At 44.5% G+C, this 57,671-nt stretch carries 48 protein-coding genes, 2 tRNA genes and 3 rRNA genes (2 of these 53 only partly in view); 36 read left to right on the top strand and 17 right to left on the bottom strand.

The genetic code is table 11. The features are described from left to right. A protein-coding gene (gene pdxH / locus OZ660_RS13160; RefSeq protein WP_274741209.1) for a pyridoxamine 5'-phosphate oxidase crosses the window boundary here: on the top strand, positions 1–167 show its 3' portion. Its footprint begins 472 nt before the window's first position; only the last 167 of its 639 coding nucleotides appear in the window; its start codon lies off the left edge, out of view; the stop codon is at positions 165–167. A 27-nt stretch (positions 168–194) separates the two neighbouring features. Continuing rightward, positions 195–1,025: a TatD family hydrolase gene (locus tag OZ660_RS13155; RefSeq protein ID WP_274741208.1), complete on the top strand. Its 831-nt coding sequence runs from the start codon at positions 195–197 to the stop codon at positions 1,023–1,025. A 62-nt stretch (positions 1,026–1,087) separates the two neighbouring features. Here the strand turns inward: OZ660_RS13155 and OZ660_RS13150 are convergent, their stop codons facing one another. Beyond that, positions 1,088–1,774, bottom strand: coding sequence for a hypothetical protein (locus OZ660_RS13150; RefSeq protein ID WP_274741207.1), 687 nt, complete (start codon positions 1,772–1,774; stop codon positions 1,088–1,090). 135 nt (positions 1,775–1,909) lie between these two features. Between OZ660_RS13150 and serB the strand changes: the two genes are divergently transcribed. Further along, a complete protein-coding gene (serB, locus tag OZ660_RS13145; RefSeq protein ID WP_274741206.1) occupies positions 1,910–2,902 on the top strand; it encodes a phosphoserine phosphatase SerB in 993 nt (330 codons plus the stop codon). Between the two features lie 67 nt (positions 2,903–2,969). On the opposite strand, the gene OZ660_RS13140 is transcribed toward serB, so the two are convergent. Then, on the bottom strand, positions 2,970–5,498 hold the full coding sequence (locus OZ660_RS13140; protein ID WP_274741205.1) for a PilZ domain-containing protein: 2,529 nt from the start codon (positions 5,496–5,498) through the stop codon (positions 2,970–2,972). A 258-nt stretch (positions 5,499–5,756) separates the two neighbouring features. Between OZ660_RS13140 and radA the strand changes: the two genes are divergently transcribed. Next, positions 5,757–7,124 (top strand): DNA repair protein RadA, encoded by a 1,368-nt coding sequence (gene radA / locus OZ660_RS13135; protein WP_159626972.1) that lies wholly within the window; start codon positions 5,757–5,759, stop codon positions 7,122–7,124. A gap of 29 nt (positions 7,125–7,153) precedes the next feature. Here radA and OZ660_RS13130 read toward each other — a convergent pair whose 3' ends face one another. Together OZ660_RS13130 and ettA are read right to left on the bottom strand one after the other, a co-directional pair. After that, a complete protein-coding gene (locus OZ660_RS13130) occupies positions 7,154–7,561 on the bottom strand; it encodes a PilZ domain-containing protein (protein ID WP_159626971.1) in 408 nt (135 codons plus the stop codon). A 122-nt stretch (positions 7,562–7,683) separates the two neighbouring features. Beyond that, positions 7,684–9,351: an energy-dependent translational throttle protein EttA gene (gene ettA, locus OZ660_RS13125; protein ID WP_202261977.1), complete on the bottom strand. Its 1,668-nt coding sequence runs from the start codon at positions 9,349–9,351 to the stop codon at positions 7,684–7,686. 338 nt (positions 9,352–9,689) lie between these two features. Here ettA and lpxD point away from each other — a divergent pair, with 338 nt between their 5' ends. The 10 genes from lpxD (at position 9,690) to OZ660_RS13075 (ending at position 18,425) form a co-directional block, all read left to right on the top strand. Further along, a complete protein-coding gene (gene lpxD / locus OZ660_RS13120) occupies positions 9,690–10,718 on the top strand; it encodes a UDP-3-O-(3-hydroxymyristoyl)glucosamine N-acyltransferase (RefSeq protein ID WP_226434239.1) in 1,029 nt (342 codons plus the stop codon). Between the two features lie 214 nt (positions 10,719–10,932). Further along, positions 10,933–12,189 carry a serine hydroxymethyltransferase gene (gene glyA, locus OZ660_RS13115; protein ID WP_274741204.1) on the top strand — a complete coding sequence of 419 codons (1,257 nt, stop codon included), beginning with the start codon at positions 10,933–10,935 and terminating at the stop codon, positions 12,187–12,189. A gap of 87 nt (positions 12,190–12,276) precedes the next feature. Beyond that, positions 12,277–12,726 (top strand): transcriptional regulator NrdR, encoded by a 450-nt coding sequence (nrdR, locus tag OZ660_RS13110; RefSeq protein ID WP_159626967.1) that lies wholly within the window; start codon positions 12,277–12,279, stop codon positions 12,724–12,726. A gap of 65 nt (positions 12,727–12,791) precedes the next feature. Next, positions 12,792–13,895, top strand: a complete 1,104-nt coding sequence (ribD, locus tag OZ660_RS13105) for a bifunctional diaminohydroxyphosphoribosylaminopyrimidine deaminase/5-amino-6-(5-phosphoribosylamino)uracil reductase RibD (protein WP_446698985.1) — start codon at positions 12,792–12,794, stop codon at positions 13,893–13,895. Between the two features lie 20 nt (positions 13,896–13,915). Then, on the top strand, positions 13,916–14,578 hold the full coding sequence (locus tag OZ660_RS13100; protein WP_274741202.1) for a riboflavin synthase: 663 nt from the start codon (positions 13,916–13,918) through the stop codon (positions 14,576–14,578). A 20-nt stretch (positions 14,579–14,598) separates the two neighbouring features. Continuing rightward, complete coding sequence (ribBA, locus tag OZ660_RS13095; RefSeq protein ID WP_159626964.1) at positions 14,599–15,699, top strand: bifunctional 3,4-dihydroxy-2-butanone-4-phosphate synthase/GTP cyclohydrolase II; 1,101 nt, start codon at positions 14,599–14,601, stop codon at positions 15,697–15,699. 254 nt (positions 15,700–15,953) lie between these two features. Continuing rightward, positions 15,954–16,427: a 6,7-dimethyl-8-ribityllumazine synthase gene (gene ribH, locus OZ660_RS13090; protein ID WP_014950088.1), complete on the top strand. Its 474-nt coding sequence runs from the start codon at positions 15,954–15,956 to the stop codon at positions 16,425–16,427. Between the two features lie 12 nt (positions 16,428–16,439). Further along, positions 16,440–16,862, top strand: a complete 423-nt coding sequence (gene nusB / locus OZ660_RS13085; protein WP_014979773.1) for a transcription antitermination factor NusB — start codon at positions 16,440–16,442, stop codon at positions 16,860–16,862. Between the two features lie 48 nt (positions 16,863–16,910). Beyond that, a complete protein-coding gene (gene thiL, locus OZ660_RS13080) occupies positions 16,911–17,876 on the top strand; it encodes a thiamine-phosphate kinase (RefSeq protein ID WP_274741199.1) in 966 nt (321 codons plus the stop codon). Between the two features lie 48 nt (positions 17,877–17,924). Continuing rightward, positions 17,925–18,425, top strand: a complete 501-nt coding sequence (locus tag OZ660_RS13075; protein ID WP_159626962.1) for a phosphatidylglycerophosphatase A family protein — start codon at positions 17,925–17,927, stop codon at positions 18,423–18,425. A gap of 104 nt (positions 18,426–18,529) precedes the next feature. On the opposite strand, the gene dxs is transcribed toward OZ660_RS13075, so the two are convergent. The 3 genes from dxs to OZ660_RS13060 are packed head-to-tail and all read right to left on the bottom strand — an operon-like array spanning position 18,530 to position 21,602. Further along, a complete protein-coding gene (gene dxs, locus OZ660_RS13070) occupies positions 18,530–20,407 on the bottom strand; it encodes a 1-deoxy-D-xylulose-5-phosphate synthase (RefSeq protein WP_274741198.1) in 1,878 nt (625 codons plus the stop codon). 32 nt (positions 20,408–20,439) lie between these two features. Continuing rightward, complete coding sequence (locus tag OZ660_RS13065) at positions 20,440–21,330, bottom strand: farnesyl diphosphate synthase (RefSeq protein ID WP_159626960.1); 891 nt, start codon at positions 21,328–21,330, stop codon at positions 20,440–20,442. Positions 21,331–21,359: 29 nt separating this feature from the next. Continuing rightward, positions 21,360–21,602 (bottom strand): exodeoxyribonuclease VII small subunit, encoded by a 243-nt coding sequence (locus tag OZ660_RS13060; protein WP_202261972.1) that lies wholly within the window; start codon positions 21,600–21,602, stop codon positions 21,360–21,362. 359 nt (positions 21,603–21,961) lie between these two features. On the opposite strand from OZ660_RS13060, the gene pomA reads away from it, so the two are divergent. Together pomA and OZ660_RS13050 are read left to right on the top strand one after the other, a co-directional pair. Next, positions 21,962–22,723, top strand: coding sequence for a flagellar motor protein PomA (pomA, locus tag OZ660_RS13055; RefSeq protein WP_159626958.1), 762 nt, complete (start codon positions 21,962–21,964; stop codon positions 22,721–22,723). After that, positions 22,723–23,652, top strand: coding sequence for a flagellar motor protein MotB (locus tag OZ660_RS13050; RefSeq protein ID WP_274741196.1), 930 nt, complete (start codon positions 22,723–22,725; stop codon positions 23,650–23,652). Before pomA ends, OZ660_RS13050 begins: the two co-directional genes overlap by 1 nt. Positions 23,653–23,729: 77 nt before the next feature. On the opposite strand, the gene OZ660_RS13045 is transcribed toward OZ660_RS13050, so the two are convergent. The 5 genes from OZ660_RS13045 to OZ660_RS13025 are packed head-to-tail and all read right to left on the bottom strand — an operon-like array spanning position 23,730 to position 28,150. Continuing rightward, positions 23,730–24,983 carry an SAM-dependent methyltransferase gene (locus OZ660_RS13045; RefSeq protein ID WP_274741195.1) on the bottom strand — a complete coding sequence of 418 codons (1,254 nt, stop codon included), beginning with the start codon at positions 24,981–24,983 and terminating at the stop codon, positions 23,730–23,732. A gap of 2 nt (positions 24,984–24,985) precedes the next feature. Further along, positions 24,986–25,729, bottom strand: a complete 744-nt coding sequence (locus OZ660_RS13040; protein ID WP_274741194.1) for a DUF1365 domain-containing protein — start codon at positions 25,727–25,729, stop codon at positions 24,986–24,988. After that, entirely contained in the window at positions 25,726–26,991 is a 1,266-nt protein-coding gene (locus tag OZ660_RS13035) for an NAD(P)/FAD-dependent oxidoreductase (RefSeq protein ID WP_274741193.1), read from the bottom strand. Before OZ660_RS13035 ends, OZ660_RS13040 begins: the two co-directional genes overlap by 4 nt. 14 nt (positions 26,992–27,005) lie before the next feature. Next, positions 27,006–27,722 (bottom strand): SDR family NAD(P)-dependent oxidoreductase, encoded by a 717-nt coding sequence (locus OZ660_RS13030; protein ID WP_202261969.1) that lies wholly within the window; start codon positions 27,720–27,722, stop codon positions 27,006–27,008. Further along, positions 27,719–28,150, bottom strand: coding sequence for a nuclear transport factor 2 family protein (locus OZ660_RS13025; protein WP_202261968.1), 432 nt, complete (start codon positions 28,148–28,150; stop codon positions 27,719–27,721). Before OZ660_RS13025 ends, OZ660_RS13030 begins: the two co-directional genes overlap by 4 nt. Before the next feature lie 275 nt (positions 28,151–28,425). On the opposite strand from OZ660_RS13025, the gene OZ660_RS13020 reads away from it, so the two are divergent. From OZ660_RS13020 to OZ660_RS13010, 3 genes are all read left to right on the top strand, one after another. Then, positions 28,426–29,001 carry an LON peptidase substrate-binding domain-containing protein gene (locus OZ660_RS13020; protein WP_274741192.1) on the top strand — a complete coding sequence of 192 codons (576 nt, stop codon included), beginning with the start codon at positions 28,426–28,428 and terminating at the stop codon, positions 28,999–29,001. Positions 29,002–29,120: 119 nt separating this feature from the next. Further along, positions 29,121–29,732, top strand: a complete 612-nt coding sequence (locus OZ660_RS13015; protein ID WP_202261966.1) for a sigma-70 family RNA polymerase sigma factor — start codon at positions 29,121–29,123, stop codon at positions 29,730–29,732. Next, on the top strand, positions 29,725–30,495 hold the full coding sequence (locus tag OZ660_RS13010) for a cupin domain-containing protein (protein ID WP_202261965.1): 771 nt from the start codon (positions 29,725–29,727) through the stop codon (positions 30,493–30,495). Before OZ660_RS13015 ends, OZ660_RS13010 begins: the two co-directional genes overlap by 8 nt. Positions 30,496–30,556: 61 nt before the next feature. On the opposite strand, the gene OZ660_RS13005 is transcribed toward OZ660_RS13010, so the two are convergent. Beyond that, complete coding sequence (locus tag OZ660_RS13005; protein ID WP_159626948.1) at positions 30,557–31,321, bottom strand: outer membrane protein assembly factor BamD; 765 nt, start codon at positions 31,319–31,321, stop codon at positions 30,557–30,559. Between the two features lie 186 nt (positions 31,322–31,507). Here OZ660_RS13005 and rluD point away from each other — a divergent pair, with 186 nt between their 5' ends. The 4 genes from rluD to dld all read left to right on the top strand — a co-directional run bounded on the left by rluD (position 31,508) and on the right by dld (position 37,848). Further along, positions 31,508–32,491, top strand: a complete 984-nt coding sequence (gene rluD, locus OZ660_RS13000) for a 23S rRNA pseudouridine(1911/1915/1917) synthase RluD (RefSeq protein WP_159626947.1) — start codon at positions 31,508–31,510, stop codon at positions 32,489–32,491. Positions 32,492–32,495: 4 nt separating this feature from the next. After that, positions 32,496–33,221 carry a peptidoglycan editing factor PgeF gene (gene pgeF, locus OZ660_RS12995; protein WP_274741191.1) on the top strand — a complete coding sequence of 242 codons (726 nt, stop codon included), beginning with the start codon at positions 32,496–32,498 and terminating at the stop codon, positions 33,219–33,221. 219 nt (positions 33,222–33,440) lie between these two features. Next, positions 33,441–36,017: an ATP-dependent chaperone ClpB gene (clpB, locus tag OZ660_RS12990; protein WP_274741190.1), complete on the top strand. Its 2,577-nt coding sequence runs from the start codon at positions 33,441–33,443 to the stop codon at positions 36,015–36,017. Between the two features lie 130 nt (positions 36,018–36,147). Further along, the gene (dld, locus tag OZ660_RS12985; RefSeq protein WP_202261962.1) at positions 36,148–37,848 is read left to right on the top strand and encodes a D-lactate dehydrogenase; all 1,701 of its coding nucleotides are present in this window, start codon (positions 36,148–36,150) and stop codon (positions 37,846–37,848) included. A 26-nt stretch (positions 37,849–37,874) separates the two neighbouring features. Here dld and prsT read toward each other — a convergent pair whose 3' ends face one another. The 3 genes from prsT to xdp1 (OZ660_RS12970) all read right to left on the bottom strand — a co-directional run bounded on the left by prsT (position 37,875) and on the right by xdp1 (OZ660_RS12970) (position 42,730). Next, on the bottom strand, positions 37,875–40,697 hold the full coding sequence (prsT, locus tag OZ660_RS12980) for an XrtA/PEP-CTERM system TPR-repeat protein PrsT (protein ID WP_274741189.1): 2,823 nt from the start codon (positions 40,695–40,697) through the stop codon (positions 37,875–37,877). Positions 40,698–40,798: 101 nt separating this feature from the next. Beyond that, positions 40,799–41,659 (bottom strand): exosortase-dependent surface protein XDP1, encoded by an 861-nt coding sequence (gene xdp1, locus OZ660_RS12975; RefSeq protein ID WP_274741188.1) that lies wholly within the window; start codon positions 41,657–41,659, stop codon positions 40,799–40,801. A gap of 183 nt (positions 41,660–41,842) precedes the next feature. Further along, positions 41,843–42,730: an exosortase-dependent surface protein XDP1 gene (xdp1, locus tag OZ660_RS12970; RefSeq protein WP_202261959.1), complete on the bottom strand. Its 888-nt coding sequence runs from the start codon at positions 42,728–42,730 to the stop codon at positions 41,843–41,845. 236 nt (positions 42,731–42,966) lie between these two features. On the opposite strand from xdp1 (OZ660_RS12970), the gene pssA reads away from it, so the two are divergent. From pssA to OZ660_RS12905, 13 genes are all read left to right on the top strand, one after another. Beyond that, positions 42,967–43,770 (top strand): CDP-diacylglycerol--serine O-phosphatidyltransferase, encoded by an 804-nt coding sequence (gene pssA / locus OZ660_RS12965; protein WP_202261958.1) that lies wholly within the window; start codon positions 42,967–42,969, stop codon positions 43,768–43,770. A gap of 435 nt (positions 43,771–44,205) precedes the next feature. Continuing rightward, positions 44,206–45,738: ribosomal RNA gene (locus OZ660_RS12960) — 16S ribosomal RNA — on the top strand. 77 nt (positions 45,739–45,815) lie between these two features. Continuing rightward, positions 45,816–45,891 (top strand) — tRNA-Ala (locus OZ660_RS12955). 44 nt (positions 45,892–45,935) lie between these two features. After that, positions 45,936–46,012 (top strand) — tRNA-Ile (locus OZ660_RS12950). Between the two features lie 461 nt (positions 46,013–46,473). After that, a 23S ribosomal RNA gene (locus OZ660_RS12945) occupies positions 46,474–49,345 on the top strand. 135 nt (positions 49,346–49,480) lie between these two features. Further along, positions 49,481–49,596: ribosomal RNA gene (rrf, locus tag OZ660_RS12940) — 5S ribosomal RNA — on the top strand. Together the 16S, 23S and 5S rRNA genes with 2 tRNA genes alongside form the textbook arrangement of a ribosomal RNA operon. Positions 49,597–50,010: 414 nt before the next feature. After that, positions 50,011–50,733 carry a substrate-binding periplasmic protein gene (locus tag OZ660_RS12935; protein ID WP_274741187.1) on the top strand — a complete coding sequence of 241 codons (723 nt, stop codon included), beginning with the start codon at positions 50,011–50,013 and terminating at the stop codon, positions 50,731–50,733. Between the two features lie 211 nt (positions 50,734–50,944). Then, complete coding sequence (locus OZ660_RS12930; RefSeq protein WP_202261956.1) at positions 50,945–51,412, top strand: HvfA family oxazolone/thioamide-modified RiPP metallophore; 468 nt, start codon at positions 50,945–50,947, stop codon at positions 51,410–51,412. Between the two features lie 135 nt (positions 51,413–51,547). Beyond that, the gene (locus OZ660_RS12925) at positions 51,548–52,399 is read left to right on the top strand and encodes an HvfB family MNIO-type RiPP peptide maturase (RefSeq protein WP_274741186.1); all 852 of its coding nucleotides are present in this window, start codon (positions 51,548–51,550) and stop codon (positions 52,397–52,399) included. Then, positions 52,396–53,166, top strand: coding sequence for an HvfC family RiPP maturation protein (locus OZ660_RS12920; RefSeq protein ID WP_274741184.1), 771 nt, complete (start codon positions 52,396–52,398; stop codon positions 53,164–53,166). The genes OZ660_RS12925 and OZ660_RS12920 overlap by 4 nt, the downstream gene beginning before the upstream one ends. A gap of 295 nt (positions 53,167–53,461) precedes the next feature. Beyond that, complete coding sequence (gene apt / locus OZ660_RS12915) at positions 53,462–53,998, top strand: adenine phosphoribosyltransferase (RefSeq protein ID WP_159626351.1); 537 nt, start codon at positions 53,462–53,464, stop codon at positions 53,996–53,998. A gap of 47 nt (positions 53,999–54,045) precedes the next feature. Then, complete coding sequence (dnaX, locus tag OZ660_RS12910) at positions 54,046–56,877, top strand: DNA polymerase III subunit gamma/tau (RefSeq protein WP_274741183.1); 2,832 nt, start codon at positions 54,046–54,048, stop codon at positions 56,875–56,877. A gap of 37 nt (positions 56,878–56,914) precedes the next feature. Then, positions 56,915–57,241 (top strand): YbaB/EbfC family nucleoid-associated protein, encoded by a 327-nt coding sequence (locus tag OZ660_RS12905; RefSeq protein ID WP_159626347.1) that lies wholly within the window; start codon positions 56,915–56,917, stop codon positions 57,239–57,241. 393 nt (positions 57,242–57,634) lie between these two features. On the opposite strand, the gene OZ660_RS12900 is transcribed toward OZ660_RS12905, so the two are convergent. Beyond that, positions 57,635–57,671, bottom strand: the 3' portion of a protein-coding gene (locus OZ660_RS12900; protein ID WP_202261952.1) for a hypothetical protein. The gene runs 530 nt beyond the window's last position; 37 of the gene's 567 nt are visible here — the last part of the coding sequence; its start codon lies beyond the right edge, outside the window — the gene reads right to left on this strand; its stop codon occupies positions 57,635–57,637.

Raw genomic sequence — 57,671 nt, 5'->3', positions numbered from 1 at the left:
ATAAGTTTGCTAACAAAGAGCTTCCAGTTCCAGACTTTTGGGGAGGCTTCAGAATAGTGCCACATCAAATAGAGTTTTGGCAGGGCGGAGAAGACAGGCTACACGATCGGTTTGAGTATAATAGAGCGGCCGACGACACTTGGACCACTCAGCGCCTGATGCCATAGCGCTAACCGCGATTAAATGGGCGCTTCATGATAGATAGTCATTGTCACCTTAATCTTGCCCCGCTGGCTGATGACATAGATAACGTTATCAAAGGGGCAGCACTTGCGGGAGTAGAGCGGATCCTTGCTCCTGGCGTGACGGTAGCGTCATGGCAGGTGCTTCAGAAGATAAGTGAGCAGTACAGCCATGTTGTTCCCATCGATACCGCAATAGGCCTCCACCCCTATTTTTTGTCACACTCTCAACACGCCGAGCAAGTTGCTGCAGTGGACCGAGACGACCCTATCTCGTATTTAATAAGTGCGCTGGAACATGCATGTGAAACTGTGCATTCGTCAGTTAAAGCGATAGGTGAAACGGGTTTAGATGGGCATATACAAGTGCCAATGCCTCTTCAGCAGAATGTGCTGGATGCGCAACTCACTATTGCCAATGACGTTGCATTACCCGTTATTTTACATCATCGAAAAAGCCACCATTTATTGTTTGAAGCCCTTAAGAAAACGCAGCCTAAATATGGTGGTGTTGTACATGCATTCTCAGGCAGTATAGATGTCGCTAAGCGTTATATTGACCGTGGGTTGTGCTTGGGTATAGGAGGCACTATTACGTACGAACGCGCCAAGAAAACGAGAGACACAGTCGTTTATCTCGTCAAGCACCACCTAGACTCGTTATTACTTGAAACCGATTCGCCGGATATGCCGATGCAAGGTCGCCAAGGTCAGCCAAATTTACCTCGTTATATTGGAGATGTAATCGATACACTTACGTCGATTACAGGCGTAAGTGCTATGGTATTAAAGAAACAAACGACAAAGAATTACCAGCGGGTTTTTCTAGGTGAAAGGGTTTAGGGAAGTGATTAGCCAGTTATGTCCTATACACTGGCCAATCTAATTTACCCAGCAAATCTCATTTACTTAAACCGTTTAGACTCGATAGTATCAATTACCCACGGACGCAGCTTATAGAACCCTCTGGTGACATAAATCCCCAAAAGCAAGGCAAGAAAAACCAAGATACATGCAATCAATGTTAACTGATAACGCAAGGTTAGCGGGCTCTCAAGCACCGCTTGGGTATTCATGTGAATGTTTACATACCCTAAAAGCACACCGTTTTCGTTGGTAACGGGTTCGACGTAGGTTAGGGGGGTAAGGCCATCTGTTTGACTCATGGCGACGACGCTGTCGATTTTTGGTAGGGGAGCCAAATATCGTCCATCTTTATCAAAAACCGAGACCCCTACAATGTGTGGCTCTTGTGTCAATACAGCAGTAATTTTCTCGATACGCGCGCGCGTTAAACCTGTTTGAGAAGTGTTAGTTATGGCGCCATGCGCAACCTCATTATCAACACTTTCGTTACTTGAGTGTGAGGGTTCTAATAGCTTTGCGTATTGTCTAGCAATACTTTCACCAGAGAAGCGTGTTTGCACGGTTAGCCAATCTTGCTGATACTGCTGGAACAACAAAACCAGTGCGACAACAAGTGCTATAACAACACACACTACAAGCGTATGGAACAACCTCTTTAATGCGGTATATACCGAGTGGGAGTCGTTGTTAGCTTGCACATACTTTGGTGGATTAGCGTTTGCCAATAGTGCCGCCTTTATTTATTGATAATGCTTAATACTTCTAACACTAGGATAACTCGAAATAATTTAAAAGAGGATATTTTATTAGAAGAGGTAATTGGTTAGCATTAGTTCATCAATCATTTTCGGATATACCCCGTGCAATCTACCATCGACACGCTGTTAAGTGCTCAAACTGATGATGCTCGCCATAGTGCTAGCGCGTTAGCCTCCTTTGTTTCAAAGCAACACTCTGAAGTCGCGTTTTCTCACACTTTAACTATCGCAGGTCAGGCCCTCACAGGCCATTTACTGGCAGGCGCATTATCGGCTTTAGCACACTGTTTTACGCCAGTAAGTATTGCATTTCATGCGCTGCATCAACAGTTTGGAGATGACGTCGTAGAGGTAAGGGGAAACCTAGAGAGTGTTGAGCGTGAAGTCCTTAATAAAACCCTCTCAGGGGTCAGTACATCATTTAACATTGATGTAGGTGTCCAAGGAGAGCGACCACGTCTTGATACGCCAGGTCTGTTGGTGATGGATATGGATAGCACGGTTATTGCGATAGAGTGTATTGATGAAATTGCAAAGCTGGCTGGTGTGGGGGAGCAGGTTGCTGAAGTTACCGCTAAGGCCATGCGAGGAGAAATTGCCTTTAATGATAGCTTGGTGCACCGGGTGGCTTGTCTTGAAAATGTGCCGGTAGCTCACCTCGCGCAAATTCGAGACAGCATTCCCCTTATGCCTGGCATTCAAGTGTTGTTATCAACCCTCAAGCAACATAAATGGAAACTCGCCATTGCGTCAGGAGGCTTTACCTATTTCGCAGATTACCTCAAAGAAAGACTGGGACTTGATTATGCAATATCTAATACGTTGGAAATCAGTGAAGGCAATCTAACAGGTAAAGTAGTAGGGGAAATTGTTAATGCGGATGTCAAAGCGCGCACCGTAGAAACGTTGGCACGTGAATGGTCAATTCCATGTAGTCAAACTGTGGCAATGGGAGATGGCGCAAATGATCTTGTTATGATGGCGCAATCAGCACTGGGTGTCGCCTGCCATGGAAAACCACTTGTTAACGAAAAGGCTGATGTTGCAATCCGCGTGGGCAGTTTACACAGTATGCTGTACTTCTTAGGCTCTTAAGTTGTATTACCGAAAAAAGAGCGCCAAATGGCGCTCTTTTTTTGCGGTGAGTTTTCAAATTAGTTAGCTATGCTTGACCGGCAAATAACGATGCGGCGTGTGATGCGCTCTTTAACGTTTTATTAGCCGTAACATCTTCAATACTAAATCCATAGCGTATTAACACCTCGTCGGTGACATCGATAAGGTGGGAACATGCAGCAATACTCCACATCTGCTTTTCTAGGTCACGAGCACGATGCATGGCGTACATAGTGACGTAGTTGATTTCGGTTTGCAGCATCGTCATGTCTGGCTTACCCGTTGTGGTCAGCATTATATGTAAAGCGATAAATTGACCACGCGTCATCGCTTCTTTGATAAATGCTCTGCGCTGTTCGTTATCGTCAAATTTATGCGAATAGCGCGGAATTATCGCCATTCTTGGGTCTTTTTGCGAGACGTCAAACGAGATGAATAACTCTTCTCTTAGCGGCATATTTTCGAGTTTAACGGCTTTAATACCACTTTGTACGAAAGGCGACTCCTGCTTTCTATCTCTGAAAAAGAACTCCAAATTGACTTTGTCTTCTTCTGCAAACTGGGTAGTCAAGGTTGTTACGCGTTCATCTTGTTTGCCAATGATACAAGCTTGAGGCGTATAGCGAATGCCTTCTTTATTCATCAGAAATGAAAGTGAGGTGGCATTTCGTGCATTAATACAACGCAATGCTTGCCCCATACCCGGCACTTCTTCTTCGTCAGACTCAACCTTTAAGCTGCTCTTGTTTTTCTTGATAAGCTCTTCAAAAAATAAACGTGCGCTTTTACCCTCATCGCCGGCAACTGCCTTTAAATGAAGTATGTTCCTTTCGACATTGTGATACACAATGTCGTATTGAAGGTGCATAACATCAAAATTTTTCGTGATTTCCTGAAGCCGTGGAAACGCGACTTCCACTCGACCATCAAGTATGCCTTTGTATTCTTTACTTAATTCAATACGAAGACCTAAACCGTGAACAGAGATATCTTCACTTATCCCTTTGTGCACAATATCGTCGGAATTAAATCGCGCCTCTATTTGCGTTCTTAGCTGATAGCGACTTTCTATCCGCTGTTCTTCGTATTTAAAGCGAATAATTTGAATATTTGAAGGTGCCCGATTGCGTGGATGACCAAAATTGCGCAGGTGCGTTAAGTTATCGCGATTAAACTTAAATTCGTTATATGTTTCTTGCCCGGTAACAGATGTAACATCAGTAACGTGCGCTAAGTAACGTAAGTTTTTTAGCTTTGACATCAGTCTTGCTGATGGTGGGGTGTTTAACTTTTTAACTTTATTGCCTACCGAATCTGGGATAGATAAGGGTATGTAAGCTTGTTCAGGCGTTATTTCGGTCAGTGTAATCTTAAACACGCGCCAACTTACCTTTTTACTGCCAAATCCTAAGAACACCTTTGCAAGAATTTCTTTTTGAAGTAACTCTTCGTAAGACGCTGAATAGAAATAGACCTTATCATTTTGTAGGTGCGTAAAGCTAAATACAAAAATTTCTCTTACATCTTCAGGCTTGTTGACTAGACGCGTTAGCCGCTCTTGCGTTAGCAAAAAATTTAATCGGCAGACGTCTTCTTCATCTTGCCAATAATGAATGGTTTCCCTATTCACTTCGTTCATCATTGCATAGCGCGGTACCATGGTACCGTTAATCACATCAATAAAAACGGGGAGCGTTGGGCTACGAGGAGAAAAGTACTGTTCGCAAATTTTACTTTTTATGGCGTCTAAGGTATTGGTCATATTCACTTTATAGCGGCGTTTGTTGCCGGTAATAAAGTTATCGAGAAATTTGTCAAAAGCGGCATTTGGATAATCATCATCCCGTTGCAGCGCTAAGTAATTGACGTCATTCTTTGTGCTAACTTTTACAAGTTTATAAGCAATGCCATTTTTTTTGTCTAACGCAAATTCACTTTCTAGCCCTCTAAAGTAAATAAAGAGTGTTTCGTCTTGGCGAAAAAAGGTGTCTTTAGAAAGTTTGACCTGAAGACCTTTCAGTGAAATGTCGACGCTTAATCCTCTGACCGATTGCCCTGATTTATCGAAAATTTCTACCGCGACAGCAAAGTTCATCCTTTCGGCGTTACGCTGTTGGTAATCTAATAAGTTAACAGTGGGAACCTTGAATTGTTCTAACACCGCTGAGCGCTTCTTTATTTGCGGGCTCTCTTTGTCTGCGCGTTCTTGCGCTAACTCTTTCTCACGCATCAAACGGAAGTTGTTTTCGGTATTTTGGACGGCTTCGTATACGCCATAGGTATACCTTCCGAAAACGCGCAATTGCTCTTCAAACTTATCAACCGCTATCTCATCCATGTAGTGAGTACGGCCTTCATGAACATACTTGTTACACTTGCCGTCAACGTGGCCGCGTAAATCGATAGTGCGCAAGCAAGGCTTTGCCAAGCGCTTTACTTCCATCTTGATAAGAAAGCGTTTTTCTTTGGGAACGTCAGACGCGATCTGAAGCAATACTTGGTTGAACTCAGGTTCATTAACCATGGGCTTTAGCTGGTCTATTATGTCAGCATATTGCTTTAAATCTTGACTCATGAATGCGCAACTTTGTCTTTAAGTATCATTATTTTAGTTGTTATCGGCAATTCAGCCAAACTCATTAATATGAAGCCTTTAGACCTTGTTGTCCCTGAAATCCACGGCTGTCTGTAACAATGTAGCCTAATTGTTGGCATGATATGTCGTGTAGACAGTTAACGATCCTCTACCGTGTAAAAAGGTCTGGCGGGGTGTACTTATATTGTTGATGTTGGTGATAGAATACTCCTTTTATGTGACGGATAAAATAGCAATATGGCAAAACGTAAAACCGCTTATGTATGTTCCGACTGTGGCGCAGAGTTTCCACGCTGGCAGGGGCAGTGCTCAGAATGTAAAGCATGGAATACAATAAGTGAGTTTGTTGTAGCCAGTGCCAAAGCATCTACGCGTCAATCGACGTCCGGTTATGCTGGGCAAACTGCGGCAAAAATTGAGACTTTGAATGCCATCGACCTTGAGTCATTGCCTCGATTTAGCTCAACATTTAAAGAACTCGATAGAGTACTTGGCGGTGGTATTGTGCCTGGCGCTGCAATGTTGATAGGCGGCTCGCCGGGGGCAGGGAAAAGTACACTGCTCTTACAAGTCATGTGTCAGATGGCAAAAGTAGAAAAGGCACTTTATGTCACTGGTGAAGAGTCGTTGCAGCAAGTTGCAATGCGCGCGAAGCGCCTGAACCTACCTGATGACAAATTAATGATGCTCGCTGAAACCAATGTCGAGACCATTTGTGATTTGGCGCTTACCCAAAAGCCTAAAATTATGGTTATTGACTCCATTCAGGTGATGCATGTCTCCGACGTACAGTCGGCACCTGGCAGTGTTTCTCAAGTAAGAGAGAGTGCTGCGTATTTGACGCGCTTTGCTAAGCAAAATCACATTGCCATGTTTATCGTGGGTCATGTCACTAAAGATGGCAATCTAGCGGGCCCTAAAGTGCTCGAGCACTGTATTGATAGTTCAATGATGCTAGAGGGAGAAAGTGACGGGCGTTATCGTACATTGCGCAGTCACAAAAACCGATTTGGCGCGGTAAATGAATTGGGCGTTTTTGCTATGACAGAGAAAGGATTAAAGGAGGTTAGCAATCCTTCGGCTATTTTTCTCAGTCGCGGTGAGAATGAAACGCCAGGGTCAAGTGTGATGGTTATCTGGGAGGGGACGCGACCGCTACTTGTTGAAATTCAAGCGCTGGTTGATTATTCCCAAATGTCGAATCCTAGACGAATTGCAGTGGGGCTAGATCAAAATCGTTTGTCGATGCTTTTGGCAGTCTTGCATCGTCATGGCAATGTGCAAATGAATGACCAAGATGTATTTGTAAATGTCGTTGGGGGCGTAAGAGTTTCTGAGACAAGTGCAGACTTAGCGTTGTTGCTAGCCATGATTTCAAGTTTTCGAAATCGCGCGTTGCCCCGTGATTTGATTGTATTTGGAGAGGTTGGTTTGGCAGGTGAAATACGGCCAGTGCCAAACGGGACCGAGCGTATAATAGAAGCTGCCAAACACGGTTTTAAGCGCGCAATCGTACCTAAAGCCAATGCGCCAAAACAGCCTATCAATGGAATGAAAATTGTGCCTGTTGCGCGTTTATCAGAAGCACTTGACGCTCTCGAGTAGAGCGTTAACTGGTAACACTATGATGTGGTTTATCGAGGTACTTGGTAAACCGCATTAACCAGTGCATTTAAGTCTTTTTCCTCAATATCCATATCTGCGCTATTTAGTGCTATTAATCTGCGAAGCGCACTTACACTGTCTACGTCCATTCGTTCAACCTTGCAACCCAGTGAAACCATATCTTTGCGGCTATCAGAATGTCGATAGAGCTGTGAGATGTACAAGGTAATCAGTGGGCTGTCATCGTTAGCTTGAAACTTCGCAATGTAAGGCTCATGACTGTCAAAAGGCAGATGAGCAAGCGCTGATTCCATAGCTTGAAGCTTTATTCCTTGTAGTGATACGTCACTGACCATTACCTCTATATCGGTATTACTATGAGACAGTATCCCATTTACGTTTAATGATACTCGCTGAAACTGGCGCTTATCTGTCATGCCACACTACCTTCTGCCTGTTCTTATGCTCAGTATTGGACAATTCAGGGCGCATGGCAATAAAAAAGCCCTCGATAATGAGGGCTTTTGGCAACACATGTGGACAGTGTTCGACTATCGCGTTATTTGGCCATTCGCTTGTATTTAAGACGATGTGGCTCAACCACATCTTGTCCAAACTCTTGCTTCAACCAGCTCTCATAATCTGAGTAGTTGCCTTCAAAGAAATTAATATTACCTTCGTCACGGTAATCCATAATGTGTGTTGCCACACGGTCAAGGAACCAGCGGTCGTGCGAGATAACCATTGCGCAGCCTGGGAATTCCAATAGCGCATTTTCAAGTGCTCGTAATGTTTCAACGTCCAAGTCGTTAGTTGGCTCATCCAGTAGCAATACGTTGCCGCCCGCTTTCAATAGCTTGGCAAGGTGAACACGGTTTCGCTCACCACCGGATAGGTCTTTAATGAACTTCTGTTGGTCAGTACCTTTAAAGTTAAAACGGCTACAATATGCACGGCTGTTTATTTCAAAGTTACCGATTCGGATAATGTCTTGGTCGTCAGAAATCTCTTTCCAAACGGTGTTGTTTTCGTTCATGTGGTCGCGGAACTGTTCTACCGCAGCAATGTGCACCGTTTCACCTAAATCGATGTTACCCGAGTCTGGTTGCTCAGCACCGGTTAGCATTCTAAACAGTGTTGACTTACCTGCGCCGTTAGGACCAACAATACCGACAATCGCACCTTTAGGTACTTTGAATGAAAGGTCGTCAATAAGTACGCGATCACCATAAGATTTCTTAAGGTTAGTGACTTCGATAACTTTGTCACCTAGGCGCTCGCCTGGTGGAATGAAAAGCTCATTTGTTTCATTACGCTTTTGATAATCGCTAGTCGACAGCTCTTCAAAGCGCGCCATACGGGCTTTGCTTTTTGCATGACGGCCTTTCGGGTTTGAACGTACCCATTCAAGCTCTTGCTTCATGCTCTTCATGCGGGCTGTTTCTGCACGCTCTTCCTGTTGCAAGCGGTTTTCTTTTTGCTCTAGCCATGATGAATAATTGCCTTCCCATGGAATACCTTCACCACGGTCAAGTTCTAATATCCAGCCTGCAACGTTATCTAAGAAGTATCTATCGTGGGTAATCGCGACTACGGTACCCTCGTAGTCGTGTAGGAAACGCTCTAACCATGCCACTGATTCTGCATCTAAGTGGTTAGTGGGTTCGTCTAGCAGCAGCATTTCAGGCTTTTCAAGTAATAGTCTACACAGCGCAACACGACGGCGTTCACCCCCTGATAATTTGCTTACATCAGCGTCCCAAGGCGGTAGACGAAGTGCATCTGCTGCGCGCTCTAATGCATTGTCTAGGTTGTGACCATCTTTCGACTGGATAATTGCTTCTAGCTCGCCTTGCTCTTTTGCCAGCGCGTCAAAATCGGCATCTGGGTCTGCATATGCTGCATACACTTCGTCAAGACGAGTCAGCGCATGTTTAACATCAGCAACGGCTTCTTCAATGTTGCCTCGAACGTCTTTTGATTCGTCTAATTGGGGTTCCTGGGGTAGATAACCCACTTTAAGACCTGGTTGAGGACGGGCTTCACCTTCGATGTCTGTGTCAATACCCGCCATAATGCGCAGTAGTGTCGACTTACCAGCACCATTCAGACCGAGCACACCAATTTTTGCGCCGGGGAAAAAACTAAGAGAGATATTTTTTAAAATGTGTCTATTCGGTGGAACAATTTTGCCCACGCGATGCATACTGTATACGTATTGAGCCATGCTCGATCCTCGCTAGAAAGCGGTAAAACAAAAGAATTAGTCAAATTTGATAACACCCATTACAAAACGACTTGATTAGAGCGTATACAAACTGAAATAGATGGTGTCGTATTCTACTCGTAACAGGATAGATTGTGCCAGAGGCTATCGTCATTTACTCCTGTTCTTGCTGTAATTTTGAGCACTTACCGAGAAATGTGCGATTAAAACATCAAAGCGTGTGGCGATTTAATGTAAACTTAGTCAACAATAAAGTTAGTGCATGTTTGCCACTATTGCATTGTAAGGCAATAGGATATGCGCCATATAGTAATTAAACATCCGAACAGGTACATCGCATGACTGCTATGAATAAACGCACATATAGTTTGGAAGAACTCGCTAATCACGTTGGCGGTGCAGTTCAGGGAGAGGGCAGTGTTGTCATCTCTGCGGTTGGCACCCTTGCTGGGTCTGCTGAACATCAGATTTCTTTTCTTACCAACCCTAAATATAAGCCGCAATTAAAAGATACCAAAGCAGGGGCTGTTATTCTTCACGAAAGTTTAAAAGATGATAGTCCGGTACCAGCGTTAGTTGTTGCTAATCCTCACGCGGCTTTTGCTCGCATAGCTCAGCTTTTTGATACCACACCTGTTGTAGCAAACGGAATTTCAGAATCAGCAGTCATTGCGCCGTCAGCGCGTATAGGTAGTGATGTGTCACTGGGACACAATGTCATCATTGAAGATAATGTTGTACTGGGTGATCGCGTAACCATTGGTGCTAACTCGGTTATTCGCAAAGGCACGCACATCGGGGAAGCGTCAGTTATTCATCCAAATGTGACTATTTATCACGATGTGGTTATAGGCAAGCGGGTTACTGTCCATAGCCAAACGGTGATTGGCGCCGCTGGTTTTGGTTACGCAAATGATAAAGGAGTGTGGCTACCTATCCCTCAAACAGGGTCAGTCCGCATTGGTGATGACAGCCAAATTGGTGCAAGTAGCAGTATTGATAGAGGTGCTATGGAAGACACAATTCTTGGCACCAACGTCATAATCGATAACCAAGTCCAGATTGGTCACAATTGCATAATAGGGGATCACTCTTGCATATGCGGTGCTACTGGAATTGCAGGTAGTTGCCATATCGGTAAACACGTCATCATTGGCGGTGGTGTAGGTATTAATGGACACATTAGTATTTGTGACAACGTACAGGTCACTGGCTATACCATGATTGTTCAAGATATCACTGAGCCGGGCGTTTATTCTTCAGGACAACCTGCGCAAACTAATCGTGAATGGCGAAAAAATACAGTTCGCCTGCAGAAAATTGGAAGCCTTTTTGACCGCGTTAAAATGCTCGAAAAACAGCGCTAATTAATTATCGGCGTAGGTATATCGTTAAACCTACGCCATTTGTATTAATTTCGTAATAAAGCGGTATACACGGGGCTGAAAATGACTAGAATATGGCCTCAAATTGAGCTATCGGCGCAGATACTAACCTGCATAGGCTATTGGCAATACCGCAGTCACTTATGCAGATTGGTATTATTTTACGCCACATTAAAACCGCAGTTAAGGAGCCCCCATGTTTTCTCGCGAAATGAACATAGCTGACTTTGACCCAGAATTAGCCGATGCAATGGCAAAAGAGGTTGAGCGTCAAGAACATCATATTGAGCTAATTGCCTCTGAAAACTACTGTAGCCCACGCGTGATGGAAGCGCAGGGTTCACAACTTACTAATAAGTATGCAGAAGGTTACCCGGGCAAGCGCTACTACGGTGGTTGTGAGCACGTTGACGTTGTTGAGCAGTTAGCCATCGATCGTGCGAAAGAACTTTTCGGTGCGGAATACGCAAATGTTCAGCCACACGCAGGTTCTCAAGCTAACTCTGCCGTATTTATGGCATTGCTAGATGCTGGCGATACTGTATTAGGTATGAGCTTATCTGAAGGTGGCCACCTTACTCACGGCTCTCACGTAAACTTCTCTGGTAAAACCTACAATGCGGTTCAGTACGGTCTAAACAAAGAAACGGGTGAAATTGATTACGCTCAAGTAGAAGCGCTTGCGAAAGAGCACAAACCGAAAATGATTATTGGTGGTTTCTCTGCGTATTCTGGCGTTGTAGATTGGGCTAAGTTCCGTGAGATTGCTGACAGCGTTGGCGCGTTCCTATTAGTTGACATGGCCCACGTTGCTGGACTAGTTGCAGCTGGTGTTTACCCTAACCCGCTTCCTCACGCGCATGTAGTGACAACGACGACCCATAAAACCCTTGCAGGTCCTCGCAGTGGCTTGATCCTTTCTGCTTGTGGTGATGAGACTATCTACAAAAAGCTAAATAGCTCGGTATTTCCAGGCAACCAAGGCGGACCACTTTGCCACGTTATTGCGGCTAAAGCGGTGGCGTTCAAAGAAGCACTTCAGCCAGAGTTCAAAGCGTATCAGCAGCAGGTTGTTGCAAATGCGAAAGCCATGGTTGCAGTAATGATTGAGCGTGGTTACAAGATTGTTTCTGGTGGTACTGACAACCATTTGTTCCTTCTTGACCTCATTGACAAAGACATTACAGGTAAAGATGCTGATGCAGCATTAGGTGCAGCAAACATCACGGTTAATAAAAACTCGGTACCAAATGATCCGCGTTCACCGTTTGTAACCAGTGGTCTGCGTATCGGTAGTCCAGCAATTACTCGTCGTGGCTTTAAAGAAGAAGAAGCGAAGCAAGTTGCAAGCTGGATCTGTGACATTCTTGACAACATGGGCGATGAGTCTGTTATCAAGCGTGTGCAAGACGAAGTTGTAGCGCTTTGCGCGCAATTCCCTGTTTATAAGTAAATAGGTTTGTCTTTTATTGCGTACTTTGGTAGTAATGCAGAGATAACTCTGATGAGAACCTAAGTACGCAATTGTTAAGGATATTTTATGTTTTGCCCTTTCTGCTCCGCGCAAGAAACCAAAGTGATTGATTCTCGCCTTGTAGCGGAAGGGCATCAAGTGCGCAGACGTCGCGAATGCATCGTTTGCCATGAACGCTTTACCACATTTGAAAGCGCAGAATTGGTTATGCCTCGCGTAATCAAGCGCGATGGCTCTAGAGAGCCGTTTAACGAAGATAAATTGCGTGCTGGGCTACAACGTGCGCTAGAAAAACGTCCCGTCAGTACCGAAAAAGTAGAGCAATGTATTTTATCGCTTAAGTCTGAGCTTCGCGCTACAGGTGAGCGAGAAGTAGAAAGTGAGCTGCTGGGTAACTTAATAATGAAAGCACTTAAAGAGCTAGATAAAGTTGCTTATGTACGCTTTGCATCGGTCTACCGCTCCTTCGAAGATATTAGAGAGTTTGGAGAAGAAATAGCACGATTGGGCGACTGAGGCGAAACCCGCTTATCACAGGATAAATTGTGGACCACGCTATTATAAATAGAGACTATCATTGGATGGCAAAAGCTATCCAACTTGCCAAAAAAGGCCTTTACACCACGTCACCTAACCCTCGCGTTGGTTGTGTTATTGTCGATGAAAGTAATCAATTGATTGGCGAAGGCTTCCATATTCAAGCCGGTACTCCTCATGCGGAAGTTCACGCTTTAAGAGAAGCCGCGCTTTCAAGAAAACAGGGCGCGAAAGGGGCTACTGCTTATGTCACGTTAGAGCCTTGCAGCCATTTTGGCAGAACACCGCCTTGTGCCGAAGCGCTAGTGAGAGCGCAGGTTGCACGCGTTGTAATAGCGATGACTGACCCCAATCCTAATGTAAGTGGAAACGGTATTCGCATTCTACAAGATGCAGGTATTGAAGTGGTTAGCGATGTAATGGCTGCTGAAGCTGCAGCGCTGAACCCTGGCTTTATCAAACGCATGTTGACGGGTGTGCCCTTTGTTCGTGTAAAACTTGGCATTAGCTTGGATGGTAAAATAGCGCTGGGCAATGGCGTTAGCCAATGGATCACAGGGGCTGAGGCTAGACGCGATGTGCAACATTATCGCGCAAAAAGCTGCGCAGTACTGACAGGCTCTGGTACCGTCAAAGCCGACGATCCAAGTCTACTGGTAAGAGTAAATGAAGCGGGCTTTACAGATTACCCTCTGGAGAAAGTGAGGCAACCGACCAGAGTAGTCGTGGATAGCAAGAACGCGCTAGGTCAAGACTACCAGCTGATGAAAGATGGTCACACCACACTTATTGCTACCACGCAGGCCCAGCCAGATACCGCCAGTGAACACTTTATTTGCGTAGATGAGCAAGAGGGAAAAGTTGATCTTAGTGCGCTTTTGCAAGCGCTTGGTGACAAGCAATACAATGAAGTATGGGTTGAAGCCGGGCCCGGACTTGCTGGAGCATTACTTAGTGAAGGCTTAGTTGATGAACTTATTTGTTATCAAGCGCCTAAATTATTAGGCGATAAAGGCATCAGTATGGTGAATTTGCCCGATTTTACATCGCTTGATCAATCTATTTCACTGACGCTCATTGAAAATCGGCAGGTGGGGAACGATATTAAGCTTATCTTCCGTTCAGATGTTAGCAACACAACACGCTAACTTCGCTTAAGAGGAAATCTATGTTTACCGGAATTATTCAGGCGCTAGGCACTATCCAGAAGTTGGATAACCGCGGAAATGACATTCGCCTTACTGTATCGTCACCTACCTTAGACATGTCTGATGTGGCGCTTGGAGACAGCATTGCCACTAACGGTGTGTGTCTAACTGTTACAGATATGGGCAAAGACTTCTACTGTGCAGACGTTTCAGCAGAAACCATCAAATTGACGGGGTTTGCGCATTATTCAGCGGGTTCTACTGTTAATTTGGAAAAGGCAATGCGTCCAACAGACAGGTTTGGTGGACATATTGTTTCTGGTCACGTCGATGGCGTTGGTACAGTAACTCAAATCATTAAACACGCCGACTACATAGAATTTTGGGTGAAAGCACCCGAAGATCTTGCCAAGTATATTGCGCACAAGGGCAGTATAACCGTTGATGGGATTAGCCTTACGGTTAATGAAGTTAATGGCGCTGAATTTATGTTGTGGATCATTCCACATACATTAAAAGAAACGATTATGGGCACGTACAAAGTCGGTACAGCAGTTAACCTTGAAGTAGATGTTATCGCACGATACTTAGAGCGGTTAATGCTAGGTGACAAAGCGGCTGAACCGAAAAGCAAAGGCATTGATATGGCCTTTCTTGCCGAGAACGGATTTTTAAAAAGATAACCCTACAAGAAGCACAAATTATGGCATTTAACACTACACAAGAAATTATCGAAGACATTCGTCAGGGCAAGATGGTCATTCTGATGGATGATGAAGATCGCGAAAATGAAGGCGATCTGATTATGGCGGCTGAGCATGTCACCCCTGAAGCCATAAACTTTATGGTTACCCATGCACGCGGCCTAGTGTGTTTGCCAATGACGCAAGAACGCTGCCGAACACTGAATTTACCGCTAATGGTAGATAAAAATGAAGCGCAGTTTTCTACTAATTTCACGGTTTCTATTGAAGCTGCTACGGGGGTAACGACTGGTATTTCTGCGGCAGATCGCGCTACGACAATACTTGCAGCGGTTGCTAAAGACGCTAAAGCTACTGACATTGTTCAGCCTGGGCATATTTTCCCACTTATTGCCAAAGATGGTGGCGTGTTAAATCGCGCTGGCCACACTGAAGCTGGGGTTGATTTACCGCGATTGGCAGGGCTTGAGCCCGCAGGCGTGATTGTAGAAATTCTTAATGAAGATGGCACCATGGCACGCCGCCCTGAGCTGGAGAAGTTCGCCGAAAAGCACAATCTTAAAATTGGTACTATTGCCGATCTTATCGAATATAGAAACTTAAACGAAACCACTATCGAGAAAGTGGCACAATGTAATATGCCAACCGAATACGGCGACTTTGAACTTCACACGTTTAAAGACAGTATTGATAACCAACTGCACTTTGCATTGAAAAAAGGTGACATTAAAGAAGATGAGCCAACGTTAGTACGTGTTCACCTTCACAATACCTTTAGTGATCTTCTCGGCTCAACACGCGGTATTCATCGCTCGATGACGCTTGCTGATGGCATGCGCAAAATATCAGAAGAAGGCGGTGTGTTGGTACTGTTAGGTAAAGAAGAACATATTGAACATCAAGTACGTCGCTTTGCAGCTGAAGATAGAGGTGAGCGTCCTACTGGTGCAGACTGGCAAGGCTCATCACGCACTATCGGCGTGGGTAGCCAAATTTTAGCATCAATGGGCGTGCACAAAATGCGCTTGTTGAGCAAACCCATTAAATATCACGCCTTGTCAGGTTATGGCCTTGAAGTCGTGGAGTACGTTCACGACTAATGTACTAAGTTGAACTAAGTTCAACTTAGTTAAAGCGCGGAGGGGGCATGTCCATCGCAAACACGCGGTGAATACATCCATGTACGCTCCGCCACCGCATCCATGCGGTGGAGGGTTTGTGATGGACATGCCCCCTCCACACTAAAGTTCGCACAACCAGTACTTGATGAATAGTTAAAGTTAAAGAAACAATCGATTTTGTTTGGGCGTAGTTGTGGTATACTTCGCGCCGTTTTTTCTCGAGGAATGAAACCATGCAGGTAATTGAAGGTAATATCAGAGCAACCGGTAAGAAGTTTGCTATCGTAGTATCACGCTTTAATAGCTTTGTTGTAGAAAGCTTACTAGAAGGTGCATTAGACACACTAGAGCGTCACGGTGAAGTAAGTGATGACGATATCACGCTAGTACGTGTACCTGGTGCTTACGAGTTACCTGTAGTGGCTAAGAAGCTCGCCGAGAAAAAGTCATTTGATGCCATCATCGCTCTAGGTGCAGTTATTCGAGGCGGTACGCCGCATTTCGATTTTGTTGCTGGTGAATGTAATAAAGGTCTTGCGCAAGTATCACTAGAGTACGGTGTGCCAGTATCATTTGGCGTGATCACAACAGATTCAATTGAACAAGCAATCGAACGTTCAGGGACCAAAGCGGGTAACAAAGGTGCAGAAGCTGCACTAGGCGCGCTTGAAATGGTTAACGTAATCGATGCTGTTGAAAAGCTTTAAGGTAAACATTAAGTGAAAGTTTCAGCTCGTCGTAAAGCCCGTGAATTAGCCTTACAAGGTGTCTATTCATGGCAAATGAGTCACAACGATATCCAGCAAGTTGAACTGGCATTAGCAACCAGTAATGACATGCAAAAGGTGGATATGGCATATTTTCAAGCTTTGTTGCGTGGTGTGGCACACAATGCAAGCAATCTTGATGCGACAATCAAGCCTTACTTAGGCCGTTTGCCTGAAGAACTGGACGCTATTGAAAAAGCCATTCTTCGCATTGCGACACTAGAGCTGACGGAGCGCATCGATGTGCCTTATCGCGTAATTATTAATGAAGCGATTGAACTTGCTAAGGCTTTTGGTGCCGAAGAAAGCCATAAGTTCATTAATGGCGCATTGGATAAAGCTGTGCGCACATTGCGCAAAGATGAGCGCGACTAACCTTACCGTGGCGGCAAGGATTGCCGCTAAAAGGGTTTAAAAATTACCGTGAAAGAATTCGATCTTATCGGCCGCTATTTCTCAAACAGTGGCCACAAACGCAAAGATGTTGTTATTGGTATTGGTGATGATTGTGCTGTAACAACGGTTCCAGAAAATCAACAACTCGCTGTTACCACAGATACGCTGGTCGCTGGCGTACACTTCTTAAAAGATGCACCTGCCAAATCAGTAGCTTACAAAACGGTTGCCGTAAACTTAAGTGATTTGGCTGCCATGGGCGCCGAGCCAGCTTGGATTAGTCTGTCGCTGTCTTTGCCTGAAGTGAATGAGCCTTGGCTTGACGACTTTGTTAGTGGGTTACATGAGCTTACTCAATACTACTCAGTTCAGTTAATTGGTGGTGACACCGTTAAAGGGCCTATGGCAATGACCATTACTGCCCAAGGCTTCATCCCGCCTGGCTCTGAGTTAACGCGAAGTGGTGCTAAGCCTGGTGACTGGGTTTATGTAACGGGGACTTTGGGTGATGCAGGTGCAGGTCTGGATATTCTGCAGGACAATATTGAGGTGGCTGGTGAAGCGAAAGACGTGTTAATAAATCGTCATTACTTTCCCACACCACGAGTGGCTGTAGGTACAGCTATCCGTCGAATTGCAACTTCGTGCATTGATGTCTCAGATGGGCTGATCTCTGATTTAGGCCATATTCTTAATGCGTCAAATTGCGGTGCAAATGTGCATGTCGACAGGTTACCGTTATCCAGAGCACTTACTAGTGCAGTTTCACCAGAGCAAGCCATTGAGTATGCATTATCGGCTGGCGATGACTATGAGCTCATTTTTACCGTTGGTGAAGAGCAGCGTGGCAGTCTTGAAACATCTTTGGCGAGTACCAATGTAAAGGCGACTTGTATTGGACAGTTAACAGGGCAGTCTGGTTTGCTTAGTTTGCTTAAAGACAACGTAAAATACACGCCTACAAATCCTTCAGGTTACGAGCACAGCTTTTAGGCTGCAGGATGTAAACCTAAAGTACTACGCTAAATAAGAGAAACCATTATGCAAGCAGAGTATCGCGCCAGAGTCAGTATGAAGAATCCGGTACACTTTCTGGCTCTTGGCTTTGGTAGTGGTCTAGTGCCTTTTATGCCAGGTACGTTTGGCTCATTAGCAGCAATCCCTTTGCTTGTTTTATGTGCCAATGTATCGATTATTTCGTTCGTCGCGCTCACACTTATATTTTCTATTGTTGGTATATATCTTTGCGGCAAAACTGCAGATGATATGCAAGTGCACGATCATGGTTCTATCGTTTGGGATGAAATAGCGGGCATGTTTGTGACATTTCTGCTTGTCCCAATCTCACTATCTACTTTAGTGATTGGGTTCGTCCTATTTCGTTTGTTTGATATTTTAAAGCCTTGGCCAATAGGTATCATTGATAAACGCTTACACGGCGGTACAGGTATCATGTTAGACGATTTAATCGCTGGTGCTATGGCTTGCGGATGTTTACATCTATTAATGTGGTTTTGGCCAGCGTCACTGCAGTTTATATAAGCGTGTAACCCCACACTTACCTAATATAAAAAAGCCCGCGTTTGCGGGCTTTTTTTATGTGCTTAAATTTGTATAGGCTTGAATAGGAGATTAGTGACCTCGCTTTATTTCGTGAGTTCCTGTATAGCGTTAACAATACCCTTGGTATCCAAACCATGCACGTTATACATTTCTTGCTGCGTACCTTGCAAAATAAAGCTATCAGGCAGCCCTAGTATCTTTACTGGCTTCAATATGCCGTTTTGTTGCAAATGTTCCAGTACCGCGCTGCCCGCTCCACCCATAATACAGCCGTCTTCCAGCGTTATGAGTGCATCATGTTCACTGGCCGCTTTCATTACTGCTTCGCCGTCTAACGGCTTCACAAAGCGCATATCAATAACCGTGGCATTGCATTCTTCAGCCGCTTCTATTGCATAAGGCAATAAACAACCAAAGTTTAAAATAGCGACGCGCTTGCCATCATCCACATTTGATGAACGTATCAGACGAGATTTACCAATCTCAAGTGCAGTCATTTCCTCATCTGGTGTAATACCCATACCAGCGCCACGCGGATAACGCACCGCTGCTGGTTTTTGAAGCTTGTGGCCTGTATAGAGCATTTGTCTGCATTCATTTTCGTCCGCAGGGGCCATAACCACCATGTTAGGGATACAGCGCAAAAAGGCGATATCAAATGCGCCCTGGTGGGTTGGACCGTCAGCGCCAACAATGCCCGCTCTATCAATCGCGAATAACACAGGTAAGTCTTGAATGGCGACATCGTGAATTAGCTGGTCGTAAGCGCGCTGTAAAAATGAAGAGTAAATTGCTACAACCGCGTTCATGCCATCTTTTGCTAATCCTGCACCGAACGTGACGGCGTGCTGCTCTGCGATGGCAACATCAAAGTATTGGTCTGGGAATCGCTGCGAGAACTCAACCATACCTGAGCCTTCGCGCATCGCGGGCGTAACAGCCATCAACTTAGGATCTTGGGCTGCCATATCACATAACCACTTACCAAAAATAGCCGAGTAGGTAGGGGCTGAAGGTTTCGATTTAGGAAGCGCATTATCAGCAGGGTTGAATTTAGGCACAGCATGAAACTTGATAGGATCCTGTTCGGCTACGGCATAGCCTTTTCCTTTTTTAGTTACTACATGCAGCAACTGAGGGCCTTCAAATTTACGCATGTTGCGCAAGGTATCGACAACAGCGTTAACATCATGGCCGTCAATTGGGCCGATATAGTTAAAACCTAATTCTTCAAAAATAGTACCAGGTACTACCATGCCTTTTAAGTGCTCTTCAGCACGGCTGGCGAACTCTTTAATAGGCGGCACATTACTTAGCAGCTTTTTGCCACCATCACGAATAGAGTTAAAGAAATTACCGGTGAGCAATCTAGCCAAATGACTATTTAATGCACCTACATTCTCAGAAATCGACATTTCGTTGTCATTAAGCACCACAACCATGTCTTTTTTGATATCGCCAGCGTGGTTCAGCGCTTCAAATGCCATACCTGCTGTCATAGCGCCATCGCCGATAACGGCAACTACTTTGCGGTCTTTGCCTTCTTTTTCCGCGGCAACCGCCATTCCCAGGGCTGCACTAATTGAGGTAGACGAATGACCCACTGCAAAGGTGTCATAATCGCTCTCTGGTGGCCATGGAAAGGGATGCAGTCCATCTTTTTGACGGATTGTGCTCATGCGCTCTGCACGACCGGTGAGAATTTTGTGTGGGTAGGCCTGGTGCCCAACATCCCACAATAATCGGTCGAATGGCGTGTTATACACGTAGTGCAGCGCCACCGTTAATTCGACTGTACCTAAGCCTGAGGCAAAATGGCCACTTGTTTGGCTTACGCAATTAAGTAAATACTCACGCAACTCATCAGCTAACTCGCGCAGCTTGTCTTGAGGCAGCTGTCTCAGCTTTTCTGGTGTTTGCGCAAGCGCAAGCGTTGGGTAATGTTGGAGATCTAAACTCATGTACTTATTATCTTTTTCAACATGGCGCGTGGCTAGTGGTCGCGTTTTACCAAAAGCTCGCTAAACGCAATTAAACTGTCTGTATTGTAGGGTAAACGCGACAAGGCTTGAAGTGCATTATTATGAAGAACTTCTAACTCTTGCTTGGCGCCATCTAGGCCCAACTTGGCGGGAAACGTGTTCTTGCCAAGTGCCTGATCTGAGCCTGCAGGTTTTCCTAACTGCTCACTACTGCCTTCAACGTCAAGAATATCGTCTTGAACTTGAAATGCCAGACCTATATCAGCCGCATATGCCATTAAATCGGCCTGAGCTTGCACAGTAAGGTCTTCGCTCACGATAGCTATCATTTCTATACACGCTTTCAACAGCGCACCTGTTTTTAATTTATGCAGCTGTTTTAATTCTTCGAGTGAAATGGTTTTGCCCGTACTTGCCAGGTCTATCGCCTGGCCACCACACATGCCCAAATAGCCAGCACTTTTTGCAAGAATAGAAAGCAAGTTACTGCGCTTAGTTTGTGCATAATTGCTAAGTGGCGCATCTGCTAGCACACTAAAAGCAAGTGACTGGAGCGCATCACCAGCAAGAATTGCCGTGGCTTCGTCGAAGGCAATATGACAGGTAGGCATGCCGCGGCGCAGGTCATCGTCGTCCATGGCTGGCAGATCATCATGCACTAAGGAATACGCATGAATACACTCGATGGCCATACTAATCGCCATTTGGTCTTTCTTTGGCACGTCAAGCGTGTTGCCCACTACCTGAACAAGAAGCGGACGCATGCGCTTACCGCCGGCGAGCAACGCGTGACGCATTGCGTCTTTTAGTCGCGGAGCGTAATCGGGTAACTCGTCAATTAGTGTAAGAAGAGATGCATCAGTCTGTTGTTTCACTTGCTGATGCAAAGCAGAAAAATTCATAGATTACCTGTTAGTTAAAAATGAACGATTTAAGGTTGTTCACTTTCAGGAAGCGTTTTTAATGTGTCGTTACCTTGCTCGCTAAGCAGTATCTTTACTTTTTGCTCAGCATTTTCAAGCGACTTTTGGCCTTGGCGAGATAATGCGATTCCGCGTTCGAACTTTTCCAATGCTACATTGAGTGGCAAGTCACCGTTTTCCATATCGTTCACGATGGCTTCTAATTCCGCAAGGGTTTCTTCAAAAGAAGTTGCGTCTTTTTCAGTCGTCATAAAATTCACTCAATTTTGTGGCCAAATTACATGTACGCGCACATTAACTGAGGGGTGCACATGGGTCAAATGGTTTGTCCGTATATTGCCTATAACGATGCAAAAATCGAACAATCGGTAAACTCAGTGGGTAGTGAAAGGTAAAAGGGCGTACCAAATTAAATGTGCTATAGTCCTCAAAATAGGTGGTAATGCGAAACATTGTTTTACGCAATCAGCGTTGCATTCCTTTTGCAAATTGCTACCACACTGAAATAAATGTGATATTTTTCAATAATGTCGTTTTAGTATTTTAATACTTTGCCGATAGAATACATGTACATCAATAGCACTGTCTGCACATAAATGAGGAAGAGTGAGTGGATTTAGCAACCGTCATAGGTATGTTGGGCGCCATCGGTTTCATAGTAATGGCTATGATATTAGGCGGCAGCATGAGCATGTTCATAGACGTGCAATCTATACTTATCGTTTTCGGTGGAACCTTATTCGTAGTCTTATCTCAGTTTACCCTTGGCCAATTCTTTGGCGCAGGTAAGGTGGCGGGTAAGGCCTTTATGTTCAAAATTGAGTCGCCAGAAGAGCTTATCGAAAAAATCGTAGAAATGGCAGATGCGGCGCGTAAAGGTGGGTTTCTTGCACTCGAAGAAGCTGAGATATCGAATGAATTTATGCAAAAAGGCGTAGACATGCTAGTTGACGGACACGATATTGAAGTGGTTCGTGCAACCTTATCCAAAGACATCGCAATGACAAGCGAACGGCATGACTTCGGCGCATCTATCTTCAAAGGTATGGGAGACGTAGCGCCAGCAATGGGGATGATAGGTACCCTAATTGGGCTTGTGGCCATGCTGTCTAACATGGATGACCCCAAGGCTATCGGCCCTGCAATGGCGGTAGCACTTTTGACTACGCTATATGGTGCCTTCTTTGCCAACGTAGTGTGTTTACCTATTGCATTTAAACTTGCTGTACGCGCAGGTGAGGAAAAGCTCAATCAGAGTCTCGTATTAGACGGTATTGTCGGTATTGCTGATGGTCAAAATCCACGCGTAATTGAAGGTGTTTTGAAGAACTATCTTGCAGCTAGCAAACGCGGTGCTGCCGAGGAAGAATAATGGCCGAAGAAGAATGCCCAAAATGCCCCCCCGAGGGGCTGCCCGCTTGGATGGGAACATTTGCAGACCTTATGTCTCTGCTGATGTGCTTCTTCGTGTTACTTCTGTCATTCTCCGAAATGGATGTCCTCAAGTTTAAGCAAATTGCGGGCTCGATGAAGTTCGCCTTTGGTGTGCAAAATAAAATTGAGGTTAAAGACATTCCGAAAGGAACAAGTGTTATCGCAATGGAGTTTAGACCGGGTAAACCTGACCCAACGCCAATTGAATCTATTCAGCAGCAGACCATTGAAATGACACAGCAGATGTTAGAGTTTCAAGCAGGCGATGAAGACTCGGCAGGGGGGCGTCAGAAGCAACGCGGTGAACAACGTGGCGGTCAATCTCAGCAAACTGCCAATGAGTCAGCATCGTCGGCTGAACAAAGCTCTGAACAAACACAAACTGCAGAATTGATGAAGAAAATTGCACAGCAGCTTCAAAAGCAGATTTTGGATGGCTCTATAGAAATGGAGTCTTTGGGGCAGCAGATCACCATACGTATTCAGGAAAATGGTTCCTTCTCAGCAGGCTCTGCATTCTTACAGCCACAATTCCAACCTGTTTTAAGAAAGATTGGTGTACTGTTGGCCGATGTACCCGGCGAAATAGAAATTTCCGGACATAGCGATGGGCAGCATATTGCCAATGAGCTTTATCGTTCAAATTGGGACTTGTCAGCACAGCGTGCTGTTGCAGTGGCCGAGGCCATGCGCACTGCGCCTGGTTTTGATGAAAGTCGAATGTCTGTAGTAGGCAAAGCCGATACTGCTCCCGTTGTCGAAAATGCAACTACAGCTCAAGATAGGGCCAAAAATAGGCGGGTAGAGATCAATATCAATCAAGGCAAGCCCATGCTTTCAAAGCCCATCTCTGTCATAGATGAATAAGCAGTAGTATTAATTCATTGAGCACAATAAAAACGGCGCATTTTCAGCGCCGTTTTTGTGAAGAATATAGATTGTTACTAGCGTGCGAGCGTTGCTCTAAACTGTGGTTTTGACACCACGAGTTGTACAGTACTTATCGTGCGCTCAAGGAACCCACCTTCGCAATATTTCAAGTAGTAAGTCCACATACGCATAAAGCGCTCGTCATAACCGTCTTTAAGCAGTTCGTCTTTAGCTGATATAAACGCTTCATACCAATGATTCAATGTCATTGCGTAATCAATACCAATATCATGTAAATCTCTTATCATCATATCGGTATGCTTTTTCAAATGGGCATTCAATTGATATTGCGATGGTAAAAAGCCGCCTGGAAAAATGTACTTTTGAATAAAATCCACGCTGTTTGAATAGCTATCATAACGTCTATCATCAATGGTAATAGACTGTAGTAGCATCAGGCCATTATCTTTTAAAAGCGATGAGCATTTTTCGAAAAAGTTACCTAAGAATTGTTTGCCTACCGCTTCAATCATTTCAATAGAGACGAGCTTGTCGTATTTGCCTTCTAATATTCGGTAGTCTTTTTTCAGCAAGGTAACGCGGTCTGATAGGCCTTCACGGGCGATCCATTCTTGTGCCCACGCATGTTGTTCTTCTGAAATAGTGGTTGTGGTTACTTTGCAGCCATAGTGTTTAGCAGCATAGACAGCAAGACCGCCCCAGCCCGTGCCAATCTCAATTAAGTGATCGCTCTCTTTAAGCTGTAATTTGTCACAAATGGTTTTCAGCTTATAGTTTTGTGCCGCATTGAGTGACGTATTCGCGTCGGGGTAAATGGCTGACGAATACATCATGGTGTCGTCCAAAAAGCGCGTATACAATTTGTTGCCAAGGTCGTAATGCGCTTCGATGTTCTTTTTAGCTTGGTCGCGGGTATTGCGTCGAGCGAAATGCTGTAGTTTATTTATTGGCATAGAAAGCCATTTAAATTTACTTTCCCACTTATCTAGTGTGGGCAGATTTCGAGCGAAAATACGCACAACCGCGGTAACATCGTCACTATCCCAAAGGTCGTCCATGAACGCTTCGCCTGCACCAACACTACCACCAAGTAGCAAACGCCGATACGCGCTCATATCTTTAATATTCACTGTGGCGCGCAATTCATCATTGTCGTCGCCAAATCGTGCGATCTCATCACCGCATTCTTGAATAATAAGACAACCAAAAGGCAGTTGCTTAAGGCATTGAAGAAATAGATTTCGGCACACTTTATCAGCAAGTGATACCTCTGAAGTTGTGAGTAGTACGGATTCACCAAAAGACATTATTATTGTTCCTGACTCTTTTCTGGGTGTGAATACAAGGGCGTTCTTTTTAAAAATAATTTAAGCGCTTGCCAGTATATTCCCGCCATCGTTTTAATGGTCATACTTGGAATACGTTTCATCGCATTAGAAAGATTCGCATCATCAAGCTTAAATTTCTGTAAGTTTATACCTGCACTGAATTCTTTATCGTCACGTACGCAGTCCATCGCTAAAGAAAGTGTATGGCTAGGTTGGGAAATTCGCCAGTGATAGGTCATATCCATCGGATTAAAAGGAGAGACATGAAAAGCTTTTTCGGTGTGCGCTTGTGTCTTCAAATCTACGAGATAGTGATGGCGCTCATTCCAAGGTGTGTTACTGACTTCGGCAAGAAGATGCGTGAATGTGCCTTGGTCATCGCGAAGATAATAGAAATTGACCGGGCTGAAATACAAACCCCACATGCGAATTTGTCCTAGCATGAACACATCGCCTTCTAGCGCAACATTATTATTAAGAGACTGCATTTTTTGCAGTACGGCTTGAGCAAGGGGCACATCTTTATCTCCTAGGTAATCTGAACGCTTAAAACGCGCTCGCGCTCTCTTGGAGGTAGAAAAATGTGAGAGGGTACTGTCCAATGTTTCAAGCTCATTGCCGCTAAGTTTTAACCAAAATAGATAAATGTCGTAGTCGAATTTATGCTGTGTAGGTTTAAACCGTTGATGGAAAACCGTTCCTCGATATATAGCGCTCTCTATCACAGTGTTTCACCAAAGCGTTCACACACATCTAGTGCGCTTCTAACACCATCTTCATGGAATCCGTTGTACCAATAAGCGCCGCAAAAATGAAGGTTATCAACGCCGCAAATCTTTCCTCTTTGTTTCTGCGCCTCGACCATTTCGCTACTGTACTGAGGGTGCGCATAGTCATATTGGCCTAATATCGTATCGTTATCGATGCTTGATGTGTTGTTGAGTGTCACGCAGTAAGTCGAAGGCACAGAGAGACGTTGTAAAATGTTCATATTATAGGTCACTGAAGCTGGACGCATTTCTTCGCTACTGTCTTCCTTTAAACGATAATTCCAGCTGGCCCAAGCAAGCTTTCGTTTAGGGAGCTGGCGAGTGTCTTTATGCATTACTACATCGTTGTTCGCGTATGGAATACTGCCCAATACTTGTTTATGCCAATCACTTGGTTCAGCAATCATGCGCAATGCTTGGTCGCTATGACAAGCAAAGATTATATCGTCGAACAACGCGCTGTTGTTTTGTGCATCAACCACTCGCCACTTGCCTTCGTGTTTTGACACTGATACCACGGCCGTTGATAGCTTAATTTTATCTTTAAAAGCGGCGACAAGGGGGGGAATATATTCACTTGAACCGCCTTTTATTGTGTACCACTGAGGGCGATCTGTGATGTTTAATAGCCCGTGATTATTGAAAAACTGCAGGAAGAAGGTCAGAGGGAAACGTCGAGTTTGCTCTAAACTGCTCGACCATATTGCCGCACACATTGGTAGAATATAGTACCGTGCGAAATCATCACTGAGTTGAAGCTCTTCGATAATATCCTGAAGTGTTAATAAAGATGTATCTCGCTTATCAGCAACCATTTGCTTACACGCTTTATTGAACTTTAATATGTCACGCACAATTCGCCAAAAACGAGGGCGCAATATATTGCGCCGTTGTGCAAACAAACTGTTTATATTGTTGCCGTTGTACTCAATGTTAGCTTTTTCGCTAGTGACGGAGAAGCTCATTTCAGTAGGTTGGTACTCTACACCTAATGACGTTATAAGCTTGATAAAATTGGGGTAAGTCCAATCATTAAAAACGATGAAGCCTGTGTCGATGTTGTGAACCTCGCCATCGTCTGTGATTTGTTTAGTGGCAGTGTGCCCACCAATGTAATCATTCGCTTCATAAACAGTTATGTTGTTCTGTTTGTTTAGTAAGTGGGCGCAGGTTAAGCCCGAAATGCCAGTACCAATAATGGCTATTTCTTTAGTCATCAGTAATTCTCTTATTATTTTTCTCTCATTGCCAAAGACAATCGTTTTTGAATTGGCGTTGGTAATATGTGCATAAATCGTAAAATGAGCCCAAACAAGCGAGGAAAAAAAACCGTTTGCTTGTTACTTTCGATACCTTTAAGCATCGCTTTAGCTGCTTCGCTGGCGGTTATCTTCATTGGCATTTCAAAATCGTTTTTGTCAGTCAACGGCGTTTCAACAAATCCAGGGGACACAGCTTGAACGTCAATACCCTTGTCGTGTAAATCAACTTCAAGCGACTTCGTAAAATAATGTAGAGCGGCTTTACTTGCGCCGTATGCTTGAGAGCGGGTAAAGGGAAGCAGTCGCGCCATGCTGTCTACGATAACTACTTTGTTGCCTTTTTTAAGAATAGGCAAAATGGCATCGACGCAGTGAACAACACCAAAGAAGTTTGGTTCAAATACACGCCTAAACATGTCAGGCTCAAAGTCCTCAACATCGACGTATTCGCATGTGCCTGCGTTTAATATGGCGACGTCAAATGTCTGAGTACGAAGTGCTTCACGTGTTGCTTCTAGTGATGTGACATCGAATTGGCAGGCTTGAATGTTTGTATGTTCACTTAATCTGTCCAATACGTTCTTATTGCGTCCGCAAGCAATTACGTTGTAGCCACTATCCGCTGCGTGTTCTGCCAACGCTTTGCCGATGCCTGATGTTGCGCCTGTAATAAGGAGTGTCTTCACGATGCAAGTCTGCCTTTTATTTTTTTGATAACAAAACCTAATACAGGTACGTGCTCATACACCATTTCGCCCACATCGTAGTAATCTTTGTGGTAAACAATAATGTCATCTTTAATGCCGAGTTGCGTAGTGCCATCAAGAGTGATTATTTTTTTACCTTTTGTAAGCGTAAGTGTCATTGTCCAATTAGCAATATGGGTTACCGAGGAGTCGTTGACTGCGCACTCTAAAATATGGGCGATGTCGAATTTGCAGCTCTCTGCTTGGGTAAGTAAATTGGCAAAGTACTGCTTAACTTCTGTCAGACCCTGATGTGTTGTTATGGGGTCGATGAAAAGAATGTTATCTGAATAGATAGACGCCAAATCATCGGGAGAAATTTGACAAATATCTGTGTAAATTTTACAAAAACGACTGATGACATCCATCCAGCTTTCCCTCTAAACGAGCGGTTACATTAAAAAATTAACCAAAAGTCTAACCTGCAATTAAAACCTAAGTATTTGCAATTTTTAGGTTGGTGATTTTTTGTGCGCAGTGCAAGTCTTTGATTTAGTTATTTCATTTTTTTATTCTTTGTTCACAATACAGCGTCTAGTTGCTAAGAGATCACGTTTTAAAGCGAAAGTGTGAAAATTTTTCACATTCGATCCAATTCGTACCCACTTGCGTAGGTAATTTCGTGTTTTCGGAAGTGTAATTTATGAGTGAAGATCGATTTCCATTATTTCCATTGTCTGCGCATCTCTTACCTGAGGGACGTATGGCGCTGCGTATTTTCGAGCCGCGATACTTGAGGATGGTCAAAGAGGCATGCGCTGAAAACAAAGGCTTTGTAATGTGTATGCTCAATGCCAGCGGCGATAAAGACCTCAATGAACATATTCATAAAATAGGAACAATGGCACACGTTGTTGACTTCGATATGTTGGATGATGGGTTGCTTGGCATAAAGGTTGCTGGTTCTAGGTTAGTCGAGGTGTCGGATATTCAAACCGAAAAAGATGGTTTGCGCACAGGTACATGCAAGCCAATGTCGCAGTGGGACTGTACATTAGCACCTCAACAGTTAGCGCCTATGGACGAGCGGCTTAAAGAGATTTTTAGCGATTACGAAGAACTTGCATCTTTATACGATGCCCCAAAATTTGATTGCCCTAACTGGGTTCTCAACAGGTGGTTGGAACTACTACCTGTTGATGGAGCGCAGAAGCAGCATTTTTTGGCGCAGAAAGAATGTACAGGGCTTTTACATTACCTGTCTGCACTCATTGCGTAACGTTGAGTGTAAATATTACAGGTAATGTACATTACAAAAACGTAATTCAAATAGTGCAATCACTTTATGCCAATTCGCCGTAGAATATCAGAACCAAAACGGAAAGGCGGACGAATCATATGTTAGTTGGAATTCCATTGGAACAAAGCAATAGCACAATCAAACCAAAAGAGTGTGCTACCGAAATGTCTGATTACCTTGTAGCGGTTGCGAACGAGAGATGTAAGCGTTCATTTGCAAGAGTGTTTAATTACTTTGCACCTCGTTTACGTTCATACGCATTAAAGCAGATGGGTAATGAAGCTTTGGCGATGGAGTTGGTTCAAGATACTATGTCGAACGTGTGGCAAAAGGCGCACTTATTCAACGCAGAGAAGGGCTCACCTTCTACGTGGATTTTCACCATTGCGCGCAACATTCGATTCGACATGCTCAGAAAGCTGCAAAACAGAAAAGAGGATGTGTGCTCTGATGATTTATGGCCTGTGCTGTGTGAGCAGACTGCCGACGTAAATGAAGCGCCACTTGACGAGCAGGTTACATTAGAGCAAATTGGTCACTTATTCGAATCACTGCCTGTTAAACAAAAAGCGGTGGTTGAAGCGATTTATATCGATGGGAAGTCACAGCAAGAGGTGGCAGACGAATTATCGATACCCCTAGGTACGGTGAAATCAAGAACTCGTCTAGCGCTTCAGCGTTTAAAGGTAATGCTACACGACAATGATTAAGTTTCACCCAACACCTCGACAACTTAGCGAATTTGTTGAAGGCGGTCTATCTCCAGCGATATCTCTGATGGTCGCAGCCCACTGTGATATGTGCAGTAGGTGTAGATCTCAAGTCGAGTTGGAAACAGAGGCACTAGCCGCACAGTTGATGTCAGATGTAGATGCATTCGGTGATGCTGGTGCTGCTTTTGGTGACATGTTGTCATCCATTACTTCTGAGCCTGACGACGCTCAAACCAGCCAAGATGATGTACTCTATGATGGCGACTTTGACGACACAGATGTTATCGTCAGCACCCGTCCTTATCGAGAGAGCATCCCCGCTCAAGTTAAAACTCAAAATACATCACAGATGAGCACTATTGAGCTTGATGGTCGCACGTTTAAACTTCCGCGTACGTTGCAACGCTATGTGACAAAAACGGGAAATTGGTCAAGCCTAGTCGGCAAATTGTGGCAGGCCCCGGTTGATTTAGGTAATCAGGGCGTTGCAAACTTTATATTCATGGGGCAGGGGGGAAGTGTTCCTGAGCACACCCATAGAGGTACAGAGTACACGCTCGTCATTGACGGTGAATTCAGTGATGGACTTAACTCTTATGACACAGGGGATTTTATCTATATGGACGGTGATAAAACCCACACACCAAGGGCTGACGCAAAAGAAGGGTGTTTAGTGTTCAGCATTGTAGACCAACCACTTCATTTTACATCGGGTTTAGCGCGCTTGTTGAATCCGTTTAGCCACCTCTTTTTTAGATAGCCTCGGCAAACAAAAAACGCACTATTAAGTGCGTTTTTTGTTTTCTAAAATTCAGTTATTGCTAACTGATAAAGTCACTTTCTGGATAATTAAGCTTTAGTGTCTTCATTGCGTTATCACGCAATTCCGTTAGCCCTAGCTGCTCGTAGCTTGAAACCATTATTTCAAGAGCTTGTTGAACTTGCGTTGTATTCGGGAAGTGCTCAATTACATAGCGCCCACGATTTGCAGCTGCTACGTAAGCTTCTCTTCGCATATAAAAACGCGCAATGGCAATCTCATAGCGTGCTAAGCGGTCTTTGATGTATACCATACGCTGTTTTGCATCCGCAGCGTATTTACTATCAGGATATTGCTGAATAAGACGTCTAAAATCTTCGAATGCTTGACGAGATTTGGAGGGGTCTCTATCTGTACGATCGATATTCATCAATTCTTGAAATAAATTGCTATCAGACTCCATATTAGTCAAGCCACGCATGTAATAGGCGTAATCAACGTCTGAATGATTTGGGTTTAAACGAATAAAGCGGTCGATAGTTGCTAACGTCTCATCAATCTTACCTGATTTGTAATAGCTATAAATCAGATCAAGTTGAACTTGGTGAGATAAAGGACCGAAAGGATAGCGTGAGTCCAATGCGCTCAATGTTTGTGCAGCCGCGCTAAAGTTGCCGACTTCCATACTTTGCTTCGCACTGTCGTAAAGTTGCTGCGCACCCATGTTAGCTAAAACGGCTTTCTCTTCATTATCTGAAGAACTGCATCCTGCGACAGATATCACAGCACCTAATAAGACCGGCGCTAGTAAACGAAATGATTTCATAATAATTCTAGTTTCCTGCTAAACAGTTTAAATACTTCGCTGTCTAAGCTCACGTGTTAAACAACAACACTTTAATTGCATTCTAACGTACTAACGGTGAGAAAAACCATACAAAAACGTAAACAACGCAGTGTACAGCGTGAATAGTTGTTATAATACTCTTTTTTAGACGTAATCAATGGTGTTATGACACAGTCGCCCAACACAATACAATTAGAAGCTTCAACGGAAGCTGCGCATTTTGGTTTACGGTTAGATCAGGTTTTAGCTGATTTGTTCCCTGAATATTCACGTTCCAAGTTAAAAACTTGGATCTTAGATGGGAACGTGGCGGTAAACGGAGAAGTTATCACAGTACCTCGCCATAAAATGGAGATGGACGAAGTGATTACCGTCAAGGCCGAAATGGACGTTCAAGTAACGAGCAAAGCACAAGACATTGCCCTCAACATTGTTTATGAAGATGACCACATTTTGGTAATCAATAAACCTGCTGATTTGGTAGTACACCCTGGTGCGGGGAATCCTAGTGGTACAGTACTAAATGCACTGCTTAATCATGTTCCTGATATCGATAAAGTTCCGCGTGCGGGTATCGTTCATCGTCTCGATAAAGACACTACCGGATTGATGGTTGTGGCAAAGACAATACCTGCGCAAACCCATCTTGTTGATCAACTTCAACGTCGTGAGATGAGCCGTGAGTACGAAGCAGTTGCATTGGGAACTATGGTTGCAGGTGGAATTGTAGACGCGCCAATTGGTCGTCACGCAACCAAACGCACGCATATGGCGGTTCGCGAAATGGGCAAACCAGCCGTAACGCATTACCGCGTGATAGAGAAGTTTCGAGCATACACGCATTTGCGCTTAAAACTTGAAACCGGACGAACGCACCAGATTCGTGTGCACATGGCGCACATCAAACATCCTTTGTTGGGCGATCAAGTATATGGCGGTCGTCCGCGTTTACCTAAAGGTGCATCGGAAGCGTTTATCAGTGCTCTTAGAGGGTTTCAGCGTCAAGCGCTACACGCAGCGCAGTTGTCTCTCTTCCACCCAGAAACAGAAGAGTGGATGACGTGGAAAGCACCGTTGCCACAGGATATGCAAGACTTGTTAAAGGCTGTCAAAAAAGACACCGAAGACAACCCGCAGGATATGCTGTAGTCGTATGTCGGTGACCAAGACGATAGAACCGCATTGGCGCTCACCCGACAATATTGTTGCATACACAAGTACGCGACTTGGAGGTGTTAGTCTTGGTGATTATCATGGACTAAACGTAGGAGCGCATGTTGGCGATGACTTATTGCTTGTCAAAGCCAACCGAGCACTTCTGCCACAGCACGAAAAGTTAACGTGGTTAGAGCAGGTACACTCTAACCGCGTTGTTGCTTTACCAACAATTGATACAACTGCCGATGCTGCGTACTCACAATCACCCCATTATTATTGTGCGGTAATGACTGCTGATTGTGTTCCCATTTTAATGTGCAATACCAAGGGAACAGAAGTGGCTGCAGTGCATGCTGGCTGGAAAGGACTAGAAAATGGCGTGATTGCAAACGCTGTCTGTCGTTTCGAAAGCGCGCCAAGTGAATTACTTGCATGGATTGGCCCGGCTATTTGCAAACAGTGTTACGAAGTAGATGAACGAGTTGCTGGGGTGTTTTCATCATATCCCGATGCGCTTTCTACAAGTGATTCAGTTGATAAGTATCTTTTGGACCTACCATTTATTGCACAAACTCAACTAAGTGCTTTAGGCGTGGATAACGTAACTCAAAGTGAACTCTGTACATACTGCCGCAATGATCTTTTTTATTCTCATCGACATGCAACGCACCAAGGTAAACGTGCGACTGGGCGCATTGTGAGTGTAATTGGTATTAAGTAGAAGGTAGTGCTGTTCTGGCAGTTGATTGGCCAAGTAGCGTGACTAAGCCATTTTGTATTATCTGTAGTTTGTTCTAAATCAACTATTTTGGTGTTTTTTACCCCTTTCGGCATCTTTTTAGCCAAGATTGCATTTTCGTACTTGAATCATAAATCACCAGATCCCATAACTACATCATCGAATTAAAAACATTTTATGTTTTCTTTTTAGGTTGAGATTATGAGATTAGACAGATTTACCAGTAAATTTCAGCTCGCTATATCCGATGCTCAATCACTCGCATTGGGTCGAGATCATCAATACATAGAACCTGTACATTTAATGACTGCCATGCTCAATCAGCAAGGCGGCTCAGTACGACCACTGTTAGACCAAGCTAATATCAATGTAAATGCTCTGCGTTCTGCATTAAGTCAAGCTATCGAACGTCTTCCAAGAATCGAGGGTATTGGCGGTGATGTTCAGTTAAGTAAAGACAGCGGTGTGCTACTTAATCTGTGTGACAAAATAGCGCAGCAGCGCAAAGACGAATACATCACGTCAGAGATTTTTGTACTCGCTGCGTTGCAAGACAAAGGGCGATTAGGTGAAATTCTTAAGAGCTTGAATATTAAGCAAGACGCTATTGAAGCGGCCATTGACGATATGCGTGGTGGTCAAAAAGTCACAGATCCAAATGCAGAAGATGTTAGGCAAGCGCTAGAAAAGTATACGACAGACTTAACCGAGCGTGCAGAGCAAGGAAAATTAGACCCTGTCATCGGGCGAGACGACGAAATTCGACGAACCGTGCAGGTGTTGCAGCGCAGAACAAAAAACAATCCTGTGTTAATTGGCGAACCTGGTGTGGGTAAAACCGCAATTGTGGAAGGGCTTGCCCAGCGTATTATTAATGGGGAAGTGCCTGAAGGACTTAAAAATAAGCGCGTGTTGGCGCTTGATATGGGAGCGCTGGTAGCGGGAGCAAAATACCGTGGTGAGTTTGAAGAACGCTTAAAAGCGGTACTTAATGAACTCGCTAAAGAAGAGGGGCGTGTAATCCTCTTTGTCGACGAGCTTCACACCATGGTAGGCGCGGGTAAAGGTGACGGTGCAATGGATGCAGGCAATATGCTCAAGCCTGCTCTAGCTCGAGGTGAGTTACACTGCGTAGGCGCCACAACGCTGGACGAATACCGTCAGTACATTGAAAAGGATGCTGCACTTGAGCGTCGATTCCAAAAGGTTCTAGTGGAAGAGCCAAGTGTTGAAGATACCATTGCTATACTGCGCGGGCTTAAAGAGCGCTACGAACTGCATCATTCTGTAGATATTACTGACCCTGCTATTGTGGCTGCGGCAAGTTTGTCTCACCGTTATATAAGTGATAGGCAATTACCCGATAAAGCTATCGATTTGATTGATGAAGCCGCTTCAAGTATTCGTCTTCAAATTGATTCAAAACCAGAAGATATGGACCGTCTAGAACGGCGTATTATTCAGCTAAAGCTTGAAGAGCAAGCGTTGGCAAAAGAGACGGACGACGCTAGTCACAAGCGCTTAGAAATGATTGAGCTAGAACGTGAACAAGCGGAAAGTAAATATGCAGAACTAGAGAAAGTGTGGCTAGATGAAAAAGACGCCATGCAGGGGACGCAAACAATAAAAGGTGAGCTTGAGCAAGCTAAGCTTGACCTTGAAATTGCACGACGTGCTTCAGATTTAAACCGCATGTCTGAATTGCAATATGGCCGTATTCCTGAGCTAGAGGCTAAACTAGAGCAAGCCGCAGAAAATGAAACTCGTGAAACTAAACTTGTCAAAAACAAAGTAACAGATGCAGAAATTGCTGATGTGTTGTCGCGTTGGACGGGCATTCCTGTAGCAAAAATGCTAGAAGGAGAGCGTGACAAACTACTTCGCATGGAAGAAGTACTCCACAAGCGAGTGGTTGGACAAAGCGAAGCGGTTCAAGCGGTTTCGAATGCCATTAGACGCTCCCGAGCAGGGCTTTCTGATCCAGACCGTCCAATAGGCTCATTTCTATTTTTAGGTCCGACAGGTGTTGGTAAAACTGAGCTTTGTAAGGCACTGGCCGGCTTTATGTTCGATACCGAAGATGCCATGGTGCGTATTGATATGTCTGAGTTCATGGAGAAGCATTCTGTGGCGCGGCTAGTAGGTGCTCCTCCTGGTTATGTTGGATATGAAGAGGGCGGTTACCTCACAGAAGCAGTACGACGTAAACCGTATTCAGTAATTCTGTTAGATGAGGTTGAAAAAGCACATCCAGACGTATTTAACATATTGCTACAAGTGCTCGATGATGGCCGTTTGACTGATGGTCAGGGGCGTACGGTAGACTTTAAGAATACCGTTGTCATCATGACATCAAACTTGGGCTCCGACATTATTCAAGATAAGCATAATGAAAACCAATACGAAGAGATGAAGACGGCCGTGATGAACGTGGTAGGTCAGCATTTTAGACCTGAGTTTATCAACCGTGTCGACGACATAGTGGTGTTTCATCCTCTTGGTAAAGAAGAAATCAAGTCGATTGCAAAAATTCAGCTTGCGTCGCTACGAGCAAGACTTGCTGAGAAAGGTTACAAGCTCAACTTGTCTGCAGCGGCAATGGACAAACTGGCAGAAGCGGGCTTCGACCCTGTATTTGGTGCACGTCCTTTAAAGCGTGCTATTCAAGTACAAGTAGAAAATCCACTTGCACAACAATTGCTGGCAGGTGAATTATTGCCTGAGTCGACCATTCGCATTGATGCTGACGACAGTGGACTTTTTGTTGTGAGTCAGTAATTGATATCACGCATTAGTTGATTAAAAAGGCGCTTCTTATGGAGCGCCTTTCTTTTTTGCAATATAGTGATACGCAGAAATAAACACTTGGTCACACTGGTGGCGCAGCAAAAGTGCTTAAGGAAAACAAATGCGCGAATCTCTTATTATTGAGAAGTTTAAAGCAGTCGTAGGAGAGGGGGCTGTAGCCTATGGTCATCAACAAACCTCACATTATCGAAAAGGATGGCGTTCTGGTGAGGGTGATGCGCTTGCTGTTTTATTTCCTAAAACATTGATTGCATGCTGGCACTTGTTATCAATTTGTGTCGAAGAAAATTGTATCGTAATTATGCAGGCGGCTAAAACTGGGTTAACTGAGGGATCAACGCCTAGTGGGAATGATTATGACCGTCCTGTCGTGATCATAAATACTTTGGCGATGGACGACATTATGCTGCTAAATGGTGGCAAGCAGGTCATCAGCTTTCCTGGCGCGACACTGCACAAGCTGGAAAATTTACTCAAACCGCTTAAAAGAGCGCCTCACTCGGTTATTGGTTCATCTTGTCTTGGCGCATCGATAGTAGGTGGTGTTGCAAACAATTCTGGCGGCGCATTGGTTAAGCGGGGTCCTGCTTATACCGAATTAGCATTGTATGCTCAGGTTAACCGAGAAGGTAAGCTTCAGCTGGTCAATCATCTGGGTATAGCGCTCGGGAGCTCACCAGAAGAGATACTGAACAATTTATCTGCTGGCAATTTCAATAAACAGGTCGATTTTAACGAAAAGAAAGCATCCGCAAGTGATTACGAGGATATCGTTAGAAATGTCGATGCAGACACACCCAGTCGGTTCAATGCCGATCCTTCTAGATTGTATGAAGCGAGCGGATGTGCAGGCAAAATTGCAGTATTTGCGGTGGTGCTAGATACCTTCGCAGTCCCTGATGCTGAGCAAACCTTCTACATTGCTACCAATGATGCCGATGTATTAACCCAGATTCGAAGAGATATACTGAAAGGCTTTTCCTCATTACCTGAAGTCGGTGAATATTTGCATCGCGACATGTTCGACATTGCTGATAAATATGGCAAAGACACGTTTTTGAGTATTCATCATCTGGGGACCACCTTTCTACCTAAACTCTTCGCAGTGAAAGGAAGAGTCGATGCCTTTACTAACAAACTGCGCTTTCTACCTTCATTTTTATCTGATCGAATAATGCAGCGGTTAAGCCACTTATTTCCAGATCACATACCGCCTCGCTTGCGACAATTCCGTGACAAATACGAACATCATCTTATTGTAAAGATGAGTGATAAGGGTATAGACGAAGCGAATGTGTACCTCCGTGATTTGTTTGAAAGCAAACCAAATAAAGGCGCATTCATAGCGTGTACCGAAGATGAAGCAAATAGGGCTTTTTTACTGAGATTTGCAGCAGCCGGTGCAGCGGTAAGATACCAAACGCTTAAACAAAAAGACGTAGGGGAAATACTCGCGCTTGATATTGCCCTGCGACGCAATGACATTTATTGGGTGGAAACTTTGCCCGAGCACATATCGCAACATATTGATAAGTCGCTCTACTATGGCCATTTTTTTTGCCACGTTTTCCATCAAGACTATGTGTTGAAAAAAGGAGCGGATGCGAAACAAGTAAAAGCAGACATGTTAGCGTTACTTGATGATAGGGGAGCTAAGTACCCTGCGGAGCACAATGTGGGTCACTTATACAAAGCGGAAGATTCTCTTGTCACTTTTTATCGTACTTTAGACCCCACCAATACCTTCAACCCAGGTATTGGTGGAATGGAAAAGCACGCACGTAACTGTGCGTGTTGCTAACTATGTTGTAAAACATGTTTGTCGTCTTACAAACTCTCTAGTAATGCTTGTGCCTTAGGACGAAGAAAGAAAGGACGCTCTACATTTACTGCGTATTCAAGCTCTTTCTTTGCTTCTTCAATGCGATTTAACTTAGCCAGCGTAAAGCCTAAGTGATAGCGAATGTTAGGATCGTTGGCGTCTCGGGCAAATGCATCACGAAGCATTCTTAAGCTTCCCTCCAAATCACCTTCAAGGGCTTTAATGTAGCCAAAAGTGTCGAGTACCCTCGCTGAATTCGGTTGCAAAGAGTAGGCTTTTTCTGCAAATTTTCTGGCTTCCTGTAATGAAGAGTCAATTGACATGATGGCAAGGCGATTAAACGCTTCAGCAGGGTTTAATAAGTTTGGCTCTTCAACCAACGCTTTGTAAAGCGCAATCGATTCATCAAATTCTCTTATAAAAAACAAATACTGCGCAAGGAGGTTTCTAGCCAATAAGTTGCCTTCATCCTGTTGAGATAGTTCACGCGCTATCTCTAAAAAGACGTCAACGAACTCCTCATTAAGCGCATAATTGTAAATTGCTATAAAGGCCTGAGAGAAGCGAGGGTCTAACTCTAAGGCGTTTCTGTAATAAGTGATGGCGTCCTCTGTGTCACCTTTGTTTGCTTCTAGGCGCCCTTTCAAAAACTGGTAAACGGCATTTTGTTGCTGTGCTGCGGGTATGGACGCAAGCAATGCACCTGCTTTTTCGTTATCTTGAAGGTCTAGTAATAGGCTCACATAGCGAAACGTAACGAAAGTATTTTGCTTAGCAACGGAGTGTGCAGTTTCCATTGCGCTTTTCGCAGCTTCATTCTTACCTAAGGAGCGCATTAAGTCAGAGTAAACAATCAGTTTTTCCGGGGTATCGTCAATAAAGTTTCTAACTATCCCAAGCGTTTTTTCAGCATCTGATGTGCGGTTCGCGTCGATGAGAAGTTGTGCTTTTCGTAATAAATAATCGGCATTATCGAAATCGTCTTTCAACAATAAATCAAGGTGATAAAGTGCGCTTTTTGTATCACCTAGCCTTTGATAGAGGCTGGAAATCCGTTCTCTAGCGCCAATATTGGACGGATTAAGCGTTAAAACATCAAGGTAAATCTGCTTCGCTTTTTCAACATCCCCGCTTCTTGTTAGGTTAAATGCCTTTAAAAGCAGAGTTTCGTTATGCTGCGGTGACAATTGAAGTAACTCTTCAACTAACTCATTTGATTTTACCGTGTTGCCTAACCGGCTTTCGGTTGCCGCTAAATTAAACTTAGCGGGAAATAGCGTTGGATTTTTTTCCAGTGCTTTTTCAATATTAACTTTAGCCTGCGATAGATTTCCTTGTCGTATTAGGATCCCAGCTTTAAGGTTGTACACTTCGGCCTTATCTGGAAACATGCTATTAAGTAGATTGGCCCCCTTGAGCGCATTGTCGAATTGTTCAGCTTGAAGGTTCATTAACGAGTAGGTGAACAAAAAGCCCGCGTTTTCAGTGTAGTTAGCTAAATTCTTTTCCAATATTTCCAGCGCTTGCGCTTGTTTGCCTCGCGCAGCCATTAGTTTTATCTTAAATAATTGAAGCTTCCCTTCCTCTGGAAATAAGGTTTCCAAATCTTCTAGTAATCGCTCTGCTTTAAATGCTTTATTTTGTCTGATGAACAAATCGCCTAGTAGTAATGCAGAGTCTACATCTTCCATAAGTGCAGACTGATGACGTTCAAGCAACAGAAGCGCTTGTTTATCTTGTTGAGTAGCGATATAGACCTGACTTAGCATCAATACAGCTTGTAGGTCCTCAGGTTCCTTCTGCAGATAGGCGTTAAAGTCTTTCGCTGCGGTCTCCATGTTGTTATTAAAGAAATTTGTCAGACCGCTTATATAAAGCAGCATAGGCTGAGAAGTTATTAACTCAGGGTCAAGTTGCGCCATAAAATCGTTTAGCTCTTTGAGCTTAGTGTTATCAATGGCTTGATCGCTATCTCTGCTTTGTAACCAACTGTTTAGCAATATGGCTAACGGGTCGTTCGGTGTATCCTCAATAATTTCATCGACGAAAAGTTTGGCAGTATCATAATCCTTAGCTTCCAGGTAGAGGTCGACAAGGTTTCTAAGCGCTATCGGGTCATCCCTATTAAATGACAATGCTTTTTGAAGGTGTGATGTGGCAGATGCTGTGTCGCCTTGACGGTAAGCTAATTGACCTTTCAGTCGCCAAGTGATCGCATTTTCAGGCTCAATATTGATCGCCTTTGTAATAAGCCCTGCAGCCTTATCGAGATCTTCATTTTGTAGAGCTATAGACGCTAAGCCATTTATTGCGGGTACAAAGTCTGGAGAGGCGGCGATGATGGTATTGTAGTCTCTTAATGCACATGCCTCATCTTCTAACCGAATGCAGGCTGTAGCTCTTATAAGTAGCCACTCTCGCTCTGCTTCACCGGATAGTCTGTCTAGATTTGAGAATTCTACGATATCTTGATATTTATTAAGAAATAACCAAGTGTTACCTAAAGGCTCAGCAAGCAGGTTAATATCAGCACCCATTTCTAGCGCTTCAACGAATTCCATTTCGGCGGCGGTCAAGTAACCATTAATCAGTAGTATTTCACCCATAAGCAATTTCGCTGCTAAGTTTTCAGGATCTTTTTGAAGGCTGTTTTTAAGGTGAATGTATGCTTCGTCGTATGCGTTGTTATTAAATGAGGTGAGTGCTTTCTCGTAATCTTCCGACGTTGTTGCAAAACTAATCGGGCTTTGCAGCGCTAACAATGTTGTAGTGATAATAGAAAATAAAGCGTTTTTCGCAAAGCGTCTTTTTTTGTATGAGATATCCATGATTACCTGAGATTCCACCTGAAAATGGTATTTTTATGTATAAAAAAAGGTGGCCAAAGCCACCTTTTAAAGATACGTGTTTTCTGTTTAATTTTAAACAATTAAACGCGACGCTTGCGACGATAAAGAAGTAAGCCCAGTCCAAGGCTCATTAAAGCAAATGCTCCAGGCTCGCTAACATCAACATCAGGAGTTTCGTTTGCAATAGAAAAACCAATGGAGCTTAGCTTGAAACCGAAATCTTTATTCTGTGAGTAACCAGGGTCAAAGAAAACATTATACGCACCGACTAACCAATATTTCGCAGCGGGCAAGGTGCCAAACGATGAATGATAATAGTTCCCCGCTTTTGTATCGCTTACTGAATAGTGGCCAACAGCAGAATTGATTACACTGCTGCTGTTAGCAAGACTTCTCCAACTGAATGACGAATTGCCCTCAAACATTGAAATGTCGTTAAGCCCCGCTACAGTGATTTCTTTTGATGACTGTCCGCTACCATAGTTATTTACGTATGAGAACTGACTACCCGTTAATGAAACTGCTTCACTAAACGAAAGTAGAACCATATCTCTGTCTTTGTAACCTGACTCATAACGATAGTTATCTATAGTGTGACGGTCACCGTATTGGTCACCTCTGGCGTAACTATCGTCATTAACTAGACCGAAGCCACTTCCGTAATTATTGAGTCTGCCTTGGTTCTTAACTTGCCAGTCGCCACTGCCATTTTTGTCGTAGCGTGCGTCGTAGTTGCCAGTATCAGACCATGCTGTAAGGCCAACATAAACCGTTTTATTGTCTAGAGTAGTAACCGCGGTTCCGTTTAAGGCATCTCCAGTTAGGGAATATGAGATACCATTATTAACCAGTGAATAAGTACCTTCACTTAAACTACTATCATTGCCAAACACACTTCCTGAAAAAACAATAAGGGCTAATGCCGAACGTAAATACTTCATGTACAAAACTACCAAGCTGATGATGCGGATATAATTAAATTTACCCGGCTTATGCTTTTATCGTGCCAATGTGGTATGTATTTGTTTTTGTGTAATTTGTAGGCTTTTTTTGAATGGGTGATTAATGAAGAGTAAAAAAAACTGACAGTGTAGAACTGCCAGTTTTAGTCTTTCGTATAATAGTTAAATCAGAGTCTTTTTTCGTCTCCACATAACAATAAGACCTGAGGCGAATAGTAGTCCCAGTGTACCTGGTTCGCTGACTGCTGTGCTATCCGGAGGTGGAGTTTTATCACTAACTGAAAAACCGATGCTAGTTAGCTTAAATGCATCATTGCTTGAATAGCCACCTATATCACCAAACACCTTGTTGTATGCACCAACCAGCCAATACTTGGATGATGTATTAAGCGCGAATTCAGACTTATATTTTAGATGTTCATCGGTAGAGTCGCATTTTTCAACATTATAGGAAGACGTGATCGCAGTGCCTACGATATCGCTCCAAGTACTGCTGCCTGATGTTAGTGAACTTATATTATCAAGAGCCGCTATCGACACCTGCGTGTCATACTGACTATAGGCCCACGAAAAATTAGCGCCTTGTAGAGTTACATCATCGCTAAATGAAAATAATACGAAGTCGAAATCTTGCCAGTTACCGTTGCGAGTATTTACGTTATCAATAGCGTGATCTGGTGAGTTATATGCCGACTCCCAATCTTCGTTGGTTACACCGTAACCGTACTTATCGGAAATTTTGTAGGTATCGGCACCCACAACAATATCGTCATTATAACCGTAGGTATCTGCCCATCCGCTTACTGCTACATTGACGCCACCAATAGCCACATTAGATGAATTAGCAGACGTACTTTCGAAGATGCCATGGTCGACAAGGTTGTAAACATTCTCGCCAAGAGGCGAGTTGCATTCGGCTGTGCTTGTTTGGGTACTGCTGCCACCGCACTGACTGTAATTATAGTTGTACCGATATCCCGCTGACGCCGTACTAATAACACCAACGCACGATAACGCTACGCAAAACTTTGTTATGGAACTTAACCGCATTTCAATTAATCCTAAATAAATTGATAAGGGAAAGCTCTCTCATGCGCCTGAGCGCGAGGAACTTCAACATGGAGTCGCCATAATAAAGTGAAGATGGTTTGTGTACGGTATATAAACTGATACGCTGTTATTTACTTTGCCTATAGATTGGGTTGTTAGCGTATAAAAGACACATCTATGCGTAACCGACGAGATATGAAATAATTGAATAAGATTAAGTTGAATAATGAGGACGTATGTCTGAACAGAAGAGAAAGGGAATATATCTACTTCCTAACCTATTAACTACAGCGGGGCTTTTTTCAGGCTTCTTCGCGGTGGTATCTTCCATGAACGGTCGTTTTGAAGCAGCAGCGGTAGCAATATTTGTCGCGATGATTTTCGATGGACTCGACGGTCGTGTTGCACGCATGACAAACACGCAAAGCGATTTCGGTGCAGAGTATGACTCAATGGCCGACATGGTATCGTTTGGCGTAGCACCTGCACTGGTGGCATATAACTGGGGGCTAACCGAACTTGGTAAACTTGGGTGGTTAGCTGCATTCGTCTATGTTGCTGGCGCTGCATTAAGGCTTGCCCGATTTAACACACAAGTAGGGATTGCAGATAAGCGTTTCTTTCAAGGACTTGCGAGCCCAGCTGCTGCTGCAGTTGTCGCTGGTCTAGTATGGGTTGGTGTTGAGTATGAAGCTGTCGGTACTGATTATGGCTTTGTTGTTGCCGCTGTAACAGGATTAGCGGGTCTTTTGATGGTGAGCAACTTTAAGTACAACTCTTTTAAAGAAGTGAACTGGCACGGTAAGGTTCCGTTCGTTGCTTTGTTACTAGTACTACTTATATTCGTAGTGGTAGCAACCGAACCTGCCCTTGTGTTATTCCTAGTGTTTGCACTATATGCACTTGCAGGACCTATAAATACATTTCGCACGGTCGATAAGGTGACTCTACACGATGTGGTAGGGGACCATGAAGAAGATGCAGACTTCAAAGCTACTAATGTTGAAGGCTGCGAAAACCAAACAGAAGAGAAGAAATAACGCTAATTCGCCGCGTTATTAATCGAATAGTTTAAAAAGCGACCGAACGGTCGCTTTTTTTATATTTATTTAAAAAAGGGTGTTGACGATAAAGAAAGAATGCGTACAATGCGCGCCTCCTCAACAGGGAACAGCGAGCAGCTAGCAACTGATGAGGATGTCAAAAACCTAGTTTAAAAATAAATAAACAAAAGTTGTTGACAAAAAAAAGATGCGCTGTAAGATACGCATCCGCTTCGAAAGAGGCTGCTAGCGGCAAAGAGTAACATCAAGCTGCTAAGCAAGGAAACGAATCAACTGAGAGTAATGTTGGTCCTCCTTGCGCAGAAGTCATCTACGATGATTCTGCACGACGTTCTTTAAAAATTTAGACAAGACAATCTGTGTGGGCACTCGTTAAGAGTGTCACAACGACGATTCATATTTCGATATATTTAATTGAAGAGTTTGATCATGGCTCAGATTGAACGCTGGCGGCAGGCCTAACACATGCAAGTCGAACGGTAACATTTCTAGCTTGCTAGAAGATGACGAGTGGCGGACGGGTGAGTAATGCTTGGGAACTTGCCTTTGCGAGGGGGATAACAGTTGGAAACGACTGCTAATACCGCATAATGTCTTCGGACCAAACGGGGCTTCGGCTCCGGCGCAGAGAGAGGCCCAAGTGAGATTAGCTAGTTGGTGAGGTAAAGGCTCACCAAGGCGACGATCTCTAGCTGTTCTGAGAGGAAGATCAGCCACACTGGGACTGAGACACGGCCCAGACTCCTACGGGAGGCAGCAGTGGGGAATATTGCACAATGGGGGAAACCCTGATGCAGCCATGCCGCGTGTGTGAAGAAGGCCTTCGGGTTGTAAAGCACTTTCAGTTGTGAGGAAAAGTTAGTAGTTAATACCTGCTAGCCGTGACGTTAACAACAGAAGAAGCACCGGCTAACTCCGTGCCAGCAGCCGCGGTAATACGGAGGGTGCGAGCGTTAATCGGAATTACTGGGCGTAAAGCGCACGCAGGCGGTTTGTTAAGCTAGATGTGAAAGCCCCGGGCTCAACCTGGGATGGTCATTTAGAACTGGCAGACTAGAGTCTTGGAGAGGGGAGTGGAATTCCAGGTGTAGCGGTGAAATGCGTAGATATCTGGAGGAACATCAGTGGCGAAGGCGACTCCCTGGCCAAAGACTGACGCTCATGTGCGAAAGTGTGGGTAGCGAACAGGATTAGATACCCTGGTAGTCCACACCGTAAACGCTGTCTACTAGCTGTGTGTGATTTTAAATCGTGCGTAGCGAAGCTAACGCGCTAAGTAGACCGCCTGGGGAGTACGGCCGCAAGGTTAAAACTCAAATGAATTGACGGGGGCCCGCACAAGCGGTGGAGCATGTGGTTTAATTCGATGCAACGCGAAGAACCTTACCTACACTTGACATGCTGAGAAGTTACTAGAGATAGTTTCGTGCCTTCGGGAACTCAGACACAGGTGCTGCATGGCTGTCGTCAGCTCGTGTCGTGAGATGTTGGGTTAAGTCCCGCAACGAGCGCAACCCTTGTCCTTAGTTGCCAGCATTAAGTTGGGCACTCTAAGGAGACTGCCGGTGACAAACCGGAGGAAGGTGGGGACGACGTCAAGTCATCATGGCCCTTACGTGTAGGGCTACACACGTGCTACAATGGCATTTACAGAGGGAAGCGAGACAGTGATGTGGAGCGGACCCCTTAAAGAATGTCGTAGTCCGGATTGGAGTCTGCAACTCGACTCCATGAAGTCGGAATCGCTAGTAATCGCAGGTCAGAATACTGCGGTGAATACGTTCCCGGGCCTTGTACACACCGCCCGTCACACCATGGGAGTGGGATGCAAAAGAAGTAGTTAGTCTAACCTTCGGGAGGACGATTACCACTTTGTGTTTCATGACTGGGGTGAAGTCGTAACAAGGTAACCCTAGGGGAACCTGGGGTTGGATCACCTCCTTACCATTACGTCGATAGACGCCTTGATGCAGTGCCTACACAGATAGTCTTGTTTAAAATGAAGAACGACACAAGTTTATGGGGCTATAGCTCAGCTGGGAGAGCGCCTGATTTGCATTCAGGAGGTCAGCAGTTCGATCCTGCTTAGCTCCACCATCTACTTGAAAATCTGAGCTTGAAAGCGACAGGTTGTAGACTGAAGGCTTGTAGCTCAGCTGGTTAGAGCGCACCCCTGATAAGGGTGAGGTCGGCAGTTCAAGTCTGCCCAAGCCTACCATTTCTTACTTATACTGCGTTATCGTATCGCTCACGTGCTACTAGCACGCTACGCAATCCGATGCCTTGTCTAAGAAAGAAATAGATGGCAAAAAACGTGTCAAAACGGAATTTAAATCCTAATGAATATTTACTGTTTCAGTAAGCATTGATTAGGGTTTTTTACTCTAAAGTGCAAGGGTGTTGCTTCGCAACCTATACCTTGTGTTGCAATCGGCAAGTCCGATTGCAAGAAAAGTTCTTTAACAATTTGGAAAGCTGATATTAATAGTAATCAATCAAAATTGAGTAACTGAGAAATCGAAAGATGACTTTTTACTCTACTTGACTGAATTGCTTGTTATCAATCGATGATTTGATAGCAAGGCAATTCTTCCGATTAGCTTGTCATGCATACAACATTACCCAACCTGAATTCAAAAGGCGGGTTAAAAGCACAAATGAGGTTTTTTGGGGTTGTATGGTTAAGTGACGAAGCGTATACGGTGGATGCCTTGGCAGTTAGAGGCGATGAAGGACGTGTAAGTCTGCGAAAAGCTGTGGTGAGCCGACAAAATGCATTTGAGCCACAGATGTCCGAATGGGGAAACCCACCTATTTATAGGTATCGTTGCATGAATACATAGTGTAACGAGGCGAACGAGGGGAACTGAAACATCTAAGTACCCTTAGGAAAAGAAATCAACCGAGATTCCCCTAGTAGCGGCGAGCGAACGGGGAGCAGCCCTTAAGCTGTTTAGAATTTAGTGGAATCCTTTGGGAAGAGGAGCGATACAGGGTGATAGCCCCGTACACGACGAGTTCTTTACAGTGAAATCGAGTAGGTCGGGACACGTGTTATCTTGACTGAATATGGGGGGACCATCCTCCAAGGCTAAATACTCCTAACTGACCGATAGTGAACCAGTACCGTGAGGGAAAGGCGAAAAGAACCCCTGTGAGGGGAGTGAAATAGAACCTGAACCGTATACGTACAAGCAGTGGGAGCCCTTCGGGGTGACTGCGTACCTTTTGTATAATGGGTCAGCGACTTATATTTAGTAGCAAGGTTAAGTGAATAACGGAGCCGTAGCGAAAGCGAGTGTTAACTGCGCGTTTAGTTGCTAGGTATAGACCCGAAACCCGGTGATCTAGCCATGGGCAGGTTGAAGGTTGAGTAACATCAACTGGAGGACCGAACCCACTAACGTTGAAAAGTTAGGGGATGACCTGTGGCTGGGGGTGAAAGGCCAATCAAACCGGGAGATAGCTGGTTCTCCCCGAAATCTATTTAGGTAGAGCCTCGGACGAATTCCATTGGGGGTAGAGCACTGTTAAGGCTAGGGGGTCATCCCGACTTACCAACCCTTTGCAAACTCCGAATACCAATGAGAACTATCCGGGAGACACACGGCGGGTGCTAACGTCCGTCGTGGAGAGGGAAACAACCCAGACCGCCAGCTAAGGTCCCAAAATATTGCTAAGTGGGAAACGATGTGGGAAGGCATAGACAGCTAGGAGGTTGGCTTAGAAGCAGCCACCCTTTAAAGAAAGCGTAATAGCTCACTAGTCGAGTCGGCCTGCGCGGAAGATGTAACGGGGCTAAGCAATATACCGAAGCTGCGGCAGCATGTTTACATGCTGGGTAGGGGAGCGTTGTGTAAGTGGATGAAGGTGAGTTGTAAAGCTTGCTGGACATATCACAAGTGCGAATGCTGACATGAGTAACGATAATGGGAGTGAAAAACTCCCACGCCGGAAGACCAAGGTTTCCTGTCCCATGCTAATCAGGGCAGGGTAAGTCGGCCCCTAAGGCGAGGCAGAAATGCGTAGTCGATGGGAAACGGGTTAATATTCCCGTACTTATATAATCAGTGATGGAGGGACGGAGAAGGCTAGGCAAGCTTGGCGTTGGTTGTCCAAGTGAAAGCGAGTAGGCCGAGAACTTAGGTAAATCCGGGTTCTTAAAGCTGAGACGCGAGACGAGCTACTACGGTAGTGAAGTTGTTGATGCCCTGCTTCCAGGAAAAGCTTCTAAACTTATGATTATATGAACCGTACCCCAAACCGACACAGGTGGTCAGGTAGAGAATACTAAGGCGCTTGAGAGAACTCGGGTGAAGGAACTCGGCAAAATTGTACCGTAACTTCGGGAGAAGGTACGCCCCTGTTTGTGAACACTTTACGTGGTAAGCAGATGGGGGCCGCAGTGACCAGGTGGCTGGGACTGTTTATTAAAAACACAGCACTCTGCAAACTCGTAAGAGGACGTATAGGGTGTGACACCTGCCCGGTGCCGGAAGGTTAATTGATGGGGTTAGCGTATGCGAAGCTCTTGATCGAAGCCCCGGTAAACGGCGGCCGTAACTATAACGGTCCTAAGGTAGCGAAATTCCTTGTCGGGTAAGTTCCGACCTGCACGAATGGTGTAACCATGGCCACGCTGTCTCCACCCGAGACTCAGTGAAATTGAAATCGCAGTGAAGATGCTGTGTACCCGCACCTAGACGGAAAGACCCCGTGAACCTTTACTACAGCTTGGCACTGAACATTGAACCTACATGTGTAGGATAGGTGGGAGGCTTTGAAGCACAGTCGCTAGATTGTGTGGAGCCGTCCTTGAAATACCACCCTTGTATGTTTGATGTTCTAACATTGGTCCCTTATCGGGATTGTGGACAGTGTCTGGTGGGTAGTTTGACTGGGGCGGTCTCCTCCCAAATAGTAACGGAGGAGCACGAAGGTTAGCTAATCACGGTCGGACATCGTGAGGTTAGTGCAATGGCATAAGCTAGCTTAACTGCGAGACAGACACGTCGAGCAGGTACGAAAGTAGGTCATAGTGATCCGGTGGTTCTGTATGGAAGGGCCATCGCTCAACGGATAAAAGGTACTCCGGGGATAACAGGCTGATACCGCCCAAGAGTTCATATCGACGGCGGTGTTTGGCACCTCGATGTCGGCTCATCACATCCTGGGGCGAAGTCGGTCCCAAGGGTATGGCTGTTCGCCATTTAAAGTGGTACGCGAGCTGGGTTTAGAACGTCGTGAGACAGTTCGGTCCCTATCTGGTGTGGGCGTTGGATGATTGATGGGAGCTGCTCCTAGTACGAGAGGACCGGAGTGGACGAACCGCTGGTGTTCGGGTTGTCATGCCAATGGCATTGCCCGGTAGCTATGTTCGGAACGGATAACCGCTGAAAGCATCTAAGCGGGAAGCCGGCCCAAAGATGAGTCATCCCTGAACTTTAAGTTCTGGAAGGGTTGTTATAGACGATGACGTTGATAGGCAGGGTGTGGAAGCGTTGTAAGGCGTTAAGCTAACCTGTACTAATTGCCCGAGAGGCTTAACCATACAACGCCCAAGAAGCTTTAGGCTTTTGAGTGTTGTAGACAAGCTAAGCTCTGAAAAATGAGCAGAAAGTAGAGTGAAAAGTAGTTACTCACTGATTGAATTGATATCCAGTTTTCTAGATTGCTACCAGTTTTTCCTGGCAGCCATAGCGATACGGTACCACCTGACTCCATTCCGAACTCAGAAGTGAAACGTATTAGCGCCGATGGTAGTGTGGGGCTTCCCCATGTGAGAGTAGGACACTGCCAGGTCCTAATTCTAAAACAAAGAACCCAGCGAAAGCTGGGTTTTTTGTTTTAAGGACTAGCACTAACGTGCACCTCCGGTGCAGCGTCTTCACGCAGTGTGCGTCCAACCCCATGTGAGAGTAGGACGGGCTGGCCCTCCAGACTGCCAGGTCCCAATTCCGAAAAGCCCTTGTCTTACGACATGGGCTTTTTTTGTATCTGTTTTAAAAGTATCTTAACTTCATACCAAATTAATTTACTGTTACTTTTTTGTATTGACGCTCAGTTGAAATAAATACGTAAAGTTATTAATACCTACTTATAAGCATTAGTTACTTGCTCATCTATCTTTTATTCGCTAGCTTTTATATAAAGGGAGCAACGATAATAAATGCTTCAATTTTAAGACAGTGCCTTTCAATGTATTTAAAATGTAGTATGACTGTTGTCTTGTTGCTTCTCGCAAGTTTTGTAGAAGCGCAAGAGACAAGCATACCGTTAGAAAATAATAATACCATCGTACTAGGGGTTGTTGAGTTCCCTCCGTTGGTTATTAAAGATCCCGTAGGTTTTGGTTGCCATGGTGAAGCCGTAACGATTTCTAGAACAATACTCGAGTTAGTTGGGTATAAAGTAGAAGTCGAATGTCCGCCTCCCGCTCGTCTTTTTGAGCGAATTCGAAAAGGTAAAGTAGACATAACAGTCAATGTAAAAGGCACAAAAGCGTTAGACAATAATGTGACATTTGTCGAAAAGCCGTTTAGTCACTTATCGCTAGTATTAATGACAAATACAGGCGCGGGCGGTGATAAGACTGTTGCTGGTATAAGAGGTTATGACTATGTCGGCTTGAGACAAGAACTTGTAGATAGCAACTATACGTTTTTTGATATGCCAAACAGCACTGATGCCATTCAACTATTCCAGTTTGGTCGTACTACCCATCTGTTGACTTATGAAGCACCTTATCTTTATCACATTGAACGTGTGCCCGATAATGTAAGTGATTTAGCAGTATCAATGCGTCGCAATATTCCCACTTTCTTTGCTATTTCTAATAAGAGCGAAAGAAAAACTGAATTACTGGAAAAGCTGACACGACTGTTTAAACTTTCAGAAAGTGGAACAGTAATAGAGCAAATGCAAACTATGAATGAGTAGGTAAACCGCTACTTTAAGTAGTTTAAACCAGGCGACAAAATGAAACATAATTAGCATTTTGTCGCTTAAAAATTCAAATAAATTCAGTGTGATAGTGGTAGCTTGAAAAAAAGTTAATAAATTATGAAATTTCGTCGCGTGTGGGAAGGTCTTCTTAAATACACGTGCTTACCGTACGTCAAACATGACTAAAATTATTGAGGGTAGATCAATGAAACAAATTAAAAAATCTTCTGTAGCTACAGCACTTGGTGCAGTTGTAATTGGCTCTTTGGCGTCTACGGTTGCTGTTGCTGAAGTGAATCCATTTGGAATGCAGTCACTAGAATCAGGCTACAGCCAATTTGCGGCGGAAGGCAAATGTGGTGAAGGCAAGTGTGGCGGCGATAAGTCTGCGAAAGAAGGAAAGTGTGGCGAAGGCAAATGCGGCGGCGACAAGAAAGCTCACGAAGGTAAGTGTGGTGAAGGCAAATGCGGCGGCGACAAGAAAGCCAAAGAAGGTAAGTGTGGTGAAGGCAAATGTGGCGGCGACAAAAAAGCCAAAGAAGGCAAGTGCGGCGAAGGTAAATGTGGCGGCGACAAGAAAGCCAAAGAAGGCAAATGTGGCGAAGGTAAGTGCGGCGGCGACAAAAAAGCTAAAGAAGGTAAATGTGGCGAAGGTAAGTGCGGAAGCATGTAATCAAGGTCTCATTTAGCGAGATAATGTCAATTACAGAAGTGTGATTCAAACTATTATCTTGTAAATGCTTTGCTAAAATGGCCGTCATTCGATGGCCATTTTTGTTTTTAATGGTAATGAAGTAGTGGGGAAATTATGAATGCTATCAAAGGTGCTGGTTTAGGCTTTAGACGAGAAATGCTAGACGAGCTTTTACCGTCTTTGCCAAACGAAGTCGATTTTTGGGAGGTTGCCCCTGAAAATTGGATACCTTTGGGGGGCCGCTATCAACAACAGTTTGAACAAGCCTCAAAACAAGCCCCTTTCACTACACATGGTTTATCGCTTTCTATCGGAAGTAGCGACAAATTAGACGTTGAATTTGTCAAAAGCGTAAAACGCTTCTTAGATACTCACAATATCGACTTGTACAGTGAGCATTTAAGCTATTGCTCTGGCAATGGTCATATGTATGACCTTATGCCAATCCCGTTTACTGAGGAAGCCGTGCATCATGTGGTCTCTCGAATAAAGCAAGTTCAAGATATTATTGAGCGCCCGCTGGTGTTAGAGAATGTGTCTTACTATATTGCGCCGGGTCAAGAAATGACTGAGCTAGACTTTGCTAATGCGGTTATACAAGAGTCTGAGTGTCTAATGCTACTTGATGTAAACAACGTTTACGTAAATAGCATCAACCACAAGTACGATGCTCATCGCTTTATCGAAGGGCTTCCTACTAACAAAATAGTGTATGGTCACATCGCAGGGCACTACGATGAAGCAGAAGACCTAAAAGTGGACACGCATGGCGCAGATGTTATAGATCCCGTGTGGAATTTACTTGAGCACGCCTATTCGACACATGGTGTTTTTCCAACGTTACTAGAGCGAGATTTTAATATTCCGTCTGTTGACGCACTCTTGTCCGAGGTACGTCGTATTAAGCAAATTCAAGAGCAGTTTGACAGTATTGACGTTACAGCGTTTAACGGGAGCGTGGCGTGAATAAATCGTTTCAATCTGTACAATCAGAATTTGTAAATGCAATTAAAGACCCCTCATCCTATCAGCAGCGCAGCGATGAAGAATCGAGAAGAATGGAAATTTATCAGTCGCTATTTTTCAACAACATTGACAACTTTGTGAGCACTGCCTTTCCCGTACTTAAATCCATAGTTATTAAGCTTTATGGAGAAAAAGGGTGGGAGTCATTGGTGAGACAGTTCTTTATAGAACACGAGTGTCGCTCACCCTATTTTGCTGAAATTAGTAAAGAGTTTGTTGAGTATTTATCTGGCTCACCTCAACTGGCGATAGAGTTACCGGAGTTTAGTGCAGAGCTAGCGCACTATGAATGGCTAGAATTAGACGTCAGCATTCGCTCTAATGATGACACGGCTGCGTTTTACAAAGAGGGGCAAAATGTACAAGCAATTAAAGTGTCGCCCTATGCCTCATTAGCAGGCTATTCCTATGCAGTTCATTTGATTGGCGATGACTATATGCCTGAAGATACCGCGCCAGAGCAGCAGTTTTATGTTGTTTATCGCGATGCTCAGTGCGATGTCCAATTTGCCAACATTAACCCGGTTACTGCAATACTGCTTAATACACTGGAACAACAAGAAAGTGGTGCGACGTTTGATGAGCTCAGTGAGTTATTACAAGGTCAACTTCCTCAAATACCAAAGGATGCTTTGGTGTCCGGAATGCATCACACCATATCCGAAATGCTGCAAAAAGGCATCATAATGCCTGCCACTGTCGATTAACTATACGCCATTTATTCGCGTTATATTAAACTTTAGCCATGATCTGTATCGAAAGTGAGCGATCAACCACATTAGCGCTGTCAATCGCGCTTGCTTTCGATTAACATTTAGCACCATTTTTTTGTTCATAAAATTGTTTAGGTAGTGCAAATGGCTGACAATTCAGATTTCAAAGAAGTCTATAATAAGTGGTACTTTCTAGCATCGCTCGTAACTCTAATCGCGTTTCCGTTGATGCATATCATCGCCGGCTGGTTTACCTTCTGGTTATAACGCAGACATTCAAGGCAATATTGTGACTGCAGAATATATTAAATCAGTAGTAAAAACCGTACCTGACTATCCAAAGCCGGGTATTTTATTTAGAGATGTAACCAGCGTTTTGGAAGATCACAAAGCGTTCAGTAGCTGTATCTCATTGCTTGTTGAAAAGTATCAAGGCATGGGCTTCACTAAAATTGCGGGCACAGAAGCGCGTGGTTTTCTTTTCGGTGCGCCGTTGGCTATCGAAATGGGCATTGGCTTCGTCCCTGTAAGAAAGCCGAACAAGCTTCCACGTGAAGTGGTTAGTGAAAGCTATGAGCTTGAGTATGGCACCGATACATTGGAAATTCACAAAGACGCTATTGTACCGGGCGATAAAGTACTTCTTATCGATGACTTGCTAGCAACTGGCGGCACTATAGCGGCCTCTGCAAAGCTTATCCGCTCTCTTGGTGGTGAAGTGAATCACGCAGGCTTTGTCATTAACCTTCCGGATTTGGGCGGGTGTGAGAAACTTTCTGCGCTAGACATCGAAAGTTATTCAATTTGCGAGTTTGAAGGCGAATAAACGCCTTAGATACTGCTCATAAAACACATAAGGCCAAAAACGTAATAATGAGTTATCAGGTATTAGCAAGGAAGTGGCGCCCAGGAAAGTTCAGCGAACTTGTAGGGCAAGAGCATGTAGTGTCAGCCATTTCGAATGCTTTAGATAACGATCGCTTGCATCACGCTTACCTATTTACAGGTACTCGCGGTGTAGGGAAAACCACTATTGCGCGTATCTTTTCAAAGAGCCTTAATTGCGAAGAAGGTCAAGGTGCAAACCCTTGTGGTCAATGTAATACCTGTAAAGAGATAGAGCAGGGCAATTATGTTGATTTGCTCGAGATTGACGCAGCATCAAGAACGAAGGTAGAAGATACACGAGAGCTTCTTGATAATGTGCAATACAAGCCCACACGGGGCAGATACAAAGTGTACCTCATCGATGAGGTGCACATGTTATCAAAGCACAGTTTCAATGCGTTGTTAAAAACGCTTGAGGAGCCACCACCGCACGTCAAATTTTTGCTGGCGACTACCGATCCGCAAAAGTTACCGATAACGATTTTATCGCGCTGCTTACAGTTTAATCTGAAAGCGATGTCGCGTGAGCAGATCGTAGGGCAGTTGTCTCATATCCTTGAACACGAACAGCTTCCGTTTGAACCTCAAGCACTTGCTTTGTTGGCACGAGCTGCACAAGGCAGTATGCGTGATGCATTAAGTTTGACAGACCAAGCTATTGCCCAAGGTGGTAATCAAGTCGTCGCATCAATTGTGACAGACATGCTTGGCCTGATGGATAAAAACCAGCTGTTAAAAGTCATTCATGCCGTGGTGAGCAAAAGTCCGGCAGACGTGCTGCAACTGGTCAACGACATTGCTGAGCAAGCGCCTGATTATGACAATGTTCATGGTGAGCTTGCGAGTCTTTTGCATCAAATAGCCCTTACGCAATGGGTTCCAGAAGCGTGCAAACTAGAGACGACGTCTGCAAAAGCGATTTATCAGCTAGCCAAAACAATACCTGCAGAGCAGGTTCAATTACTCTATCAAATTGCACTACAAGGCAGAAAAGACTTACCGTTTGCTGCTGACGGTAAAAGTGCTTTTGAAATGACGTTAATGCGTATGATGACGTTTGCGCCATCTGCACCACTCGCGGACACGGCTTCCGATATAGCGTCGGGAAACAGCAACGTTACATTGCCGATTAGTGGCAATGCCAATGCGAATCAGAGTAGTTCAACGATATCGCCGCCAGACCCAAGTGGTGGCCCGGGAAACGTCAGTAAGCAGGAGGATACGCATGCTAGCGAAACTTCTGCAACTTCAATAAAGACGCAAGACGTTATTGACGACAGCCATGTTGTTTCTGATGAGACAGAAACCCCGGTAAATCCCCAGCCAGATGAAAAGTCTGAGAATGACGCATTAGAGACACCGTTGCCACAAGCCATGGTTTCTGAACAGGCCACATCAAACCAAGTGATGCCAGAGGTATCTCAAACCGCGCCAGAAAGTATAGAGTCGGATACGTCTGCCTCAGTTGGGTTTGATGGACCACCGTTAGATGCATACATGGATGATATGCCAGCGTCGTCAGATGATGACGTTGATTATGGCATCGACAATATCGATTTACCGGTTCACACTGAAGCTAAAGTACCTGAAGAACACAATTCATCAGCTAGCACAAATGCGCTTTCGGCAGAAGAACAATTGACTTCAACGGCTGACATGCTGGCGCTTCGTCAAAAGCTTAAACAGCGCAAGGCAGAAGACGCAGAAAGTAAAACAGCTGACGGAGGGGCTAACTCGGGACTAACAAGCGCAGAAGAGATTCAGGCTCGATTTGTAAAAACAGCGACACCATCTGCACTAGATAATGAACTTAGCGTATCCAGCGAAGGTCGCGAATCAAGCGCTGATGCGGTTGCCGAGACAAGCGTTGCTGGCGATTCGACAGCACAGGATGTTGTTCATGTTACTAACAATGCAACCACTTTAGCGAAAGATGATTTACCGAGTGCGGTACATCAAAACGCTGGGCAAAATGAAAGTACCAACCAGCCACAATTAGAAAACGACTTTTCATTTGATGAGTTTGACTCTGATGCTCCCTATGCAAATGAGCCCAGCGCGTCAGCGCCTTTTGAAAATGAAGCACAGGCACCGAATTTTGAACAAGATTCGAATGAAGTAATCGAGCCCCAAAATTTACAAAAGGGCGATACCGCTTCAGCTGTTGATCATGACTTGCCTCCTTGGGAAAGCCAACACAGCTCGGCAGGACATTCAGATTCTAGCAATGAGCTCCCTCCTCATTGGGAAAATGATCTACCCGTCGAAAGTACTGCGCCTCAAGTGTATGACAATACTATGCAAGGCCATGGAGAGGAACAAACAGAATCATCTGATGCTGACTTTGCTTGCGATGCATTTGATTTTGATACACCACTTGCCACAACGTATAACGGGAGTCTTAAAGCCTACCTCAATGATGGGAACAAGCTTACTCACGCCAGTCAAATTGATAGTTGGAGCCAGTTGGTAGAGCAAATGCCTGTTGCTGGTTTGCTTAAGCAGCTGGTACTTCATGCCTCTTTTGTGCGAAATGGGAACACGGTATCCCTTGAAATTGATCATAGTCAGTCGCATCTATTAAACGACAGTACAAAACAACAGCTAATAGATGCAATGCATCATGGGTTGGTTGAAAATGTAAATGTGGATATCACGTTGGGCGAACCATCGACGACACCATTTGCATTACAACAGGAGATACATGCCATGCGTCATGCGCATGCGCATACGGTAGTAAATACCGACGATACAATTCAAGCACTGCTATCGACCTTCGATGCCTCAGTATTAACCGACACGGTTAAAGCAAGATAGTAGATTTATTAACACCAAAACGAAGCGAGATAAGAATATGTTTAAAGGTGGAATGGGCAACATAATGAAGCAGGCGCAGCAAATGCAAGAGCGCATGCAAAAAGTACAAGACGACCTAGCAAAACTAGAAGTAACTGGTGAAGCAGGCGCAGGTATGGTTAAAGTTACCATGACGTGTAACCACAATGTGCGTCGCGTAGATATTGATGAGTCGTTGATGGATGACGATAAAGAAATGGTTGAAGACTTAGTTGCTGCGGCATTCAACGATGCGGTACGTCGTGTACAAGAAACCAGTAAGGAAAAAATGGGTGACGTAACTGGCGGAATGCCACTACCTCCAGGCTTCAAAATGCCGTTTTAAAAAGAATTCTGCAATGTTGCCTTTTTTTCACTACAAAGGGCGACGATGTATAAGACACTTTTTATCTAAAAAGACGCTGGCTATTACCAGCGTTTTTTATTTCTTAATGTCCAATTTCTCGTTTCACTCTCAGTTCTAGTTTGTTGAGGAATTCGAAAACTTGGTAACTGGCCTCTTCCATTTCACTTAGGTACGTAATCAGTTCACTACCGTTATCTGCCTCGTGAGCTTCTATAGCAGCGAGACCTGATTGGTGAACACGGGCATGTGGCGTTCAAGATCTTTAAATTCAGGGTAGTGGGCGTATTGTGCTTGCCCGTCGCCTTGGTAATACCACTTGCCTATAAAAAAAGCCCAGACTGGCTGAGCTTTAGTTAGTTGCGAGTAGATTGGTTAAGCAGTAGCTTTGCGTTGTCTTCTTAGCGCGATA

Source organism: Alteromonas sp. 009811495, assembly GCF_028865455.1.
In the GTDB taxonomy this organism is placed as follows: Bacteria; Pseudomonadota; Gammaproteobacteria; order Enterobacterales; family Alteromonadaceae; genus Alteromonas.
The sequence above is the reverse complement of the archived record's forward strand: the minus strand, read 5'-3'. Positions and strand labels throughout refer to the sequence as shown.

Excerpts from the sequence above, each read along its gene's own strand:
- pgeF (WP_274741191.1), top strand. The coding sequence starts at position 32,496 with ATGTCGGTGACCAAGACGATAGAACCGCATTGGCGCTCACCCGACAAT.
- OZ660_RS13005 (WP_159626948.1), bottom strand. The coding sequence starts at position 31,321 with ATGAAATCATTTCGTTTACTAGCGCCGGTCTTATTAGGTGCTGTGATA.
- OZ660_RS13065 (WP_159626960.1), bottom strand. The coding sequence starts at position 21,330 with ATGAATTTTTCTGCTTTGCATCAGCAAGTGAAACAACAGACTGATGCA.
- dnaX (WP_274741183.1), top strand. The coding sequence starts at position 54,046 with ATGAGTTATCAGGTATTAGCAAGGAAGTGGCGCCCAGGAAAGTTCAGC.
- OZ660_RS13010 (WP_202261965.1), top strand. The coding sequence starts at position 29,725 with ATGATTAAGTTTCACCCAACACCTCGACAACTTAGCGAATTTGTTGAA.
- ribD (WP_446698985.1), top strand. The coding sequence starts at position 12,792 with ATGGCAAAAGCTATCCAACTTGCCAAAAAAGGCCTTTACACCACGTCA.
- glyA (WP_274741204.1), top strand. The coding sequence starts at position 10,933 with ATGTTTTCTCGCGAAATGAACATAGCTGACTTTGACCCAGAATTAGCC.
- xdp1 (WP_202261959.1), bottom strand. The coding sequence starts at position 42,730 with ATGCGGTTAAGTTCCATAACAAAGTTTTGCGTAGCGTTATCGTGCGTT.
- rluD (WP_159626947.1), top strand. The coding sequence starts at position 31,508 with ATGACACAGTCGCCCAACACAATACAATTAGAAGCTTCAACGGAAGCT.
- ribH (WP_014950088.1), top strand. The coding sequence starts at position 15,954 with ATGCAGGTAATTGAAGGTAATATCAGAGCAACCGGTAAGAAGTTTGCT.
- OZ660_RS13015 (WP_202261966.1), top strand. The coding sequence starts at position 29,121 with ATGTTAGTTGGAATTCCATTGGAACAAAGCAATAGCACAATCAAACCA.
- nrdR (WP_159626967.1), top strand. The coding sequence starts at position 12,277 with ATGTTTTGCCCTTTCTGCTCCGCGCAAGAAACCAAAGTGATTGATTCT.
- OZ660_RS12930 (WP_202261956.1), top strand. The coding sequence starts at position 50,945 with ATGAAACAAATTAAAAAATCTTCTGTAGCTACAGCACTTGGTGCAGTT.
- xdp1 (WP_274741188.1), bottom strand. The coding sequence starts at position 41,659 with ATGAAGTATTTACGTTCGGCATTAGCCCTTATTGTTTTTTCAGGAAGT.
- OZ660_RS13045 (WP_274741195.1), bottom strand. The coding sequence starts at position 24,983 with ATGTCTTTTGGTGAATCCGTACTACTCACAACTTCAGAGGTATCACTT.
- lpxD (WP_226434239.1), top strand. The coding sequence starts at position 9,690 with ATGACTGCTATGAATAAACGCACATATAGTTTGGAAGAACTCGCTAAT.
- OZ660_RS12905 (WP_159626347.1), top strand. The coding sequence starts at position 56,915 with ATGTTTAAAGGTGGAATGGGCAACATAATGAAGCAGGCGCAGCAAATG.
- OZ660_RS13035 (WP_274741193.1), bottom strand. The coding sequence starts at position 26,991 with ATGACTAAAGAAATAGCCATTATTGGTACTGGCATTTCGGGCTTAACC.
- OZ660_RS13155 (WP_274741208.1), top strand. The coding sequence starts at position 195 with ATGATAGATAGTCATTGTCACCTTAATCTTGCCCCGCTGGCTGATGAC.
- dxs (WP_274741198.1), bottom strand. The coding sequence starts at position 20,407 with ATGAGTTTAGATCTCCAACATTACCCAACGCTTGCGCTTGCGCAAACA.
- OZ660_RS13020 (WP_274741192.1), top strand. The coding sequence starts at position 28,426 with ATGAGTGAAGATCGATTTCCATTATTTCCATTGTCTGCGCATCTCTTA.
- radA (WP_159626972.1), top strand. The coding sequence starts at position 5,757 with ATGGCAAAACGTAAAACCGCTTATGTATGTTCCGACTGTGGCGCAGAG.
- OZ660_RS12925 (WP_274741186.1), top strand. The coding sequence starts at position 51,548 with ATGAATGCTATCAAAGGTGCTGGTTTAGGCTTTAGACGAGAAATGCTA.
- OZ660_RS13100 (WP_274741202.1), top strand. The coding sequence starts at position 13,916 with ATGTTTACCGGAATTATTCAGGCGCTAGGCACTATCCAGAAGTTGGAT.
- prsT (WP_274741189.1), bottom strand. The coding sequence starts at position 40,697 with ATGGATATCTCATACAAAAAAAGACGCTTTGCGAAAAACGCTTTATTT.
- OZ660_RS13060 (WP_202261972.1), bottom strand. The coding sequence starts at position 21,602 with ATGACGACTGAAAAAGACGCAACTTCTTTTGAAGAAACCCTTGCGGAA.
- OZ660_RS13025 (WP_202261968.1), bottom strand. The coding sequence starts at position 28,150 with ATGGATGTCATCAGTCGTTTTTGTAAAATTTACACAGATATTTGTCAA.
- dld (WP_202261962.1), top strand. The coding sequence starts at position 36,148 with ATGCGCGAATCTCTTATTATTGAGAAGTTTAAAGCAGTCGTAGGAGAG.
- ribBA (WP_159626964.1), top strand. The coding sequence starts at position 14,599 with ATGGCATTTAACACTACACAAGAAATTATCGAAGACATTCGTCAGGGC.
- OZ660_RS13130 (WP_159626971.1), bottom strand. The coding sequence starts at position 7,561 with ATGACAGATAAGCGCCAGTTTCAGCGAGTATCATTAAACGTAAATGGG.
- OZ660_RS13050 (WP_274741196.1), top strand. The coding sequence starts at position 22,723 with ATGGCCGAAGAAGAATGCCCAAAATGCCCCCCCGAGGGGCTGCCCGCT.
- clpB (WP_274741190.1), top strand. The coding sequence starts at position 33,441 with ATGAGATTAGACAGATTTACCAGTAAATTTCAGCTCGCTATATCCGAT.
- pssA (WP_202261958.1), top strand. The coding sequence starts at position 42,967 with ATGTCTGAACAGAAGAGAAAGGGAATATATCTACTTCCTAACCTATTA.
- OZ660_RS13140 (WP_274741205.1), bottom strand. The coding sequence starts at position 5,498 with ATGAGTCAAGATTTAAAGCAATATGCTGACATAATAGACCAGCTAAAG.
- OZ660_RS13075 (WP_159626962.1), top strand. The coding sequence starts at position 17,925 with ATGCAAGCAGAGTATCGCGCCAGAGTCAGTATGAAGAATCCGGTACAC.
- ettA (WP_202261977.1), bottom strand. The coding sequence starts at position 9,351 with ATGGCTCAATACGTATACAGTATGCATCGCGTGGGCAAAATTGTTCCA.
- OZ660_RS12935 (WP_274741187.1), top strand. The coding sequence starts at position 50,011 with ATGACTGTTGTCTTGTTGCTTCTCGCAAGTTTTGTAGAAGCGCAAGAG.